Genomic DNA, 55,322 nt, shown 5'->3' on the forward strand with positions numbered 1-55,322 from the left:
TGGCGAAGGCGCTGGTGGAAACGACGGTGACGGGATTTTCAAGATCGGCCCGCCCTGCCCCTTCGACACCATGCGCGCCGCGAAGGGCATAGGGCCAGTCGTTGTGGCCATCCGCAACCGGGGCTGATTTCAGCAGGGCCTCGACCCTGGCTTCGGGAGAAGCCGAGGGGGCTGCGGGCTGGGCCTGGGCGCAGGCGGCGGCGAGAAGGGCGGTTCCGGCGAGGAGGATCTTGCGCATGGACAAGTGATGAGGCGGCGGCCGGTCGAGGTCAAGCCGGACGCAGCGGCTGAGACCTTGTGTGAAGCGGCCGGATTCGCGTGATGTGCGGAATCGCGACTGCAAGCTGCGCCAGACAAAGCGGAATTCGTGCCGGAAGGCCGCAACCCGGCGCATTCCCGCGACGCATGTGGAGCTGGTGGCGCAGGCTGTCCGGACTGGATCACCGACTGGTGACTTGCGCAGATCAGTCTGCGACGAAGCCTTGCCAGTTGCCCATGTAGCGGATGAACTTCGCCGAGAGACCTTCAGCGGCGAGCGTGGTGGAGCGGACAGGCAGCGGACGAGCGGTGAAGGCCGGATCCGCAATGGCGAGGCGGGGGAAATCATGGTGCAGGATCGCGCCGCGCCCGATCAGGACGAAATCCGCGCCGGAATCCAGACAGGCCTGCGCCGTGACGGCCGTGGTGATCTTGCCCGCAACGCCGAGTGCGGTTGCGTGACGAGGCAGATCGACGAAATGATCGATGAGTCGGGTTCCGGCATATCCTTCCCCCGCGGGTTCCTTGAAGACGTCCCACAGGGAGAGGTCGAGATAGTCCAGCTGCCCCGTTGCAAGGAGGCGACGGGCAAGCTCGCGCGCTTCCGCCAGCGGGATGCCGAAGCGTTCCGGACTGATCCGCATCCCGAGCTGGAAATCCGGCCCGGTGCTTGCGCGGATGCCATCGATCAGTTCGAACAGGATGCGGCAGCGGTTGTCGAAGCTGCCGCCATAGCTGTCGGTGCGGTGGTTGTTTTCGGCGTCGAGGAAGCTGCAGAGCATGTAGCCATGCGCGCCGTGCAGTTCGACACCATCGAACCCGGCCCGTTCAGCACGGACTGCTGCTGCGATGAAATCGTCCCGAAGACTTTGCACTTCCGACGTGGTGAGCGCTGTTGCCCCGGTTTCCGCGTCGTCGAACGGCGCCCTTCGCGGCTCTCCGCAGAGGGCGGGCTCTGTTCGGCGGCCGCCGTGATGAAGCTGCACTGCGGAAAGGGAGCCGTTGGCGCGGATGGCGGCGGCGAGCCGGGCAAGGCCCGGCAGATGCGCATCCGACCAGATGCCGAGCTGGCCTTCGAAGGCCTGTCCGCCCTTCTGCACATGCGCCGCGCACGTCATGGTGAGCGCGAAGCCGCCCTGGCTGCGCATGGTGAGCCAGTGGAACTCCTCGTCGGAGAGGGTGCCGTCTGCATGGCTCTGCTGGTTGGTGAGCGGGGCGAGCATGAAGCGGTTGGCGAGCGGCGCGCCACGACGCAGCGGAAGCGGATCCGACAGACGGGCCGTCATTGGGGGGCGATCAGCTTGATGCGGGTCTGACGGCCATCGATGTAGCGCACCGTCTTACCGTCGAAGAAAGCATCCTCCTCTGTGCGGAAGGGGATCTTCTGGCCGCCCCATTCCGGAACGGCATGGTGATTGCTGAGTTCGATCGACCAGGCGGTGTTCGGCCGCAACTTGTGGTCACCGCGCGGTGACGGAGACTGATCGTCCCAGAAGCCGATTGCAGCGCCCGCCGCATGGCCATGGGTTCCGATGGGGTGGGAATAGATGGTCGGCTCAAGCCCCTGCGCCAGCGCCTTGCGGCGGGCTTCGAGCAGGATTTCATTGCCGGTGAGGCCGGTGCGGAAGCTGGAGGTGACGGCATCCTGAACCTTGTTGGCGGCGGCAAGGCCGGCCTTCAGGCCCGCCGGGGCATCGGTTTCGCCGGGCTTCAGGATGTAGGCGATGTGCTGGGTATCCGTGTTGAGGCCGAGATAGGTGATGCCGAAATCGAGCCAGACGAGATCGCCCGGCTGGAAGACGGTATCACCCGACAGTTCCTTTGCTTCCCCCTGACGGAAGATGGCGATGCCGGGGTGGAACCAGGTTTCCAGACCCAGTTCCGCGATCCGTTCGCGCAGCCACCATTCGAGATCGGCCACGCTGGTGGCGCCCGGCCGGATGGCCTTGTTCGACAGGCCTTCGGCCATGATGGCGTGGGCCGTCCGGACGATCATGGGATAGAGCGCCATTTCGCTTGCGGTGCGGGTTTCGAGCCAGTTCACGGCCAGAGGGCCAGCCGGAACGAGGCGATCCGCATAGGCTGCCGGAAGGGCTGCGCGCAGTTCCTGATACTGGCCGGCGGTGAGGCCGTCGGCGAAGGCGGTTTCGGTGCCGACGTTGATGGCGATCCGTTTCGGATCACGTTCCGCCACAAGTTCTGCGAGACGCGCCCATTGATCGGGCTGCTTTTCCGGATTCCAGGCCGGTTCGAACAGGCCACCGAGGCCGTAGCGGCTGACGGTGAGGCGTTCGAGCGGCTTTCCGGGCCCCGGATCCGAAAGGATCAGGATAGTGCGCCGACGGGCGGTGAAGCTCTCTCCGTCGAGCATCGTCTTGAGGACGGGATCATCGACATATTCCCGGGCGACGAGAATCCACATGTCCACGCCGGCTTCGCGCATGATCGGAAGGGCGATCGTATCAAGCCGTTCGGCCAGCCAGCGATCCTCGATGCGGGCGCGTTCGCGCAGGGGCAGGACAGGCGGAACCGCCGGATCGGTCTGCTCCGTCTGGCTGAGGGGCCAGGGTTCGGGTTGCCGGGCGGGTTGAGGGCTGGACTGGGCGGCGAGCGGAGTGGCGGCGAGCAGGGCCGCGAGGATCAGGTTGCGCATTGATCGAACGTGGCGCGCAGGCTGCGGCCGGTCAAGCTTGCGTGCTTTGGGAGGGTGAGGCATCCGGGGCAAGAAGAAGGAGAGATTGATGCGCCACCTGCTGCTTGTGTCTGCCCTGCTGTGTGCCACCCCTGCGCTTGCCGATGCGGCAGGCGACCGCTGGATGCACCATGTGAAGGTGCTGGCGGACGACAATATGGAAGGACGGCTGACGGGAACGGCCGGCTATGACCGGGCGGCGGCCTATGTGGCCCAGGAATTCCGCAAGCTGGGGCTGAAGCCGGCCGGGACGGATGGCTATCTGCAGCCGGTGGCGCTGACGGAACAGTCGCTGGATCTTGGCGCCTCTCGGCTGGCGCTGGGCGGGCAGCCGCTGGTGCTGGGGGAACAGGTGCTGCCGGGGACGCGCGTGCAGCAGATGAAGGGGCCGTTCGACGCGGAGCTGGTGTTCATCGGATCCGGCCTGCACCTGCCGGAATCCGGCCATGACGATTTCGCCGGGATCGACCTGAAGGGGAAGATCGCCGTCGTTCTGGCGAGCGGGCCGAAGCGGCTGTCGGGTGCGCTGAAAAGCCATGCGCGCAGTGCGGAACTGTGGCCGGCGATGAGCCGCGCAGGCGCGATCGGGCTGATCAACATCGCCAATCCGAACCAGATGGACGTTCCCTGGGCGCGGCAGAAGCTGTTCGCATCCACCCCCGGCATGCGGCTGGCCGATCCGGCGCTGAACGATGCGAAGCAGCCCTTCTTCACGGCAACCTTTTCGCCGGCGGAGGCCGAACTGCTGTTCGCGAAATCCGGGCACAGCTTTGCCGACATGGTGAAGCTGGCGGATGCCGGCGAGGCGCTGCCGCGCTTTGCCCTGAACCAGCGGCTGTCGGGCGAGATCGTGGCGCGCGAGCGTGCGTTCACCTCGCCCAATGTGGTGGGGCTGTTGCCGGGCAGGAACCGGAAGCTGAAGGACGAATATGTGCTGCTTTCGGCCCACCTGGACCATGTGGGCGTGGACAAGCCGGTGAACGGCGACAGCATCTACAACGGGGCGATGGACAACGCATCCGGCATCGCATCGATGATCGAGAGTGCGCGCGATGTGGCGCGCAAGAAGCCGAAGCGGTCCGTGCTGCTGGTGGCGGTGACGGGGGAGGAGCGGGGCCTTCTGGGCAGCCGCTATTATGCGAACCGGCCCACTGTTCCGGCGGACGGGATCGTCGCCAACATCAACATGGACATGTATTTGCCGCTGTGGCCCTTCACCCATGTGACGGCCCTTGGCGCGGAGGAATCCGCCCTTGGGCTGGTTTCCGCCCGCGTGGCGCGGGACATGGGCCTGTCGCAGGTGCCCGACGAAGCGCCGGAGCGGAACCTGTTCGTGCGCAGCGACCAGTACAGCTTCGTGCGCACCGGGGTTCCGGCGCTGGCGCTGAAGTTCGCGGCCAGCACGCCGGAGCAGCAGGCCATCCAGAAGGACTGGCTGACGAACCGCTATCATGCGCCGTCCGACGATCTTTCCCAGCCGATCGAGCCGGCTTATGCGGTGGCGTTCAACAAATATCTGGTGAACCTGATCACCACGGTTGCGAACCTGCCGGAACGGCCGACCTGGAACGAAGAGAGCTTCTTCAAGCGCTTTGCGAAGACCGCCGATGCGGGGGCGCCTGTCTCTGGCAGGTGACTTCTGCAGGGATACGTGCCAGAGTGAAGGCATGACGGAGGACGGGCAGACGCGCGACCGGGCGCGGACCGAGGCAGCCATCCTGGCGGCGGCCGAGCGGCAGCTGGCCGAAGGCGGGTTTACCGCCTTTGGGGTGAATGCGATCGCGCGGGCGGCGGGCTGCGACAAGCAGCTGATCTATCGCTACTTCGGCGGGCTGGACGGGCTGGCCGAGGCGATCGGCCGCCGACTGGCCGGGCGCGGGCACGAGAGTTCCCCGCCGCCTGCGACAAGCTATCTTGAGTTCACCGAGCATGTGCTGCTGACTTATCTGGAGGCCCTGCGCCGTGATCCGCTGGCGCAGAAGATCGCGGCCTGGGAACTGGTGGAGCGGTCCCCGCTGGTCGACAGGCTGGCGGCGGCGCGGCTGGCGGGGCTGAACGAACAGCTTTCGGCGCAACCGACGCTGCAGCCGCCGCTGGGTGTGGACGGCCCCGCCATCAACGCGCTGCTGCTGGGCGCGATCCAGCAGCTGGTGCTGGCCGCAGGCGTGCGCGGCGAATTCGCGGGAATTCCGCTGAACGAGGACCGCAGCTGGATCCGGGTGCGGCTGGCGCTGCGTTCGCTGGTGCGGTCCGCCTATCGCGTGGGGCGGATCGGGGCTGAAGCGCCAAAAGGCTGAGGCGCGGGGCTGCGGCGGCCCCGCGCCTGGAGCGTTACTTCGCGTAGGCGATGACGAGATCGTGGAGGTAGGCGCGCCCGTTCAGGATGGACGAGACACGGATACGCTCGTTCAGGCCGTGAACCCCGCCGCCATCGGCTTCGTAGAGGATACCGGGCACGCCATAGACGGGGATTCCGACCGCGGAGAGGAAGGGGCCGTCCGTCGCCCCGACAACCATGGTGGGGAAGATCGGCACGCCGGGAAAATGGACCTTTGCCAGCGCCTTCGCCGGGTTGACGATGGCGGGCGTCATCGGCGGCTGGATTGCGATCTTGTTGCGGGTCGCCTTGGGAACGACCTTGACGGCCGGGTTGCCGATGGCCGCCTGCAGCGCCGAGAGCGTGGTTTCAACGGTTTCGCCGGGGATGATGCGGCAGTTCACATTGGCGACGGCGCGTTGCGGCAGCGCGTTCTGGGCATGGCCGGCGGCGACCTGGGTGGCGACGCAGGTGGTGCGCAGCATGGCGTTGAGCGTTGGATCCTTCGAGAGGATCGTGGAAGCGGCAGAGTCTTCGCCGTTCCTGGCGATCGCGGCCATCGCATCGCCGACCTCGCCAGGGCGGGTGGGCGCGACAGCGGCGAAGAAGGCGCGGGTCGTCTCGTTCAGGCGGACGGGGAACCGGTGCGCTTCCACGGCCTTGAGGGCGGCCGCCAGTTCGTAGATGGCGTTATCCGGCACCGGGCGGCTGCTGTGGCCGCCGGGGTTCGTCGCGGTGACCTCGTAATCCTGATAATGTTTCTCACCGACCTGCAGCGCCAGCATTTCGGGGGTGCCATCCGGGTTTGTCCGGCCGCCGCCGCCTTCGTTCAGGGCGAATTCGGCGTCGATCAGTTCCCGGCGGTTGTTCGCGAGCCACTCGGCGCCGTTGAAGGCGCCCGAGGTTTCTTCCCCGCAGGTCAGCGCCAGCTTCACTGTGCGCCGCAGCTTCGTGCCGGACTGCTTCAGGCGGATGAGGCTGTCCGCAAAGATCGCGGCCATCGCCTTGTCGTCTGCCACGCCGCGCGCGGTGAAGAAGCCGTCGCTTTCGACCAGGGTGAAGGGATCCTGCTGCCAGTCTTCCCGCTTCGCCTCCACCACGTCGATGTGGGCGAGGAGGAGCATGGGCTTCTTGCGCTTGTCTGTTCCGGGAAGGATGGCGACAAGGCCGCCGTCTTCCGGATGTTCGGGAACGGCGAACTGCACCAGCTGATCATCGGTGAAACCGGCCGCCTTCATGCGGGCGGCGACCTGGGCCGCGGCCTTCGTGCAGCTGCCGCTGTTCACGACGGTGTTGGTTTCGACCAGTTCCTTGTAGAGCGCGCGGAAGGCGGGTTCCGTGGCGTCTGCCGCGAGGGCGGGAAGGGCGGTGGTTGCAGCAAGGAGGACGGCTGCGGCGTGGCGGATCCTGATCATCGCCCGGCATCGTGCGCCGCCCCGACGCGGCAGGCAATAGGCCGGGCGAGCCATTCCGGAAGATTTTGCCTCCCCCCTCTGTTTTGGGGAAGGGGAGAGGCGCTTGAAACTGCTGATCGCGGGTGCGCGGACCTGTGCGCCGCCTGTCAGTGCGATCAGGACCGGGTGACGGTGAATTCGACGATCTGGGTCGGCGTCGCGCGGCAGAAGGCGTTGTACTGGCGCTGGCCGTTGGGCCAGGTGCCGGTGGCGCGGAAGCGGAAGCGCCAGCCGCCGTTTCCGGCCACGATCTCGTCCACGGAATCGAGGCGGACATGGGTGCCGCCGCTGACGCCCGTCTGCCGCGCGGCTTCGAACAGGCAGGGCTGCATGCTGCGCTGCTGATCCGGGGTGAGCATCTGGATGTTCGCCTCGATCGCGGCAGGCGGAAGCGCCGGGAAGGGCGGCTGGGGCAGTTGCGGTTCGGGCTGGGGCGCGGGCGCCGGGGCGGGCGCGGGAACCGGTTCCGGGGCTGGCGCGGGCCGGGCCTCTTGCTGGGGCTTGCTGTCGTTGCCGCTGTTGGCGATCGCAACGATGCCCGCCGTCGCGCCTGCGCCGGCAAGCAGCCATGGCAGGGCATTGGGGCCGCTATCCGCCCGGGGACGGACATTGCCATAGCCATAGGCAAAGGTCGCCCGGCAGCCATCTGAAACGGTTATCCCGTTTGAATCATAAGAGAAGCTTCGGTTGCGCTGGCAGGATCCGCCATGCACCTGCACGATTTCCACCCGGTTCTGGGTGCGGGCCCGGCAGGTGCGGGTGCGGTGGTTCTGGCTTTCGCAGCGCGTGGTGCCGGCGAAATATTGCGGCAGGTTGTGCGACTGATCCCAGCTGTGGCCGGGGCCGGATGGTGGAACAGGCGCGGGCAGCGGCTGCGCGGGCTGCGAGGGACGGGTGGGAACAGAGGGACGGGCAGGAAGGGTCTGCGCGATCTGGGCCTGGGCGGCCTGGGCGGCCAGCAGGATCACGGCCGGTGCAGAAGCCCGGACGAAGGCGCGCGCTGAGTGGAGATTGGTCAAGATGCGGTTTCCCTGTGCCTGTTGTTCAGGGCATCTTCGCAGACGGGGCATCAGCCGTCCATATCATGTGCGGCGAAGCGGGAAGGCCCAGGCTGTTGCGGCCCGTGGCGGGCGATCCGACGTGCTCCGGACGACCGCCCTGCGGTCTTCCGGAGAAGTCAGGACCGGTTCTGCTACTGGTTCATCGAGCCGAAGAAGTCTTCGTTGGTCTTTGAATCCTTCATCTTGTCGAGCAGGAACTCCATCGCGTCGACCGTGCCCATCTGCATGAGGATGCGGCGCAGCACCCACATCTTGGAGAGCGTCGCCTTGTCGACCAGCAGTTCTTCCTTGCGGGTGCCGGACTTGCCGACGTCCATCGCCGGGAAGATGCGCTTGTCGGCCACCTTGCGGTCGAGGACGATTTCCGAGTTGCCGGTGCCCTTGAACTCTTCGAAGATGAGTTCGTCCATTCGGCTGCCGGTGTCGATGAGGGCGGTGGCGATGATGGAGAGCGAACCGCCTTCCTCGATGTTGCGCGCGGCACCGAAGAAGCGCTTCGGGCGCTGCAGGGCGTTGGCGTCGACGCCGCCCGACAGCACCTTGCCGGAGGACGGCACGACCGAGTTGTAGGCGCGGGCGAGGCGGGTGATGGAATCGAGCAGGATCACCACGTCGCGCTTGTGCTCGACGAGGCGCTTGGCCTTTTCGATGACCATTTCAGCGACCTGCACGTGGCGGGCGGCCGGTTCGTCGAAGGTGGAGGAAATCACTTCGCCCTGCACCGAGCGCTGCATGTCCGTCACTTCTTCCGGACGTTCGTCGATGAGGAGGACGATCAGATAGACTTCCGGGTGGTTGGCGCTGATCGCCTTGGCGATGTTCTGCAGCAGCACCGTCTTGCCGACGCGTGGCGGCGCGACGATCAGGGCACGCTGGCCCTTGCCCTGGGGGCTGATGATGTCGATGACGCGGCTCGACTTGTCCTTGTTGGTCGGGTCGGCGCTGTCCAGGTTCAGCTTCTCGTCCGGGTAGAGCGGCGTCAGGTTGTCGAAGTTGACGCGGTGGCGGAGCGTTTCCGGATCATCGAAGTTGATCTTGTTCAGCTTCACCATCGAGAAGTAGCGCTCGCCGTCCTTGGGCGCGCGGATCTCGCCCTCGATCGTGTCGCCGGTGCGGATCCCGAAGCGGCGGACCATGGAGGGCTGGAGGTAGATGTCGTCCGGGCCGGCGAGGTAGTTCGCATCCGCCGAGCGCAGGAAGCCGAAGCCGTCTGCCAGCACCTCGATCGTGCCGGAGCCGATGATCTCCTCCCCCGCATCCGCCTTGGCCTTCAGGATACCGAACAGCAGATCCTGCTTGCGAAGGGTGGAAGCCTGCTCGACGCCAAGTTCCTCGGCCATGGCGACGAGATCGGCGGGGGTCTTCTTCTTGAGTTCGAGGAGATGCATGAGCGCTTTCCGCAATTGGATTTCGCAACCGCCGACGCAATGGGTTTTGGATCTGGCGGGAAAGGGGCGCACCAGGACGGGGCCACAGGCGGGCGGTAGGCCCGCGGCGGGGGGACGGTCAAGCGAATTCTGGCGCGGTCCGGGGGTGCTGTTGGATTCCCGGGACGGATATGTTAACAGTTCGTAACAAATAAGAATGAGGGAGAGGTCGCATGATCGAAGCCTTGCGGACATTGGGCTGGCTGTGGCTGATCGCCGGGATCGCAGCCATCGGTTCGCTTCAGCTGACCCACGCGGGCAGCCATTCCATCATTCCAGGCTGGCTTGCCCCGACCCTGTCGCTGCCATGGAGCGGGCTGGTGCCGATGCTTGCGCTTTCGACGAACGGGGCCACGCTGCTGATGCTGGCGGGGATGATCGTGAACAGCGCGATCCTGTTCGTGATCGCCAATGTGGCCAGCCGCTGAAGCCTAGAAGGGCTTCAGAACGGCAAGACCCACCATCAGGATGGTGAACAGGGCGGGAACCTCGTTCCAGATGCGGAGCGTGCGTTCGGCAACCGGACGCTCGCCATTGGCCATGCGGCGGCCGACGCCCGTGAGCCAGCCCTGATAGCCGGACAGGAGGAAGGCCAGCAGCAGCTTCGCATGAATCCAACCCGCCTGCTGGAAGCCGTAGCTGGTGGCGATCGCAAGGCCCAGGATCCAGACGAGCAGGATGCTGGGAAGCAGGATGATGCGGCGCAGGCGCGCCGTGCGCAGGCGCCAGTTCAGATCCTCTGGCGAGCCGACGGGCACACTGGCCTGATGCACCAGATAGCGGGGGTAGATGAACAGCCCCGCGATCCAGAAGAAGGTGACGATCACATGCAGCGCCTTGAGCGGCATGTAGGCGGAACCAAGCCAGCCGATGAGGTTTTCCATAAGCCGGAGTCTAGCCGGACGTCCCGCGGCTTCCTAGCCCCTGAGCCGTTGCAGCAGCCGTTCCACATGCGCGATCGGGGTGAAACGATCGATGCCGTGGCCGAGGTTCAGGATATGAGGCCGCCCGGCCATGACTTCGAGGCAGACGTCGAGGGCGTTGTCCAGCGCTGGTCCGCCGGCCTTCAGGGCGAGGGGATCGATATTACCCTGGAGCGGGAGCGTATCGGGCGTGTTGGCCAGGATGTAGCCGAGATCCGTTGATTCATCGATCGCGAGTGCGCTGACCCGGGTTTCACGGGCATAGGCCGGCGCCTTTTCGCCGGCGCCGCGCGGAAACCCGATGAGCGGCGTATTCGGATGCCGTTGCCGAAGCTCATCGACCAGCCAGGCGGTGGGCGCGATGACCCAGCGTTCGAATTCGGATGGCGCGAGGCTTCCCGACCAGCTGTCGAACAGCATGAGCGCGTCGGCGCCTGCTTCGACCTGGCCCGAGAGATAGGCGAAGGTTTCTCTCGCGATGGCGTCGATGAGGGCCTGGAAGCGCGCCGGATCGGCATAGGCCATCAGCCGGGCGTCGGCCTGGTCCTTCGAGCCCTGCCCGGCGACCATGTAGGTGGCGACGGTGTAGGGGGAACCGGCGAAACCGAACAGGGCCTTTTCCGGTGCGAGGCCGGCGCGGACCTTTCGGACGGTTTCCCAGATGGGGCGATAATGGTGTGGGGCGGGTTGCAGCGATTCGAGCGACGCCGTCGCCAGCGGCGGCGCCAGACGGGGCCCCTCACCTTCGGCGAAGCTGAGCGCCTGCCCCATGGCATGGGGGACGATGAGAATGTCGGAGAAGAGGATGGCGATGTCGAAGCCGAAGCGGCGGATCGGCTGCAGGGTGATTTCAGCCGCCGAGTCGCTGTCGTAGCAGAGGTTCAGGAAGCTGCCCTTTTCGGCCCGGAGCGCGCGATATTCCGGCAGGTAGCGGCCGGCCTGCCGCATCAGCCAGACGGGCGGCGGCGTGAGGGCCTGGCCTTCGAGGACAGCAAGGGCGCGGGGTTTCGGGGCACGGGGTGAGGGCTGAGTCATCGGGGTGCCTGTATCGGGATGGGGGAAGCCAGGCAAATGGGCGGGAACCAATCCATTTCATGACTCTTTCAAGACTCGGTAGCCATTGAAGTGGGGCGGTGAATCATGGGGATGGATTCTTGTCCACAGGTGGACCCACAGGGCTGGGGTTGGCCAAAGGCTTCTGACAGCAAAAGGATTCCCGGTTGTTCCCGGCATGTGGACAGGCGCAAGATGCTTGTCCACAAGCGGATAATCAGGCCTGAACGGGTGGGATGCGAGCGGGCCGCGCCGGGCTTGACGGGTGCCGGGGCGGGAATTCATCGATTCCTGCCCAGATTCCCCGGCTTTATCCGGTGATTTTTCCACAGGGCGGACAGACGGGGTTGCGTCGGCTCTGCGTGACGCTTTGATGAGGGGATTGTGACGAGACTGCATCTGCACCTGGTTTCGGACTCGACCGGCGAGACGCTGGAGAGCCTGGTGAAGGCCGGGCTCGCCCAGTTTTCCGGTGTGGATGCGGTGAAGCATTACTGGCCCATGGTCCGGTCCGAGGGGCATCTGGACCGGGTTCTGGACGAGGTGGCGCGCACGCCGGGGCTTGTTCTCTATACGCTGGTGGCACGCACCGTTCGCGCTCGGCTGGAAACGCGCTGCGCGGCGCTGGGGCTGCCGGTGATCGCGGTGATGGATCCGGTGATCGAGGGGCTGGAGCGGATGCTGGGCCGCCAGGCGGCCAGCCGCCCGGGTGGCCAGCACCGGATGGACGAAGCCTATTTCGGGCGGATCGAGGCCATTCACTGGACGATGGAGCATGACGATGGGCTGCTGCCGCACGAATGGGAGCAGGCCGATCTGGTGCTGGCGGGCGTGTCGCGCAGTTCGAAGACGCCGACATCCGTCTATCTCGCCAACCGGGGGTACAAGGTGGCGAACATCCCGCTGGTGCCGAACCGGCCGATCCCGCCCGAACTGTTCCGGCTGGAATCGCCGCTGATCGTGGGGCTGACGGTGGCGCCCGAGCGGTTGATGCAGGTGCGCCGCGCGCGGATCCTGGGGCAGGATACCGCCGGCATTTCCGCCCGCTATGCCGATCCCGATACGATCGCGGAGGAACTGAACGCCGCGCGCCGGCTGTTTGCGGATCGCGGCTGGCCGGTGATCGACGTGACCCGCCGGAGCATCGAGGAAACGGCCGCCGAACTGATGAACCTGCTGGGGATGCGCCGTGACAAGGGCTGAGACATGGGCTGAGACGTGGGCTGAACGGGTAGGCGAGGAGGCATTTGCCGATGATCATTCTGGCCAGTGAAAGCGCTTCCCGCCGGGGGATGCTGGAAGCGGCGGGTGTTTCGTTCGAAGCCGTGCCCGCGCGCATCGACGAGACCGGGGTGACGGAGGCGATGCGCGGACAGGCCGTGCGGGACGTGGCGGACCGGCTGGCCGAGCTGAAGGCGGTGAAGGTGAGCCTGCTTCATCGGGGGAAGATCGTACTGGGCAGTGATTCCATGCTGGAGCTGGAGCGGGGGGTGTGGCTGGAGAAGCCCGGGACGCCGGACGGGTTGCGGGCGCAGCTGCGGCTGCTGCGGGGCCGGGCCCATCGGCTGGTGAGCGCGGTGGTGGCGGCCCGGGACGGGCAGCCCCTGTGGCGGCATGTGGAGGCGGCGACGCTGACGGTCCGGGATTTCAGCGACGCCTGGCTGGAGGAGTATGTGGCCGCCTGCGGAAATGATGTGCTGTCCAGCGTGGGTGGTTATCATGTCGAGGGGCTGGGCGTGCAGCTGTTCACCCGGATCGAGGGGGACCAGTTCGTGGTGCGGGGCCTGCCGTTGCTGGCGGTGCTGGGATGGCTGCGGGAAGCGGGGGAGTTGCGGATTTGAGAACGGCAGGCGTGATCGGGTGGCCGATCGCACATTCGAAGAGCCCGGTGATCCACCGTTTCTGGCTGCGGGTGCTGGGGATCGACGGCGATTATTCCCGGTTCGCGGTTCGGCCCGATGAACTGGGCGCGGCGGTGCGGGCCCTTCCGGCGCTGGGGATCGCGGGGGTGAATGTGACGGTTCCGCACAAGGTGGCGGTACTGGACTGGCTGGACGATGTCTCGCCCGAGGCCGCCGCCATCGGGGCGGTGAACACGGTGGTGGTGCGCGACGGCCGCTTGTGGGGCACGAACACCGACATCGCCGGATTTGCCGGAGCGCTTGCGGGGCGCCATGTGGAACATGCCGTGGTGGTGGGGGCAGGCGGCGCCGCGCGGGCGGTGCTGCCGGCGCTGGAGCGTCTTGGCGTGCGCCGGATCACCGTGATGAACCGGTCTGTCGACAAGGCGCTGGCCCTGCTGGAGGAATTGGGAATCGAAGGCGATGCCGTTCCGCTGGCGACCATGGCGCCGGACGCGGATCTTCTGGTGAATGCGTCAAGCCTGGGGATGAAGGGGGAGCCGGCGCTTCGGCTGGATCTTTCGGCCCTGCCGGACGGGGCGACGGTGTATGACATCGTCTATGCGCCGCTGGAGACCGCGTTGCTGGCGGCCGCGCGGGCCCGCGGGTTGCGGACGATCGACGGCCTGGAGATGCTGGTGGGGCAGGCCGCGGCGGCGTTCGAGCTGTTCTACGGCGCGCAGCCGCCGCGCGGGCGGGATGCGGAGCTGCGGGCATTGCTGATCGGAGGTGCTGGATGAAGCGAAGGCCGGTGGTGATCGGGCTGACGGGTTCGATCGGGATGGGCAAATCCAAGGTGGCGTCCAAATTCCGCCACCTGGGCCTGCCGGTGTTCGATGCCGATGCGGCTGTGCGCGCGGTGCAGGGCCCGGGAGGCGCTGCGCTGCCGGCGATCGAGGCGGCGTTTCCGGGAACGACCGGGCCAATGGGGGTGGACCGGGCGAAGCTGGGGGCGGCCGTGTTCGGCGACAAGGCGGCGCTGAAACGGCTGGAGCGGATCGTACACCCCGCCGTGGGGCGGATGCAGCAGGCGTTCCGGCGAAAATATCGCAGCCGCCGGGCGATCGTGCTGGATATTCCGCTTCTGCTGGAAGGCGAGGGCTGGCGCGGGGTGGACATCATTGCCGTCGCTTCTGCGCCGTTTCATGTGCAGCGGGCGCGGGTGCTGGCGCGGCCGGGCATGACCGAGGCGAAATTCCTGAACGTGCTGAAGCATCAGATGCCGGATCCGGAAAAGCGGCGGCGGGCGGATATCGTGATCGAGACGGGGCGGGGCCGGTTGCAGACATTCCGCACCGTGCGCGGGATCGCGCGGATCGCGACGGGAAGCCGGATCCGCTGACGGCGAGGCCTGGCCTGTGCGGGGGGCTGAGGCTTGCGCCCCCGGCCAAAGCGGCGGATAAGGGACAAAATGCGCGAGATCGTGTTCGATACCGAGACGACGGGGCTTGATCCCCGGGACGGGCACAGGCTGGTGGAATTCGCCGGGATCGAGCTGGTGGAACGGGTGCCGACGGGGCGCCATCTGCATGTCTATGTGAATCCTGGTCGGTCGATGCCGGCCGAAGCGCAGGCCGTGCATGGCCTGACCGAGGATTTCCTGGCCGACAAGCCGCGCTTCGCGAGCGTGGCGGGCGAGTTGCAGGCCTTTCTGGAAGGCGCGACGCTGGTTGCCCACAATGCCGCCTTCGACATGCGCTTCCTGAATTTCGAGTTCGAGCTGTGCGGCCGGCCTGCGATCGGTTCGGCGCGGGTGGTGGATACGCTGGAGCTGGCCCGCAAGCGCTTTCCGGGCGCCAAGCACACGCTGGACGCGCTGTGCCAGCGCTTCGGGATCGACCGGTCGCACCGGGTGCTGCACGGCGCGCTGATCGATGCCGAACTGCTGGCCGACGTGTATGTGGAACTGACCGGCGGGCGGCAGATCGGCTTCGATCTTTCGGTGGCGGCCATGGCTGAAGAAGAGCTTGCCCGGGCCGAATGGCCCGAGCGGACATGGGAAATCCCCCTTGCGGATCAGCAGGCCCATGCCGACTTCCTGGGGAAGATGAAGGAACCGCTCTGGCTGAAACAGGCCTGAGCGGATGACAGCGAAAGGAGACTGACGATGGATATCCGGGTAGCAGGCCATCAGGTGGAGACGGGCCAGGCGTTCCGGGTTCATGTGGGCGAGCGCCTGCAGGCCATCGCAGACACCTATTTCAAGCGATCCATCGGCGCGACGGTGACCCTGAGCCCCGGCCCGCATGACAGCTTCCAGTGCGATATCGTGATGCATGTGATGCAGGGGCTGGTGCTGAAGGGATCCAACCGGGCGGCGGTTGCCAATGTCGCGTTCGACGGGGCGGCCGACAAGATCGAGAAGCAGCTGCGCCGCTACATGCGCCGGCTGAAGGACAAGTCTGGCGGCGTGACGCTGGACGCAATGCCGCTGGCGGAACTGCCGGACAATGCCGAATATCGCGTGTTCGAAGGCGTTGCCGAGGAAGTGGAGGCGCCGGACGCGCCGCTGACGATCGCCGAGACGCGGGTGGACATTCCGGAGGCGAGTGTGTCTGACGCGGTGATGATGCTGGACCTGCGGAACACGACGGCGTTGCTGTTCAAGAACAGCCGCACGGGGAATCTGAACATGGTCTATCGTCGGGAGGACGGAAACATCGGCTGGGTCGAGCCGCGCGCATGACCCCGGACGGGATCCGCCGTGTATGAGGCGGATCGGGAGTGAACGGACGAGTATAGATGGATTTTCAGGAATTGCTGGCCCCGTCGGCTGTGGCGCTTGATGTGCCTGCCGCGACGAAGAGGGCCGTGTTTTCGACGGCGGCCAGTTTGCTGTCTGACGAGATAGGCGTTTCGGAGGAAGCGATCGTCGCCGCGTTGAGCGAGCGCGAACGGCTGGGGACGACCGGCTTCGGGGACGGCAATGCCATTCCCCACGGGCGCGTTCCGGGGCTGCAGCGGATGGTGGCCGCCGTGGTGCGGACTGCGGAGCCGGTGGACTGGGCTGCGGTTGACGCCATGCCTGTCGATCTGATCGTCGCGCTGCTGGGACCGGCGGAAGCCGGGGCCGATCATCTGAAGGCGCTGGCGCTGGTGAGCCGCACCCTGCGCGACCGGACGCTGGTGGAGAAGATGCGCGGCGCGGTGGAGCCGGGCGCGCTGTGGACGTTGCTGGCCGGGCCCCGGCGGCGGGCGGCATGAGCGCGCCTGAGCATCTGCGAGGCCTGGAGCGGCTGTATGCGCAAGCGCCGGTGAACCGGATCTTCCGCTCAAGGCTGACGATCCCCGAGGCCGGCAAGGCGGAAATCCGGTTTGAGGTGACGCCGGACATGTTCCATGCGGCGGGCGCGGCGCATGGCACCATCTATTTCAAGATGCTGGACGACGCGGCCTTCTATGCCGCCAACTCGATGGTGCCCGACGCCTTTGTTCTGACGACCCAGTTCAACCTGTTCCTGACCCGGCCGGTGAAGGCGGAGCCGCTGGTGGCGGTGGGGCAATGGGCTTCGGGCCACCGGCGGGTGCTGATTGCCGAAAGCCGGTTGCTGGATGCCGACGGCGAGGAAGTGGCGCGGGGGCAGGGAACCTTCATGCGATCCCGGATCCTGCTGAAGGATCTGCCCGGTTATCTGCATGGACCTGCCTGAACACCGGCTGCCGGCCAGCACCGAAGTGCCGGTTCTGGTGCGGCAGGTGCAGGCGGCGGGCGGCTTCGCGACGGTGCTGCGCAAGGGCAGCCAGTGGGGATCCGCCCTGTTGCTGGTGCACCGGAATGGGCCATTCGTGGGGGCCTTTGAGAAGGTGCCGGCGGCATCGGGCGAAATCGCCTGGCGCCTGGCGGCGGAAGGGGAGGAGGCTGTCTCTGCCTTTGTGGCGCGGCAGGTGCGATTCGACCCGGATATCTGGGTTCTTGAACTGGATATCGCTGACCCGGCACGTTTCGTCCCGGGAATAGCCGGAGGCCGTTGACCCTTTCGCCTGGATGAACGAACGGCCCTTCCGTGCACTGTGACGGGCCTGTGACACCCCATAGAAGGGTCGGCCGGTCTGGGTTCCTCCAGGAAATGGAAGGAGCCCGGCAGGGCACCGGCCATTCCGGGCAGGATGGCTGGATCAGCAGGCGCGGTTCGCGCGGGTTCCGACACCGGATGGCCATGTTTCTTCATGGCTTACGCTCTCGGCCCGCAGCCCCAGGAACCGCGGGTATCGAGCCTTTGATGCGAAACAAGTTCCGGGTGGCCGGCATTACCGCGGCCGCTGTTTTCCTTCTGGCTGCGGGCGAAGCGCCCAACAGCGACATTTCCTTTCTGAACGACATTCCCCCCGCCCCCACCGAGACGCAGTACGCGCCGGCGCTGGAAATGGTGGAGGAACCCCATGAATTCGCGGAGCCCGACCTGGGCCTGGTGCTGCCGGAAGCCGGCACGCTGGCGCAGCTGGTGCGCGAAGTGCGCGACCAGCATTCGGCCGAGATGACGGACGAACTGACCTGCCTTGCAACGGCGGTCTATTTCGAATCCAAGGGCGAACCGCTGGACGGCCAGCTGGCCGTGGCGCAGGTAATCCTGAACCGCGTGGAAGACGGCCGTTTCGGCCGCGATCTTTGCGGCGTGGTGAAGGCGCCCAAGCAGTTCAGCTTCGTGCGCGGCGGGACGATGCCTGCGCCGACCAACATGACACAGTGGGAAACGGCGAAGGCCGTGGCGCTGATCGCTATTTCCGGCAGCTGGCCCGAAGTCGCGCCGGACGCGACCCACTTCCACGCCACGCGCGTGAACCCCGGCTGGAAGCTGCGCCGGGTGGCGACCGTGGGGCAGCACATCTTCTATCGCTGAGTTCCCGGGGGAGGGAATGGAGGCGGGGCCGGGACCGAGGGGGTTCCGGCCCTGTTTCCGTTTTGGGGGTTAGCGCACCCCGGCCCAGTACATGATGCCGCCGGTGGCGCGGGGCCAGCCGTAGCCGTTGACCCAGACGGCGTCGATGTCGGATGCGCGCTGGGCGATGCCTTCGGCGAGGATCTTCTTTCCTTCGTCCACCATGGGTTGCAGCAGGCGATCCAGGATTTCGGCCTGGGTGTGATCCCTTGGCGTGCCGCCTTTTTCCTTCACATAATCGCGGATCAGCTGTTCGACGACGGGGCTGGGGGTTCGGCTGCGGTCGGGGCTGTAATCATAGAAGCCGGCGGCGGTCTTCTGGCCGCGGCGGTCCATTTCGCAGAGGCGGTCCCGCAGGGTTTCGCCCTTCGACGTTTCCTTCGACCAGCCGATGTCGAGGCCGGCGAGGTCCGACATCTGGAAGGGGCCCATGGGGAAGCCGAAGTCGGTCAGCGCCCGGTCAACCTCCCACGGCATGGCGCCTTCGAGGAGCAGGGCGTTGGCGGCCTGCTGGCGCTTCGAGAGCATGCGGTTGCCGATGAAGCCGTCGCAGACGCCGGAAACGACGGGAACCTTGCCGATCTGGACGCCGATTTCCATGGCGGTCTTCAGCACGTCCGGCGCGGTTTTCGCGCCGCGCACCACTTCCAGCAGCTTCATGACGTTGGCGGGGGAGAAGAAGTGCATGCCGAGCACGTCAGCCGGGCGGCTGGTGGCGGATGCGATTTCGTCCACGTTCAGATAGCTGGTGTTGCTGGCGAGGATGGCGCCGGGTCTGGCGACCTTGTCGAGTTTGGCGAAGGTTTCCTTCTTGATCGCCATGTTCTCGAAGATCGCCTCGATCACGAGGTCGGCATCCGCGAGGTCTGCGAGGTCGAGGCTGCCGGTGAGAAGCGCCATGCGCTGATCGACCTGGTCTGCCGTCAGCTTGCCGCGCTGGGCGGAGCGTTCGTAGTTGGCGCGGATCACTTTCAGCCCGCGATCCAGCGCGGCCTGTTCGCGTTCGACGATGGTGACGGGGATGCCCACATTGGCGAAGTTCATCGAAATGCCGCCGCCCATGGTGCCCGCGCCGATGACGCCCACCTTGCGGACGGGGCGGGTGGGCACGTCCGGGCCGATGCCTTCCACCTCTGCCGCCTTGCGTTCGGCGGCCTCGATATGTGCCAGGGCCGCCGCGCTCTTATCTTCTCCGCTCATCTTTTCCTCCCCATATGCTTCGCCTACAGATCCATTCTCTAGGAGGCGGACCCATGGATGCAAGGCTGAGAGATTCGCTGAAGGGGCTGGACCTTCGCGCCGAGATCGAGCGTCTGCGAAAGGAACGCAACGCCGTGATCCTGGCGCATTATTACCAGACGCCGGAATTGCAGGATCTCGCCGACTTCGTGGGCGATTCGCTGGAGCTTTCGAGGAAGGCGGCGGAGACGAACGCGGACGTGATCGCCTTCTGCGGTGTGCGCTTCATGGCGGAAGTGGCCAAGATCCTGAGCCCGAACAAGACGGTGATCCTGCCGGACATGGACGCGGGCTGTTCGCTGGAGGATTCGTGCCCGCCGGACGAATTCGGGGCCTTTCGGGCAGCGCACCCGGATCACATCAGCCTCACCTACATCAACTGTTCTGCGGCGGTGAAGGCGCATTCGGACATCATCGTGACCTCTTCCAGCGCGGAGAAGATCATCAACGCGCTGCCGAAGGACCAGAAGATCCTGTTCGCGCCCGACAAGCATCTGGGGGCCTGGCTGGCCAAGAAGACCGGCCGCGACATGCTGCTGTGGGACGGCACCTGTATCGTGCACGAGGCGTTCAGCGAGACCGAACTGCTGAAACTGAAGGCGCAGTATCCGCAGGCGCCGGTGGCCGCGCATCCGGAATGCCCGGCGCACATCCTGGACCATGCCGACATGATCGGATCGACCAGCGCCATCCTGAAATTCGCGCTGGAAAGCCCCAGCGAGATCATCATCGTGGCGACCGAGCCGCATATCATCCACCAGATGGAAAAGCAGGCGCCGGGCAAGACCTTCATCGGCGCGCCCGGGGCGGACGGGAAGTGCAGCTGCAACATGTGCCCCTACATGGCGCTGAACACGGTGGAGAAGCTGTATCTGGCGCTGCGTGACCTGAAGCCGGAACTGACCGTGCCTGAGGATCTGCGGGTGCGCGCGCTGCTGCCGCTGAACCGGATGCTGGCGATTGCGAGCGGCGCGGCGACGGATCTGACGCCGGCGCAGACGATGCCGCCCGTGACGGGGGATTGAGCGGGCAAGGGAACAAAGTCGACCGAAAGGGCTTGCCGCATCATTGCCGCGCCCGCTAGCCATGCGGTCATGAAAACGCTCATTCTGGCCGCCATGGTTGCCGCCGCCGCCCCCGCAATTGCTGCCGAGGATCCGCACCTGTGGCTGGAGGATGTGACCGGCGAGAAGGCGCTGGCGTGGGTGAAGGCCCGCAATGCGAAATATCTGCCCGAGCTGGAGGCGGTGCCGGGCTTTGCCGAGTGGCGCGCGAAGGGGGAGGCGATCCTGCAGGATCCGCGGCGGATCGCCTATCCCGGGGGGACTTCGCCTTCCGGGGTGACGGCGACGCAGGTGTTCAACTTCTGGCGTGACAAGGACCATGTGCGCGGCATCTGGCGGGTGAGCCCGCGCGCCGCGTTCGATGCGGGGAAGCCGGAATGGGCCACGCTGATCGACATGGATGCGCTGGACGCGGCCGAGAAGAAGAATTTCCAGTGGCATGGCGCGACCTGCCTGCCGCCTGAATATCAGCGCTGCCTGATCGGGCTTTCCGTGGGCGGCAAGGATGCCGAAGAGCTGCGCGAGTTCGACCTGGTGGCGAAGCGCTTCGTGCCGGTTTCGGAAGGCGGGTTCGCCAGCCCCGAGGCAAAGCAGGGCGTGGCCTGGCTGGACAGGGACCATCTGCTGATCGGCACGGCGGCCGGGCCGGCGACGACATCGGGCTATGCGCGCGAGATGCGGCTGTGGACGCGCGGCACGCCCTTTTCGCAGGCTAAGCTGCTGCTGCGCATTCCCGAAACCGACATGGCGGTGAACCCGGCCGCCTTCGGCACGGGCGCGGGCCGGCGCGCGGTGCTTTTGCAGGCGCTGACCTTCTGGACGGGCCGGGTGCATCACCTGGGGGCCGATGGGACGCTGACGCGTTCGCCGCTGCCCGAGGATGCCGATTTCCGCTTCATCGCCGACACGGGCGACGGGCCGCGCGCCTATGCCCTGCTGCGCAGCGATTTCAACGGAATCGCCAAGGGCAGCCTGGTTTCCTATGCCGTGCCCGCGAGCGGGACGCCGGGACCTGTTGAGGCGGTGTTCACGCCCGGCGTGACACAGGCGATCGAGAATGTCGATGCGACGGGCCGGGCTGTCTATCTGAGCCTGCTGGACAATGTGGCGGCGAAGCTGGTGCGGCTGCAGCGCGGAGGCGGAACCTGGGCGAGCCGGGAGGTGCCGGTGCCGGCCAACAGTGCGCTGGGGCTGATCGCGACGGACGAGGCCGATACGCTTTATGCCAATGTGGTGGGCTTCACCGAGCCTTCGCGGCTGATGAAGAGCGTGGACGGCGGCGCGCCGGTGGTGCTGGCGTCTGCGCCGGCCTTTTTCGACGGATCGAAGATCGAGGTGAGCCAGCGGTTCGCGACCTCGAAGGACGGGACGAAGGTGCCCTATTTCGTGGTGCGGCCGAAGGGGGCGAAGGGCCCGCTGAGGACGCATTACTGGGCCTATGGCGGGTTCGAGATCTCGATGCTGCCGGCCTATCTGACGCCGGAGAACCAGATGTGGGTGGAGGCCGGCAACCAGTATGTGCTGGCGAACATCCGCGGCGGCGGCGAGTTCGGGCCGCGCTGGCACCAGGCGGCGCTGCTGGAGAAGCGGCAGACCAGTTATGACGATCTGCATGCAGTCGCCGAGACGCTGAAGAGGGAGGGTCTTGCTTCGAAGATCGCGGTGCATGGGCGATCGAACGGGGGGCTGATGTCGAGCGTGGCCTATACGCAGCGGCCGGACCTGTACGATGCGGCGCTGGTGGGTGTGCCGCTGGCCGACATGAAGCGGTATCATCTGCTGCTGGCGGGCGCTTCCTGGATGGCGGAATATGGGAACCCGGACACCAGCGACTGGGATTTCATCCAGAAGTACAGCCCGTACCAGAACATCCGGAAGGACAGGGATTATCCGCGGGTGTTCTTCTATACCTCCACCAAGGACGACCGGGTGCATCCGGGCCATGCGCGCAAGATGGCGGCCGAGATGGAGGCCCAGGGCCACCCCATCTATTACTACGAGAATATCGACGGCGGGCATGCGGGCGTGGCGAACCTGAAGGAGGCGGCCTATCGCTATGCGCTGATGCTGGCCTACATGACGAAGGAACTGAAGTGACCGGTTTCGACCTGCCCGGATTCGACCTTGCGGCGTTCGTCGAAGCGACGCTGGCCGAGGATCTGGGCGGGGTGGCGGATGCCGGGCGCGACCTGACGGCGAGCGCCTGCCTTGCGCCGGATGCGCGGCTTTCCGCCGTTCTGGACAGCCGGGATGCGGTGGTGGTGGCCGGATTGCCGATTGCGGCGGCCTTCTTCCGGCGACTGGACCCGGATTGCCGGGTGGAACTGCTGGTGGCGGATGGCGACGCGGTTGCGGCCGGGGCTGATCTGATGCGGGTGGAAGGTAATGCGCGGGCGCTGCTGGCGGCGGAGCGGTCTGCGTTGAACACGTTGCAGCATCTGTGCGGCATCGCGACGCTGACGCGGGCTTATGTGGACGCCATTTCCGGGACCGGCGCGACGCTGCTGGACACGCGCAAGACGCTCCCGGGGCTGCGCATGCTGGAAAAATATGCCGTGCGCATGGGCGGCGGGACCAACCACCGGATGGGCCTGTGGGATGCGCCCATGGTGAAGGACAATCATATCGCGGCGGCCGGTGGCGTGACCGAGGCCGTTTCGGCCTGCAAGGCGGCGGGGCTTCGCCACATCACGGTGGAGGTGGACCGGCTGGATCAGATCGAGCCGGCGCTGGCGGCGGGGGCCGACAGGCTGCTGCTGGACAATATGAAGCCGCCGATGCTGCGCGAGGCGGTGGCGCTGGTGGCGGGGCGGGTGCCGACCGAAGCATCGGGCGGGGTGAACCTGGAGACGATCCGGGGGATCGCCGAAACGGGTGTGACCTTCGTGAGCGTGGGGCGGATCACGCAAAGCGCGCCGGCGGCGGACGTGGGCATGGATTATCTGAGCTAGCCGGCCCTGTTCGCCGCCGGTGGCGGGACCGGGTTCGGGCGAACCGCTCTCTAGTGCGAGTGCAAGACATGGGCGCCGGCCACTAGGCTTGGCACATGGCGCTTCTGGACAGCTTTGCACCGGCCCGGATTCCGGCGGAGGCCGAGGCCCTGCGGGCCCCCGTGCGTGCGTTCCTGGCCGATGCGCTGAAGGACCGGCCCCCGGCCCTGCGGGCGCGCACCTGGACGGCCTGGGATGCGGATTTTTCCCGGGCGCTTTCGGCACAGGGCTGGGTGGGGCTGACGATGCCGGCCGCCTATGGCGGCGCGGGCCTGACGCCCTGGCACCGGTTCGTGCTGGTGGAGGAGCTTCTGGTGGCGGGGGCGCCCGTTGCCGCGCACTGGATCGGCGACCGGCAATCGGCGCCCCTGCTGCTGAAATTCGGATCCGAGGCGCAGCGGCGGCGCTTCATTCCCGCCATCTGCCGGTCGGAGCTGTTCTTCTGCATCGGCATGTCGGAGCCCAATTCCGGATCCGATCTTGCGAGCGTCCGCACGCGGGCGACGCCGGACGGCGCGGGCTGGCGGCTGAACGGGCGCAAGATCTGGACCACCCATGCCCATCGGGCGGACTGGATGATCGCGCTGGTCCGGACATCCGGCGGGCCGGAGGACCGGCAGACGGGATTGAGCCAGATGCTGGTGGATCTGCGCGCGCCGGGCGTTTGCGTGCGCCCGATCGAGTTGATGACGGGCGATTCCGAATTTTCCGAAGTGAGCTTCGAGGATGTGTGGCTGCCGGCCGAGGTGCTGGTGGGCGCGGAGGGCAATGGCTGGGCGCAGGTGAACGCGGAGCTGGCGTTCGAGCGGGCCGGGCCGGAACGCATCTATTCCTCGGCCATCCTGCTGGACCTTTGGGCGAAATCGCTGGGCCCGGATGCGGACGCCCGGGATCTGGAGCTGCTGGGCCGTCTGACGGCCCGGCTTGCGGCGCTGCGCGCGATGTCGGTTGCGCTGACGGCGCGGCTGGCGGACGGGCAGAGCCCGGTGGTGGAGGCCGCGCTGTTCAAGGATCAGGGCACCGGGTTCGAGCAGGAGATCCCGGCCCTGCTGGCGGACCGGATCGCGGCCGCGCCCGGGCAGATGGCGGATGACGAGCTGATCGGGACGCTGACCTTCCTGCTGCGCCTGGCGCCGGTGTTTTCGCTGCGCGGCGGCACGCGGGAGATCCTTCGCGGCATGATCGCGCGTGGGCTTGGTCTGCGCTGATGCTGCTGGACGCCTTCACCCGCCTGCTGGACGGCCATTGCACCCCGGCCTTGGTTCGCGCCTGCCGGGCGGATCCGGCGCTGGCGGCGGCGCTGGCGGCGGAGATCGAGGGGGCCGGCTTCCATGCCATCCTGCTGCCCGAGGAACAGGGCGGCGCGGGGCTGCCGCTGCCCGGGCTGGCCCCGTTCCTGATCGCCTGCGGCGAGCGGCTGGCGCCGGTGCCGTTCGGGGAAACCGCGCTGCAGCGCGCGGGCTATGGCGAGCTGCCGCTGCATGCCCGCGCCGCGCTGCGCGCCGCGGAGATGGCCGGGATGGCAACGCGGTTGCTGGCAATGACGATCGCGCATGTGACGGTGCGTGCGCAGTTCGGCCGGCCGCTGGCGGCGTTCCAGGCGATCCAGCAGCAGGTGGCGCTGATGGCGGAGGATGTGGCGGCCGCGACGCTGGCCGCCCATATCGGCCTTGGCGGCCCCGGCTTCACGCCGGCGCGAAGCGCGGCGGCGAAGCTGCGCGCCGGGGAGGCGGCTGTGCGAATCGCCGCCACCGCCCACCAGTTGCACGGCGCGATCGGCGCCACGGCGGCGCATGATCTGCAGCTGTGGACCGGTGCGCTGACCGAGGCCCGCCTGGCGGACGGCAGCGAAAGCCACTGGGCGGTCGTGCTGGGCCGGCACCGGCTGGACGACTGCCCGGCGGACGGGGCCAGCTATGTCCGCACATATCTTCAGCCAGGGGAAATGCCATGAGCCTGTTCGACACCCTTCCCGTGATGGGCAAGGGCCCCACCTGGGAGGATCTGAGCCCCGGCATGGTCGGCCGCACGCTGCGCCGCACCGTGACCGAGGCCGACCTTGTGAACTTCATTGGCGCGACCGGGATGGTGGAGGCGATCTTCATCGATGCCGACTATCCCGGAAAGGCGATTCCCGGCCGGCTGGTGCCCGCGGCGCTGACGCAGTGCCTGATCGAAGGCCTGCTGTTCCAGTCCGTGATCCAGGGTGTGGGGCTGGCGCTGCTGGAAGTGCATCTGAAGGCGCTGGCCCCGGTGCGTGTGGGCGACAGCATCTGGGCGACGCTGGAGATCACCGATATCCGCCCCACTTCGAAGAACAACCGCGCGGTCGTGACATCGGACGTGCGGGTGTACAATCAGGCGGAGGAGCCCGTGCTGAGCTACAGTGTGAAGCGGATGGTGGCGGGCCGGAGCTGAGGGACGTCCCCCCTCAGACCCTCATTTCGGGGGCGCGGGCACCGGGAATTTCGTGAACGCGGCCGAAACGGCTGAATCCAGGGCGGCGTTCACATTCTGCATGTCTTTCGTCGTCACGCTTTTCGTCACGGTTCCTTCCCACAGCATCTGCTTGCGGGCGGCATCCACCACGTCGATGGTCAGCGTGCCTTCGCTGTATTGCGTGACTTCGGTGCGTTCGCTGTACAACGGCCAGGGGCTGTAGAAGCCACGACGGTAGCCATAATAGCCATATCCGCCCATCACCGGTTCCGGCACGGTGGTGATGCGCATCTTCTCGTTCAGGTTGGCGCTGAAGTTCACCAGAAGCTGGGGGCTGGCCGGATCATAGCGGAAGCCGCGCGCTTCCATTTCCCGCCGCGTCGAGTCGCTGAGTTGCTGCGACACCACGGAGCGGTAGCCCGCCCTGTCGGTTCCGAGCGGGCTCATGAAGCCGAAGGTCTGATACTGGGTGAAGTTGGCGGACGGATCCGAAAGCGCGCGCACATCCGGCCCGCTGGAGCAGGCGGCCAGGGCCAGAAGCGATGCGGCGAGGATTGCAACCCGGCTTGCGCGTTTCATGTCTGTCACTCCCCTGAGAAGACTTTGCCGAATCTAGCAATTCGACCGGGGCACGGCCAGCCTGTTGCATGCGGCTTCGACACGTGGGCCAAGGGTGCGGGCTTCAGAAGGGGGCTTCAGGAGGTGAAGGCGCGGCCCAGATAGGCGGTGATCGCCTTCGCGTCGGCGGGAGGGATTTCCGCGCCATGGGTGTCGATCATGCGGGCGATGTTTCCGGCCCAGAAGGCTTCGTCCCGGCCCCTGGGCTGTTTGGTGATGAAATCCAGGCCATGGCAGCTGGTGCAATGCGCCTCTACCAGTTGCAGGCCCGCGCCCGGCGGGAGCTGAACGGGCGCGCCGGTTGCGGCCTGCCCGCCCGATGCCACCACCCCGGCCGCCAGCAGCACGGGTCCGAAACCTGCCATCCATTTCATGCGATCAGCCTTTCCCTGCGCCGCCTGCCGGCCGCCCATAGCCGCGCCGGCATCAGCCCGCCAGCGGCCTGCGCGGTTGCGGCTGGCGCTGCGATCCGGCTGCGGGCATAGAGGGGGCCGATGCGCAGCCTTGTCGCGATCCTTCTTGCCGCCTTTCTGGTCTCTCCGGCCTTTGCCCAGCCGTCTTTGCCGACGGACCGGCCCCGGATCGGGCTTGTTCTGGGGGGCGGCGGCGCGCGCGGTTTCGCCCATGTCGGCGTGCTGCAGGTGCTGGAAGAGAACCGCATTCCCGTCCATGTCGTCGCAGGGACCAGCATGGGGGCCGTCGTCGGCAGCCTTTATGCGTCCGGCAAGTCTGCGCAGGACCTGAAGGCGATCACCGACGAGATCCCCTGGCAGACCGTGTTCGACGATTCCATCCCGCGCGACCGGCTGAGCTTCCGCCGCAAGCGCGACGAGCGCGACGTGCTGATCGATTACCGCATCCGCTTCGATGACAGGGGGCTGGTTCTGCCCAAGGGGGTGTTGCGCGGGCAGGACCTGTTCCTGACGCTGGCGGAATATCTGGCGCCCGCGCGTGGTACGCAGGACTTCGACGATTTCGCCACCCCGTTCCGCGCCGTCGCCACCGATATCGAGACTGGCGAGACCGAGGTTATGGGCGACGGCGACATCGCCACCGCCGTCTTTGCCTCGATGGCCGTGCCGGGGGGTCTTCCGCCGGTGGAGCGCAACGGCAAGCTGCTGGTGGACGGGATGGTCTCGGACAATGTGCCGGTGAATGTCGCACGGGAAATGGGGGCGGACCGGCTGATCGTGGTGGATGTGGGAACGCCGTTGCAGACGCGTGACCAGATCAACAGCTTCGTTTCGGTGCTGAACCAGATGCAGCTGCTGCTGGGCCACAAATCCGTGCAGCAGCAGATCGAGAGCCTGTCGGCGGCGGATGTGCTGATCCGGCCGGACCAGCCCGACATCGGATCCACGGCGTTCGACCGCAGCGTGGAGGGGATCGCCGCCGGACGCGCCGCCGCGCTGGCGGTGATCGGGAAGCTGCAGGCCTATGCCCTTCCGGAAGCGGAATGGCAGGCCTATCTGGCGGCCCGCAAGGCGCGCAGCCCGCGCTATGCGCCGACGCTGGCGTTCGTGAAGATCGACAACCGTTCGGATCTGCCGGACCGGGCGATCAAGGATCTTGTTTCGGCCCAGCCCGGCAGGCCGCTGGACGCGCCGCAGATGACGGCCGACCTGCAGGATGTCTATGCGCTGGGCGGCTTCCGATCCGTCAGGTACAATGTGGGTCCGGCCGAGGGGAAGGCTGGCGATGGCGTCATCATCACCGCCGACGGCGATCCGACATCAGCCAACTGGCTGCAGCTGGGACTGGGGATTTCAACCGATTTCAACCGCACGTCGAGCGTCCGGCTGGGGCTTGCCTATACTGACCGCAACTTCCTGGGAACGGGCGCCGAATGGCGCACGGATGTGCGGGTGGGGACCAACCTGCTGGTCGAATCGGGGCTGTATGCGGAGTTCGGCAAATATAATCCGCAACCGGGCCATACCGGCCGCGCGTTCGTGGAGGTGACGCCCTACTGGTCGCGGGTGGACAGTTCGCTCTATCTCGATGACCAGGCTGTCTCTGCTGTCCGCGACTCGCGGATCGGGATTCGCGCGGACGGCGGGCTGCTGTTCGGCAACTGGGGCGAACTCCGCCTTGGCCTGGGGCTGGCGGGTGTCGATCTGGATACGACGATCGGCGTGGGCGGCTTCGTGGATGACAGGCTGACCGACACGGAATGGCATGCGGCCTTCACGGTGGACCGGCTCGACAACATCCGTTTCCCGACGGAGGGATTGTTCGTGCGCGCCCGCTTCGTCGACCATGTCCGCTGGCTGGGCGGGAATCTGGACTATGCCGTCGGCGCCCTCGATGTGCTGAAACCGATCAGCTGGAACCGGAACACGCTGCTGCTGTCGGGTTCGGCGGGGCTTACCTCGCAGGGGGACGGCCGTTCGCTGGGGGATTTCCGGCTTGGCGGGTTCCTGCAGCTTTCGGGCCTGGACGACAACCAGCTGATCGGCCGCCACAAGCTGCTGGGCCGGGGCATCTTCTACCACCGGCTTTCCGAACGGGCGCCGATCGTGGATTTCCCCATCTACCTTGGCGGCAGCATCGAAGTCGGCAACACCTGGGACGATCTGGGGGATGTGTCGTTCGGCAACCTGCGCACCGCCGGCAGCCTCTTCATGGGTGCGGATACCCCGCTTGGGCCGTTCATCCTGGCCGGTGGACTGAGCCGCGGCAACGGCGCGCTGTATCTGATCCTCGGCCGGGTGTTCTGACACCGGCGCGAATGGCACGCCTGTTCGCCCTGCTGTTGCTGCTGATGTCGGCCCCGGCACTGGCGCAGGCGCAAGTTGCCGCCGCCGCGAGCCTTCGCCATGCGCTGGACGAGGCGGCCGCTGCCTTTGCGCGGGCGACCGGCGAGCAGGTTCGCATCAGTTACGCCGCTTCGGGCAATCTGGTGCAGCAGATCGAGGCGGGCGCGCCCTATCAGCTGTTCCTGTCGGCCGACGAGGCGCATGTGTTCCGGCTGGCGGACAAGGGGCTGACACGTGATCAGGGAACGGCCTATGCCGTTGGCCGGCTTGTCGTGATCACCCCGGCGGGCAGCCCGCTGATTCCCGATTCCGGCTTGCGTTTCCTGCGCGACGGGTTGGCGGACGGGCGGGTGAAGCGCCTTGCCATCGCGAACCCCGGGACCGCCCCCTATGGCGCGCGGACCGTGGAGGCGCTGAAGGCCGCCGGCCTGTGGGAGGCGGCGAAGCCCCGGCTGGTGACGGGCGAGAACATCGCCCAGGCGTTCCAGTTCGTCGCCAGCGGCGGCGCGGATGCCGGCTTCGCGTCTCTGAGCCTGGTGAAGAGCCCCGGATTCAGCGGACGGTATGCCGTGGTGCCTGCCAGGCTTCACAAGCCGCTTGTCCAGCGCATGGTGCTTCTGAAGACGGCCACCGCCCCGGCGCGGCGGTTCCACGACTGGCTGTTGTCGCCGCCCGGGCAGAAGCTGCTGGCGCGGCATGGCTATCTTCCGCCCGCCTGATGGACTGGCAGGCCCTCGTCCTTTCTCTGCGGCTGGGCGCGGCAACCCTGTGCGTGCTGCTGCCGCCCGCGATCCTGCTTGCCCGCTGGCTGGCCACGACGACGAGCCGCTGGAAGCCGCTGGTGGAAACCCTGGTGATCCTGCCGCTTGTCCTGCCGCCCACGGTTCTGGGCTTTTACCTGCTTTCCGCGCTTGGCCCCCGATCCCCCGTTGGGCGTTTGTGGGAAACGCTGACGGGCGGCAGCCTGGTGTTCAGCTTCGAGGGCCTTGTGGCGGCATCGGTTCTGGTGAACATCCCGTTCGCCGTGCAGCCGGCGCAGCGCGGTTTCGAGGCAGTCGGCGCCGATCTGCGGGCGGCGGCGGCGACCTGTGGCCTTTCGCCGTTCGCCGCGTTCCGCCGCGTGGATCTGCCGCTTGCCGCGCCGGGGCTGCTGACCGGCGCGATCCTGGCCTTTGCGCACACGCTGGGCGAATTCGGCGTGGTGCTGATGGTGGGCGGGGCGATCCCCGGCGAGACGAAGACCCTTTCGCTGAGCATCTATGACCGGGTGCAGGCGCTGGACAACGCCGGTGCGTCCGCGATGGCCGCCCTGCTGCTGGTGATCGCGGTGGTGTCTGTTGGCCTTGCCTATCTGCTGACGCGACGGAAGCCCGATGTCGGGGCTTGAGGCCCGCCTTCGCATCGACCGGCCGCTGCGACTGGCGGTGGACCTGGCTGTTGCGCCGGGCGAGATCCTGGCGCTTGTCGGCCGGTCCGGTGCGGGCAAATCGACCGTGCTGAAGGCGCTGGCCGGGCTGATTCCCTGCGAAGGCGTGATCCGCATCGACGGGGAGGACTGGGCGGATCTGCCCGCCCACCGCCGCGCGATCGGGTTCCTGTTCCAATCCTACGCGCTGTTCCCGCATCGCACGGCCCTTGCCAACCTGATGATGGCGATGCCCGACCCCGACGAGGGCCGCGCCCGGGCGCTGCTGGCCGCCGTTCATCTGGAGGGCTTCGAGCTGCGCCGGCCGCACCAGCTTTCGGGCGGGCAGCAGCAACGTGTCGCGCTGGCCCGCGCGCTGGCGCGGGGGCCGAAGTTGCTGCTGCTGGACGAGCCCTTTTCGGCGACGGACCGCCCGACACGGCGCGCGCTGGCTGCCACCATCGGCGAATTGCGCGCGGATCTGGCGATGCCGACCATCCTTGTGAGCCATGACATCGAGGATATCGCGGCGCTTGCCGACCGGATCGCCGTGCTGGATGGTGGCCGCATCGTGCAGCAGGGACCTGTCGCGGAGGTTGTTGCGAACCCCTGCTCGGATCTGGTGCGCGACCTGGTGGCCTGATCCCCTTTGTGGCCTAGCTTTCCGACAGCTTCATCAGCACCAGCCCGCCGACGATCAGCGTCGCGGCTGCGATCCGCATGGGTGTCGCCTGCTCGCCCAGAACCAGGACCCCCACGAGGAATGCGCCGACGGCGCCGATGCCTGTCCAGACGCCATAGGCCGTGCCCAGCGGCAGGGCGCGCATGGCCAGCGAGAGCAGGCCGAAGCTGGCGAACATGGCGAGCAGGGTGATGACGGACGGCCACGGCCGGGAGAAGCCGTCGGACAGTTTCATCGTGTAGGCCCAGACCACTTCGAGCAGGCCGGCGACGAGCAGATAGACCCAGGGCATTGTGCTGACTTCCTGTTGATCCGCCGGGCTTGGCGGCCTTCCCGTGACCGGGCCTTCAGCCCTTCAGACGTTGCGCGTGCCAGGCCAGCTGGCCGGCCATGAAGGTGGAAATGAAATAATAGCTGTGGTCGTAACCCGGCCGGAGGTTCAGCTTGAGATCGATCCCGGCCGCTTCGCAGGCGGCGGACAGGAGCTGCGGCTTCAGCTGGGATTCGAGGAAGCTGTCCGATTCGCCGACATCCACCAGCAGTTCGGGCGCGCGCGCGCCGTCTTCGATGAGGGCGACGGCGTCGTGCGGGCGCCAGGCGGCGCGATCCGGCCCCAGATAGGCGGCGAGCGCCTTCTGCCCCCATGGCACCTGTGACGGGGCGACGATGGGGGCGAAGGCGGAGAGGCTGCGGTAGCGGCCGGGGTGGCGCAGGCCGATCGTGAGCGCGCCGTGGCCGCCCATGGAATGGCCCATGAGGCCCTGCCGCGCCGGGTCGACCGGGAAATGGCGGGCGACGAGATCGGGAAGCTCGGCCGTGACATAGGACCACATGCGGAAGCGCGGCGCCCAGGGCGCCTGCGTGGCATCCACATAGAAGCCGGCGCCCTGCCCCAGATCATAGGCGGGGTCGTCGGCCACATCCTCGCCCCTGGGTGAGGTATCCGGCGCGAGGAAGGCGAGGCCGAGCCGGGCGCAGGCCTGGCGGTATTCGCCCTTTTCCATCACGTTGGCGTGGGTGCAGGTGAGGCCGGACAGCCAGGTGACGAGGGGGAAGGGGCCATCGCCGGGCGGCAGGAAGATGGCGAACTGCATCGGCGTGCCCGTTGCGGTGCTGGCATGTTTCCAGACCTGCTGCCGACCGCCGTGGCACATCCACTGCGACATCATCTCCATCCGGCATCTCCTTGCGCACACCCGCCCTGCCCCGCCATAGAGCCGGGGGACGAGGCGGCACAAGGAGGGGAGGCCATATGCCCGCGATCAGTCACCGGAACGGCATGGATCCGGAGGTCTTCGAGGCGTTTGCGGAACAGCTGGACCGCTATGTGCGGGAGCGGCTGATCCCGGCCGAGCCGGCGCTGATCGAGGCGAACGCAATTCCCGCCGACATCCTGGCCGAGATGCGCGCCATGGGGCTGTTCGGGATCACCATCCCCGAAAGCCATGGCGGGGCGGGCATGAATGTCTCCCAGTTCGTGGAGACGATCCGGCGCCTTGCCTATGCGGCGCCGGCCTATCGCTCCACGATCTCCATCGGTGTGGGCATGGTGACGTCGGCGCTGAGGACCGGCGGGACGGCGGCGCAGCGGGATCGCTGGCTGCCGAAGCTGGCGGCCGGGATGATTGCCAGCTTCGGCCTGACGGAACCCGGTTCCGGATCGGATTCGGCCGCCCTGCAGACGCGCGCCGTGCGGACCGGCAACGGCTATGTTCTGAACGGCACCAAGCGCTACATCACCAATGCGCCCAATGCCGAACTGGCGCTGATCATGGCGCGCACCAGTGCGGAGAACCTGCCGAAGAATGCGCATGTGTCGGCCTTTCTGGTGCCGATCCCCACTGCCGGCGTGACGGTGGGGAAGCCGGACCGGAAGATGGGGCAGGCGGGCGCGACCATCGCCGACATCATCCTGGAAGATGTGCATGTACCGGACGACGCCCTGTTGGGGGCGGTGGAAGGCAAGGGCTTCGAGCATGCCATGCGCAGCCTGGACAATGGCCGCCTGTCTGTCGCCGCGGCGGCGACAGGCTATGCGCGGCGCGCGCTGGACACGGCGCTGCGCTATGCGACGGATCGCAAGGCCTTCGGGGAGCCGATCGCCAGCTTCCAGCTGATCCAGGCGATGCTGGCGGATTCGCAGGTGGAGATCTACGCGGCGGAATGCATGATCGCGGACGCCTGCCGGCTGGCGGACGAGGGTGTGCGCACGACCATCCAGGCGTCTGCCGCGAAGATCTTCGCGACGGAGATGTGCGGCCGGGTGGTGGACCGCTGCGTGCAGATCCATGGCGGCGCGGGCTATCTTGCCGAATATGAGGCCGAGCGCTTCTTCCGGGATGCGCGGCTTTACCGGATCTATGAGGGGACGACCCAGATCCTTCAGCTGCTGATCGCGCGGAACATGCTGAAGGCGCTTGCCGCCACGGCCTGATCAGCCCGGCCCCACGATCCCCACGGCGAGTTCCACCCAGACAAGCAGCCCGGCGCAGAGGACGGCGAGCGCGAGCGCCCGGCGGATGGACGGCCGCGTGCCGAAACGCATCGCCGCCTCGATCCCGGCGCAGGTGGCGAACAGGAGGACGCCGAAGGCCAGGAAGTCGCCCGGCCCCCAGCTGACTTCTGACGTGAGCCGCATTGCAAGCGCGGGCGCCAGCAGCAGCGCCCCTGCCAGGATCCACATCGGCCGTCGCCAACGTGGCGGCTGTGCGGGTGAGACATCGGCCATGATCTACCCTTCCGGATCTGGAAAGGCAGATCTAGCCGATTTGCCGGGCGGCCGCATCAGATATCGACGACGATCTTCCCGAAATGCTTTCCCGATTCCTGGTGGCGGAAGGCGTCGCCCAGCCGCGCCAGCGGGAAATGATCGGAGATGACCGGCCGGATGCGATTGGCTTCGATCGCCCGGATCATGTCCTGCTGCTGGCGGCGGGTGCCGACGGTGATGCCGATCACGCGCTGCTGCTTGCCCATGATCTGGACCGTCGGGATCGGGCCGGCATAGCCCGCCAGGACGCCGATCAGGCTGATGTGCCCGCCGATGCGGGCCGCCGTGATCGATTCTGGGAAGGTGCCCGCGCCGCCGATTTCCACCACATGGTCCACGCCCCCGCCTGTCAGCCTGGCGGCGGCTTCGCCCCAGTTGGGCGTTTCCTTGTAGTTGATGAGGTGATCGGCCCCCAGTTCCTTCAGCCGTTCCAGCTTTTCGCCGCTGGAGGAGGTGGCGATCACCGTGGCGCCGGCCGCCTTGGCGAACTGAAGCGCGAAGATGGAGACGCCGCCGGTGCCCTGCACCAGCACCGTGTCGCCCGCCTTCATCTGCCCTTCGACGACGAGCGCCCGCCAGGCGGTGAGGCCGGCGCAGGTGAGTGTCGCGGCTTCGGCATGCGAATAGCCCGCAGGCTGGCGCGTGAAGGAAGTTGCCGGGGCGATCACCTCTTCGCGGGCATAGCCGTCTGCGCCGTCGCCGGGGACGCCGGCGAAGCCGCCCGGGATCGGCGCGCCATCCAGCCAGTTCGGGAAGAAGGTGGAGACGACCGCATCGCCGACGGCGAAATCGGTGACGCCCGGCCCCACCGCCAGAACCTCGCCCGCGCCATCCGACATCGGGATGCGGCCATCAGGCGTCGGGATGCCGCCGACGACCACGATGTAATCATGGTAGTTCAGGCTGGACGCACGCAGGCGCACCCTGATCTCGCCGGGGCCGGGATCGCCCGGTGCGGCCATGTCCTCGTGCTTCAGATTGTCGAGTCCTGCCGGATGCCGCAGTCGAATTGCCTTCATGGGACGCCTCCTTCCATTCCGGCATCCCCATGCCACAGGGCGGTGCAGGCCGGTGTCCTCGCGATTCGCACAGTAGAGTGATCGGCGCCACGGCCTATCGCTTCCGTCCCGAAGGAGATCATCATGGCCGAAGCCTATATCATCGACGCAGTCCGCACCCCGCGCGGGGTGGGCAAGCCCGGCAAGGGCGCGCTTTCGCACCTGCACCCGCAGCACCTGGCCGCGACGGTGCTGAAGGCGATCGCCGAGCGCAACAAGCTCGACACCGCCACCGTGGACGACATCATCTGGTCCACCAGCACGCAGAAGGGCAAGCAGGGCGGCGACCTGGGCCGCATGGCGGCGCTGGATGCCGGGTATGACATCCGTTCGTCCGGCATGACGCTGGACCGCTTCTGCGGCGGTGGCATCACGTCGGTGAACCTGGCGGCGGGCATGATCATGTCGGGCCTGGAGGATTGCATCATCGCCGGCGGGACCGAGATGATGAGCCTGACCACGACGATGGCGCAGGAAGAGCGCGCGGCGGGCATGGCCCCGATGATGATGGGGTCGGGCAACGCCCACCTTCAGAAGATCCACCCGCAATCGCACCAGGGTGTGTGCGGCGACGCCATCGCCAGCATGGAAGGCATCAGCCGCGAAGCGGTGGACGCGCTGGGGCTGGAGAGCCAGAAGCGCGCGGCGCGGGCGATCGCGGAAGGCCGTTTTGCCAAATCCGTGGTGCCTGTGTTCAACGAGGATGGCTCCGTCGCGCTGGACCATGAGGAATTTCCCCGCCCGCAGACGACGGCGGAAGGCCTGGCCGCGCTGGAGCCCAGCTTCACCAAGCTGGCCGACATGCCGCTGGACGAGCGCGGCACCACCTTCCGTAGCCTGATCAACCAGAAGTATCCCGATCTGAAGATCGAGCATGTTCACCATGCGGGCAACTCCTCTGGCGTGGTGGATGGCGCGGCCGCCGTTCTCGTCACTTCCAAGGCCTATGCCGAGAAGCACGGGCTGAAGCCGCGTGCACGCATCGTGACCATGACGAACATGGGCGACTGCCCGACGCTGATGCTGAACGCGCCGGTGCCGGCCGCGAGGAAGGTTCTGGAAAAGGCCGGCCTGACGGTGGACGACATCGACCTGTGGGAGATCAACGAGGCCTTCGCCGTGGTGGCGGAGAAGTTCATCCGCGACCTGAAGCTCGACCGCGACAAGGTGAATGTCAACGGCGGCGCCATTGCGCTCGGGCATCCGATCGGGGCCACCGGATCCATCCTGATCGGCACCGTTCTGGATGAGCTGGAGCGCCGCGACCTGAAGCGCGGGCTGGTGACGATGTGCGCCGCCGGCGGCATGGCGCCCGCGATCATCATCGAACGCGTCTGATATCCGAATGGCCCCTTCCCCGTTCAGGGGGAGGGGCCAGGATACGGATTGCCCCCTAGACAGATGCGGCCGTCATGCTTTGATGGGCGGATGGAAATCGGCCCGACCTCCCACAGCTATATCTCGCAGCACCTGCGGCTTCACTATGATGACTGGGGCAACCCCGATGCGCCGCCGCTGCTGCTGCTGCACGGCGGCCGCGATCACAGCCGCAACTGGGACTGGACGGCCCGCGCGCTGCGGACGGACTGGCACATTATCGCCCCCGACTGGCGCGGCCATGGTGACAGCCAGTGGTCCGCCGACGGCGAGTACAAGACGCTGTCCTACGTCTATGACCTTGCCCAGCTGATCCACCAGCTGAAGGTGGAGCCTGTCACCATCGTCGCGCATTCCATGGGCGGCAACATCGCGCTGCGCTATGCCGGGCTTTACCCCGAGAAGGTGCGCAGGATCGTTTCGATCGAGGGACTGGGCCCGAGCCCGAAGATGCTGGCGGAGCGCGAGGCGATCGACTTCGCCGAACGGACCCGCGCCTGGATCGAGAAGAAGCGCGCCGCCGCCGGCCGCACGCCGCGCCGTTATCCCACGCTGGAGGCCGCGCTTCAGCGGATGATGGAGGAGAACGGGCATCTGACCGAAGAGCAGGCCCGACATCTGACCATCCATGGGGTGAACCAGAATGAGGACGGCACCTACGGCTGGAAGTTCGACCCCTATCTGAACATCTGGGGCGATGCCGACATGACGCAGGCGCAGGTGGAAGCGCTCTGGTCGCGCATCACCGCCCCCACGCTGCTGATGTATGGCGCCAACAGCTGGGCTTCGAACCCCGAGCGGGACGGCCGCATCCGCCACTTCCGCAACGCCCGCGTCGTTGAATATGCCAACGCGGGCCACTGGCTGCACCATGACCAGTTCGAGCGGTTCATCGCGGACCTGAACGCCTTTCTGCAGGGGGCGGGCCCGGCGGGCTGACGGCCGCGCTAGCGCTGGATCCTGAGTCCGACCCACAGGGTGCGCGGCGTGCCGAGATCGATCGAGCCGCCGGCATTGCGGGTGACGACCTCTTCATCGAACAGGTTTTCAGCCCGGCCGAAGAGGGCGAGGCCGCGCACGAGTTCGAACTGCCCGTAAAGATCGAGCGTGGTGGCGGGCGGCAGGCGGTCCGTTTCGAGATCGTCCTCATACTGCGCGCCCACATGGCGAAGCGTGGCGGCCAGACGGGTTTCCGGCGCCGGCTGCCAGGCGGCCGTTGCCGACAGCATCAGATCGGGCACCTGCGCGGGGCGCAGGCCATCCAGCGCGGTGCCGTCTGCGCGGACCCGGCTGTGGGTGTGGGCGAGGCTGCCCGACAGGCTGAAATCGCCGGCCGCGAGCGACGCTGTCGCTTCCAGTCCGCGCGCGGCGATGGCCCGGACATTGCGTCGCTGCCGCAGGTTCGGGGCAATGGTGACATTGGCGATGGCGTCGCGCACGCGGTTGTCGAAGGCGGTGAGGGCCAGTTGCAGGGTGGGCAGCGGCTGGAATTCGACCCCGGCTTCGATTCCCTGCAACCTCTCGGGGCTGAGCGCGGCGTTGGCCTCTGTCGTGACGGGGAACACCACGAAGGGCCGGTACAGTTCGTTGAGGGTGGGCAGGCGGAAGTTGGAATAGGCCGCCGCGCGGAGGCTGATGGCCCCGACCGGCCGCCACAGCAGGCCGGCGCGGCCGCTGGGCTGCCAGCCGCTGCGGTCTGCGAACTGGTTGGCGACAGTTACCGCGCCGGCCGCGTTGCGGCTTTCGTAGCGACCGTTGCGGATGGCCCAGTGATCGAGCCGCAAGCCGCCTGTCAGGACCAGATTGCCGAGCGTCCAGTCGTCCTCGACAAAAAGGCCGGTGGAAAGCTGGTCTCCGCCGGCAAGTCTGCGCGCGGTGACAGCGCCTGTGGCGGCGTTGAAGGCGGTTTCGGCCATGGTGCCCTGCGACCAGCGCAGGTCCGCGCCGAGACGCAGAAGATGCGCGGAATCGACCGGCGGGCGCAGTTCCAGCTTGCCGCCCGCACCCGTCGCCGGCGTGTTGCGCTGATCGAGGGTGGGCCGGAAGGTGGTGGCGCTGACGACGATGTTGGTGAAGTTGCGCGCCTGCACATAGGCGAGCGCATCCACCTGCCAGTCCCCGCGCGACACGAGGCGGAGGCTGGCATCCTGCCCTTCGCTCGATGAATCGGCCCCCTTGAAGCGCAGCGTCCGCGCGTCGCGGAAGATCAGCACGCGGGCCTGAAGCTCTGCGTCGCCAACAGGCACGACCGCGCGGCCGCCAAGGCTTAAGCTGTTGCTCGCGGCAGGCACGGAGGCCGCCACCCGCTGGTCGGCAGGCGTTGTCTGGAAGCCATCGGATCTGTCCCATCGGCCGGACAGGCTCGCGTGGCCGCCGCCCAGATCGGCGGTCAGCCCGGCCTGCAGGCCGATGGAGCCGTGGCTGCCGACTTCGGCCCGGGCCGCGAAATCGGGCAGGGCGGCCCGATCCGCGCTGAGCAGTTCGATCGTGCCGGCGACCGCGCCGGCGGCGAATGCGCCGGAGCCGCCGCCCCGCGTGACACGGGCCGCCCCCAGCCGTTCGGGCGCGAGGGCGGTGAAGGGGACGTAGCCGAAGAAGGGATCCGCCACGGGCACGCCGTCCAGCGTCACCAGTGTCCGGCTGGCGGCATTGCCACCGAGTGCGCGCAGGGTTGCCCCTTGCGCGGACGGGTTGGCGGATCGGCTGTCTGACCGGCGGAACTGCTGGAAGCCGGCCACATCCTGAAGGGCGATTTCCAGCCGGCCGACTTCGGCCAGCCGGGGCGCATCGATCAGCACGGAGCCATAGGCCGGCAGGCCCGGCCCGGCCGGCAGGCCGCGCCCGAGCACGAGGATTTCCGCCGGTTCGGCCGCCAGCGCAGCCGCCGGCGCGAAGAGGGACAGACAGGAAACAGCCAGGATGCGCATGCCGGCCTCCTGCGGGGATCGTGCCGCCCGCGCAAGCAGCGGAAACGTCAGGCCGCCGGCTTAGAAGAGGATGACGCTGCGGATGCTTTCGCCGCGGTGCATCAGATCGAACGCCTCGTTGATCCGCTCAAGCGGGAGGCGGTGGGTGATCATCGGATCGATGGCGATCTTGCCGTCCATGTACCAGTTCACGATCTTCGGCACGTCTGTCCGGCCCTTGGCGCCGCCGAACGCCGTTCCCTTCCAGATCCGGCCCGTGACGAGCTGGAAGGGCCGCGTGGCGATTTCGCGGCCGGCTTCGGCCACACCGATGATGATGCTTTCGCCCCAGCCCCTGTGGCAGCATTCGAGCGCGGTGCGCATCACTTCCGTGTTTCCGGTGCAGTCGAAGCTGTAGTCCGCGCCCCCATCGGTGAGTTCCAGCAGCTTCGCGATGATATCCTCGCGGCTGAGGCCCTTGCTGTTCAGGAAATGCGTCATGCCGAATTTGCGGCCCCACGCTTCGCGGTCAGGGTTGATGTCTACGCCGATGATGCGATCCGCCCCCACCAGCCTTGCGCCCTGGATCACGTTGAGGCCGATGCCGCCAAGGCCGAAGACCACCACATTCGCGCCCGGTTCAACCCGGGCGGTGTTCACGACCGCGCCCACGCCCGTGGTCACACCGCAGCCGATATAGCAGCTGGTGTCGAAGGGGGCGTCCTCGCGCACCTTCGCGACCGCGATTTCGGGAAGGACGGTGTAGTTGGAGAAGGTGGAGCAGCCCATGTAGTGGAAGATCGTCTGCCCCTTGTAGGAGAAGCGGCTGGTTCCATCCGGCATAAGGCCCTTGCCCTGCGTGGCGCGGATGGCGGTGCAGAGGTTGGTCTTCCCGGAAAGGCAGCTTTTGCACTGGCGGCATTCCGGGGTGTAGAGGGGAATGACATGGTCACCGGGCTTCACGGAGGTGACGCCTGCGCCCACCTCAACCACCACGCCCGCGCCTTCATGGCCCAGGATGGAGGGGAAGATGCCTTCGGAATCGAGCCCGTCCAGCGTGTAGGCATCGGTGTGGCAGACGCCGGTGGCCTTGATTTCCACCAGCACTTCGCCCGCCTTCGGGCCTTCGAGATCCACCTCCACGATTTCCAGCGGCTTTTTCGCCTCGAAGGCGACGGCGGCACGAGTCTTCATGGTCTAATCCCTTTCCCCGGCGGGACGGCCGGCCGGTCAATGAGCCGGGACTAGCCACAGAAGGATGGCCGGGGCAAGGCCGAAGGGCCGTGGCGGCAGAGGGTGAAGGAGACTTTCGGGAACTCCGGGCCCGTCGCCGTCGCGTCGCAGCCGCGGCGCTTGCTACCGATTGCGAGGTCGAACAGGGCTAAGGCCCGCACACGCTCGTCGCGCTCGAGGTGGAAGGGCACCTTCCAGACTTTCTTGGGCGTCTGCGGCCGCTTCGCACCTACGAACGTCCCTGCGTTCCAGGGCCTGCGGTTGTCGTGGCCCAAAGCGGAGATGGTGCGGCATCTTCAGATGCGGATGGGGAGGAATCGCCAGTCGTCGCCTGACCACTTTCCGCCAGGCGAGAAGGGGTAGCTGCCAAGCCATCGGCTTTGCGCGGTCTTTACGCTCGCTTTACGCGCTGACCCCGCATTTCCCGGCGAAATTCTACAGCCATCGGTGCTCTTGGGGTCAGACCAAAGCATGAGGCCGATGTCCCGATGTTTCCTGATCTTCTGCTCGGCGGAGCGGCGGCTGCCGCCTCTTTCGTCTTCCTGATCGCAGTCCTCTGGCGGCCGGAGCTGTTCTGATGGCTGCGACCGCTCCGCCCCTTCTGACCGGCGCGCTGGCCCGCGAGGCTGCCGGCGACGTGTTGCGCAAGCTGGATCCGCGCCAGCTTGTCCGCAACCCTGTCATGGCTGTCACGGCTCTGGCGGCCCTGCTGGCAACGCTGCTGTGGGTCCTGAACCTCGCGCGCGGCACCGGCAGCCCGGCGTTCGAGGGACAGATCGTCGGCTGGCTGTGGGCGACCGTGCTGTTCGCCAATTTCGCCGAGGCGGTCGCCGAGGGGCGGGGTAAGGCCCAGGCCGGATCGCTGCGCGCCGCCCGAGCCGAGCTGACTGCCAAGCGCTCCATCGGGGTCGCCGGCGCCTGGGAAATCGTGCCGGCTTCCGCCCTGAAGGTGGGCGAGGAGGTGATCGTCGAGCCCGGCGACCTGATCCCCGCCGACGGCGAGGTGATCTCGGGCGTGGGCTCGGTGAACGAGGCCGCGATCACCGGCGAATCTGCACCCGTCATCCGCGAGGCCGGTGGCGACCGCTCGGCCGTGACGGCGGGCACCCGCCTTCTCGCCGGCGACATGGTGGTGCGCGTGACGGCGGGCCCCGGCGAGAGCTTCCTCGACCGCATGATCTTGCTTGTCGAAGGCGCCGAGCGGCAGAAGACGCCGAACGAGATCGCGCTGACCGTGCTGCTCGCCGGCCTCACGCTCATCTTCCTGGTGGTCGTCGCCACGCTTCCGGCCTTTGCCGCCTATGCTGGCGCCACCATTCCCGTGCCGCTGCTGGTCGCGCTCTTCATCACCCTCATCCCCACCACCATCGCAGGGCTGCTGTCGGCGATCGGGATTGCGGGCATGGACCGGCTGGTGCGTTTCAACGTACTTGCGAAATCCGGCCGCGCGGTCGAAGCTGCGGGTGATGTCGACACGCTGCTGATCGACAAGACGGGCACCATCACCATCGGCGACCGGCAGGCGACCGACTTCCTGCCGGTTCCGGGCGTGTCGCGGGAACGCCTCATCGCGGCCGCGCGCCTCGCCAGCCTTGCCGACGAGACGCCTGAGGGCCGCTCCATCGTGGCGCTTGCCGGTGACGGCCCGGCGCTGGGCCAGGATGCGGAGATCATCGCCTTCTCGCCCTCCACCCGCGTGTCCGGCGTCATCTCCGGCGACCGGGAAATCGTGAAGGGCGCTGTCGACGCCGTGCTGAAGCGGATCGGCCTTGCGAGCGCCCCCGAGCTGAAGGCGGTTGCCGAGAACGGCGTCCCGCTGGGCGTCGTGCAGCTGAAGGACATCGTGAAGGCCGGCATCCGCGATCGCTTCGGCGAGCTGCGGCGGATGGGCATCCGCACCATCATGATCACCGGCGACAACCCGCTGACCGCCGCAGCCATCGCCGCCGAGGCCGGGGTGGACGATTTTCTTGCGGAAGCAACCCCCGAAGACAAGCTCGCCCTCATTCGCCGCGAACAGGCTGGCGGGCGACTGGTCGCCATGTGCGGCGACGGCACCAATGATGCGCCCGCGCTCGCCCAGGCCGATGTGGGGGTGGCCATGAACACCGGTACCCAGGCGGCGCGCGAGGCCGGGAACATGGTCGACCTCGACAACGACCCGACCAAGCTGATCGAGGTGGTCGGCATCGGCAAGCAGCTGCTGATGACCCGCGGGGCGCTGACCACCTTCTCGGTCGCCAACGACGTCGCGAAGTATTTCGCGATCCTGCCGGCGATCTTCGTGGTGCTCTACCCCGGCCTGGGGGCGCTGAACCTGATGGGGCTCGAAAGCCCGCAATCGGCCGTCCTCTCGGCCATCATCTTCAACGCCCTCATCATCCCGGCGCTCGTGCCGCTCGCACTGAAGGGTGTCGCCTATCGCCCGGCGTCGGCCGCCCAGCTCCTCAACCGCAACCTCCTCGTCTATGGGCTCGGCGGCCTCGTCGTGCCCTTTGCCGGGATCAAGCTCATCGACCTCGCGGTCTCCGCGCTCGGTCTGGCCTGAGGCAGACATGCTCGACACGATCCTCTTTCCCTCGCTCGTCATCGGCGGCACGGCGCTACTTTCCGTCCCGCTCGGCGCCTGGCTCGCCCGCGCCATGGACCCGGCGCCCGCCGACCTGGCCATGGCCCGCGCCACCGGCCTGTTCACCGCCATTGCCGGCGCCGGCGCGGGGCCCGGGCAGGACTGGAAGGCCTATTCGCTGGCGCTGCTGGCCTTCAACGCGCTGGCTTTCCTGTTCGTCTTCGCGATGCTGATGTTGCAGCAGCACCTGCCTTTGAACCCGGACGGCATGGGCCCGCTCAGCTGGGACCTCGCGTTCAACACCACGGCGAGCTTCGTCACCAACACCAACCTGCAGCATTATTCCGGCGAGCAGGCGATGAGCTATTTCTCGCAGCTGGCGGCGCTGATGTGGCTGCAGTTCGTGACGCCTGCGGTCGGGCTCAGCGCCCTCACCGCGATCGCACGCGGCCTCGCCGGCCGGCCCGATCTCGGCAACTTCTGGCTCGACCTGCAGCGCGCGACCTTCCTGGTCTTGCTGCCACTCGCCATCTTCTGGGCGATCGCGCTGGTGCTGCTGGGCGTTCCGATGGCGCTGCGGGGCGCCGCCACCGCGACCACGCTCGAGGGCGCAGAGCAGCTGATCGCGCGCGGCCCGGTGGCGGCCTTCGTCGCCATCAAGCAGCTCGGCACCAACGGCGGCGGCTTCTTCGGCCCCAACTCGACCCATCCGCTCGAGAACCCGAACCTATGGACCAACTTCCTGCAGACGGTCGCCCTGATCCTGGTGCCGATGGCCCGCGTCTGGATGTTCGGCCGCATCCTTGGCCGGCCCAGGCACGCCCGCCTGATCTTCATCGTGATGCTCGGCCTGCTCGTCACCAAGGTCTCGCTCGCGATGTGGGCGGAGGCTGCGCCGACAGCCGCCTTCGCCGGGCTGCCGATCACCGCCGAGGCCAATCTGGAAGGCAAGGAGATGCGCTTCGGTGGGGCGGCCAGCGTCACCTGGGCGGTGCTCACCACCTCCACCTCCAACGGGTCCGTCAACGCGATGATGGACAGCCTCAACCCGCTGACTGGCCTCGTGCCGATGGTCGACATGTGGCTGAATGCCACCTTCGGCGGCATCGGTGTCGGCCTCGTCAACATGTGGCTCTACATCCTTGTCGCCGTGTTCCTGGGCGGCATGCTGATCGGCCGCACGCCCACCTACATCGGCCACCGGATCGAGGCGCGCGAGGTGCGGCTCGCGATCCTTGCCCTTGCACTCCACGGCATTCTGATACTTGGCGGCACGGCCCTGTTTGCAGCAACCGACTGGGGCGCGGCCACCACCAGCAACCCCGGTCCGCACGGCTTCAGCCAGATTCTCTACGAGTTCACCAGCGCAAGCGCGAACAACGGATCGGGCTTCGAGGGGCTGGGCGACAACACGCTGCCCTGGAATGTTGCAACGGGCCTCGTGATGCTGCTCGGCCGCTATCTCCCGATCCTGATCCCGCTTGCCATCGTCGGGATGCTGATGGCGAAGCCCCGCGCCGCCGAGAGCGAGGGCACGCTCTCGCCAAACGGCGCCACCTTCGGCGGGCTGCTGACGGCCACCCTGCTGATCTTCGGCGCCCTCACCTTCCTGCCTGCCGCTGTGCTTGGCCCCCTCGCCGAGCACCTGGGGCAAGGCTGACCTGTCAGGACAATACGGATGCTGATTGCTCCTTCCCTCCGCACCGCCGCCACGACCCTGCTGGTCTGCTCCGGCCTCTACACGGCGCTCATCCTGGGCGTCGGTCAGGCCCTCGTGCCGGACTCCGCAAACGGCCATCTCGTCGAGCGCGACGGGAAGGTCGTCGGCTCGCGGCAGGTCGCGCAGAAGTTCGAGGCGCCACATTATCTGTGGCCCCGCCCTTCGGCTGCCGACTACAATGGCGTCGCGGCCAGCGGCTCCAACAAGAGCCCCACCAATCCGGAGCTCACCGAACGGGCGAAGGGCGAGATCGAACGCCATGGCGCAACTGCCGAACGCCCATTGCCGGCCGAGCTTGCAACGACATCTGGCGCCGGCCTTGACCCGCACATCTCGCTTGCCGCTGCGCTTTACCAGGCGCCCCGCGTCGCCGAGGCCCGCGGCGTGTCCGCGGCGCAGGTGAAGCGCGTCATCGCGGCGCAGGCCACCATGCTGCCGCTGGCTTCGGGCACGCGCCTTGTCAACGTGCTCGAAACCAACCTCGCGCTTGACCGGGCCTTTCCGCTAAAGACGGCAGGTGGCTGAGAAGGACCGTCCCTCCCCCGATGCGCTGCTGAAGCAGGCCGCCCGCGAAAACCGCGGGCGGCTCAAGGTGCTTCTGGGCGCTGCCCCAGGTGTGGGGAAGACCTATGAGATGCTGCGCGAGGGCGCCGACCGGTTGAAGGCAGGCGACGATGTCGTCGTCGGCGTGGTCGAGACCCATGGCCGCACAGACACCGCCGCGCTGACCGCCCCGTTCGAGATCGTGCCCCGCCGCCGCATCGGCCATGGGGGCCATGTGCTTGAGGAAATGGACCTCGATGCAGTGCTGGCGCGGCGTCCGATGATCGCGCTGGTTGACGAACTGGCGCACAGCAACGCGCCCGGCAGCCGCCACCCGAAGCGTTGGCAGGACATCGAGGAGCTACGCGACGCGGGCATCGACGTCGTGACCACCGTCAACATCCAGCACATCGAGAGCCTGAACGATGTGGTGGCAAGCTTCACCCACGTGCGGGTGAAGGAAACCGTACCCGATCATGTGCTGGAAGATGCCGAGATCGAGGTGGTCGATCTGCCGGCCGACGAGCTGATTGCCCGGCTGAAGGCCGGCAAGGTCTACAAGCCGGGCGAGGCCGAGCGGGCGCTCGGAAATTTCTTCGGCAAGACGAACCTCCAGGCCCTGCGAGAGCTGGCGCTGCGGCGTGCCGCGCAAGTGGTCGACCGGCAGATGCTCGACCAGGTGGAGGCGGCGGGCACACCTGGCACCTGGGCAGCCGGGGAACGGCTGCTCGTCGCAGTCTCCGATGCGCCCGGCTCCGACGCGGTCGTGCGCGCCGGCAAGCGCCTCGCCGACGCGATGAAGGCGCCCTGGACGGCTGTGGTGATCGAAACTCCTCGGCTCGAAACCATCGACTCCTCAGCAAGGGACAGGATTGCCCAGGCCCTGCGGCTCGCCGTTTCGCTCGGCGGCAGCATTGCGGCGGTTCCGGCCGCATCGGTTGCCGAGGGCCTTATTGCGCACGCGGTCGAGACCCGCGTCACCCAGCTTGTCGTCGGCAAGTCCCGCCGCAGCTGGTGGTTCGAGCTCCGCCACGGCTCGGTCGTCGACCGGCTGGTCCGCGATCTTGAGGGTGTGTCGGTGCATGTCGTCCCCCTCGGCAGCAGTGACACCCTCTCCAAGACCGGCGCAAGGCTCGGTCCCGTCGGCTGGCGCTGGGCGCTCGCGCCTGCGCTTGTTGCCCTCACCGTGCTCCTCGGGCTCGGCCTTCAGCCCCTGGTCGGCTACGGCGCGATCGACCTCCTGTTCCTCGTCCCCGTCGTGCTGTCGGCGAGCCTGCTGGGACTGGGAGGCGGTCTGTTGGAGACCCTGTGTTCCGCGCTTGCGTACAATTTCTTCTTCCTGCCCCCGATCCACACATTCACGATCACCGATCCCCGCAACGTCGTCACCCTGTTCGTGCTCGCGGCCGTCGCTGTGGTCGTCAGCGAACTTGCCGGCCGCCTCCGTGCTCGCGCCTCGATCGGTAGCCGCCAGGCGCGCGAGAATGCGGCCATCGCCGCCTTCGGCCAGCGCCTTGCCACCCTCTCGACCGAGACGGACACCGCTCGCGCCATCGTCGACGAGATGTCGGGCCTTCTGGGGGTGAGCGCGCTTGTGCTGGTGCGGGACGGCGCGGACCTGAAGGTCGCCGCCTCCGCCCCGCTTGGTGCGCGCCTCGATTCGATCGACCAGGCCTCGGCCGAATGGACGCTGGACCGCTGCACGCCGGCTGGCGCCTTCACCGACACGCTTGCCGCGAGCGAATGGCAGTTCCACCCTCTCAAGACATCCCTCGGCGTCCTCGCAGCGCTTGGCGTGAGCAACCCGGACGGCGGCCACCCGGTGCCGTCCGATCGCAGCCTCCTGTTCACCACCCTCCTCGGCCAGGCCTCCCTGGCGTGGGGACGCATCCGGCTGGAGGCCGATGCACGGACTGTCGGCGAACTCCGCTCCCGCGACGAGCTGCGCTCAACTCTTCTTGCCTCCATCGGCCACGATCTCAGAACCCCGCTGACGGCGGTGGTGGGCGCGGTCGAGGCGCTGCGGCAGGATGGCGTCAAGTCCCGGCAGCTGGACCTGCTGCACCGCGAGACACGTCGCCTTGCCCGCTTCTTCGCGGATCTCGTCGACATGACCCGAGTGGAGGCGAACGCGCTCGCGCCACGGATCGAGCCGGTGGACCTGACGGACGCTGCGGCAGCTGCGCTCGCCGACATGGAGCCGGATCTCGCCGGCCACGCGGTCTCGCAGGAGGTGCCGGCCACCTTCCCCTCGTGCGGACCGATGCGCGCCTGCTCAACCACATGCTCATCAACCTGCTTTCGAATGCGGCGGCCTACACGCCGCCCGGCACCTCGATCCGGCTGACCGGCACGATGGAGGGCGCCGACCTCGTGCTCGCGGTCGAGGACGAGGGGCCCGGGCTTCCGGCAGGGCTTGCGGAACGCCTGTTCGACCGATTCCAGCGCGGCGATGTGTCAGACCGGACGGGCGGCACCGGGCTCGGCCTCGCCATCGTCAAGGGCTTTGCCGATGCGCTTGGCATTGTTCCCGGCGCGGGCAACAGGTCGGGCGGCGGCGCCCGCTTCACCTTGCGGTTCCCGTCTGAGCTGCTGGTCGAACCGTCCGGGCTGTCAACGCCCGGGGAAAGCCTCGCATGAGCGCGCGGATCCTCTGCATCGATGATGAGCCCGCGATCCGGCGCCTGTTGCGCACGGTGCTGGAGCGCGGCGGGCACATAGCCCTCGAGGCCGCCGACGCACGTACTGCGCTCGAGGAGGCACGCCGCGGCCGGCCCGATCTGGTGCTCCTCGATCTCGGCCTTCCCGATCGCGACGGTCTCGAGCTGGTGCCGCAGCTGGTCACGGATGCTGCGGTCATCGTCCTCACGGCCCGCGACGCGACCGACGACAAGGTGGCCGCGCTCGACCTGGGCGCGGTCGACTATGTGGTGAAGCCATTCGACAGCGAGGAGCTGCTGGCCCGCGTCCGCGTCGCGCTTCGCAACAGGGCACGTGCGACGGCGGGGCGCGAGATCGTCCAGGCCGGCTCCGTGCAGATCGACCTCGCGTCCCGGGAAGTCCGGCGCGACGGCCTCTCCCTGCACCTCCCGCCCCGCGAATTTGCAGTCCTCCTCGAGCTCGCCCGCCACCCTGGTCGCGTGCTTACCCACCGCCACCTGCTGACAGCGGTCTGGGGCGAACCGCACGCCGACGATGTCGCCTATCTGCGCGTGGCAGTCCGCTCTCTCCGCGCCAAGCTGGAATCAGACCCCGCCAAACCGTCGATGATCCTGAACGAACCAGGGGTCGGCTACCGGCTTATCGCCGTGGACTGACGTGCAGGGTCGTCCAGAGCGTCTGCTTGTGGGCTCCCAACGAGCGTCGCCGAATGTCCGACTTAGGGGCGTTGAGCGGACGATCTTCCTGGCAACCACGGCCAATCCCAGGTTCGAATCCCGATTCATCCGCCAGATCATGTTCTCGCTTGGCAGGCTGGGGCCGGTTGCTGACTTCCAGCCTTAAGGTGCTGGACCACGAAAGCGGACGCTGGTCGATCGACGACCTGGACTGAAGCTGGGCCGACAACGGTCAGACCGCCTCAGCTGCAAATTTTCAGGAAGCGGCCAAGTGCCGACAAAAGGTCGAGTATTACACCCGGCCAACAGCGACCGGCATGCCCTCCTTGAAGGTGTCCGTCACTTTAATCCCGGCGAGACGATCAGGCTCGATCGTCAGCGGATTATCGGAGAGTATGGTGAGATCGGCGAGCTTGCCGGGGCGCAGCGACCCCTTGCGATCGTCCTCGAAATGCTGCCATGCGGCCCACAGCGTCATCGCCTTCAGCGCGATATCGACAGGTACGCGCTGATCGGGCCCCAGAATGTCACCCGATCGCGTGCGGCGCGTGACCGTTGCCGACAGCACACGCATCGCATTGGGGTTCGCGACCGGCGCATCGTGATGCGACGTAAAGCGCATCCCGCGCCGGAGCGCCCAGCCACAGGGCGAGATATTCTCGGCACGTTGCGGCCCCAGCACCGAATCGCGGTGCCAGTCGCCCCAATAATAGGTGTGCATCGGAAAGAAGGACGGGACGATGCCCAGCGCCTTGAGCGCATCAACTTGATCCTCACGCGTTACCTGTCCGTGGACCAGCACCGGACGGCGATCGGCGGCACCATGTTTCCGGGTCGCCTCGCGCACCGCAGCAATGAGCAGATCAACCGCGGCATCACCGTTGGCGTGAACCTCGATCTGCCACCCACGCGCAAATGCCAGGTCGATCGAGTCCAGCGCTTGCTTCTCGGTAATGGCAGGATAACCGGTATAGGCTGCCGACTGGCCTTCGGGCGGGATATAATATGGCTGCGACATCCATGCCGTCTTGGCCTGCGGCGAACCATCGATGGTGAGCTTGGCCCCGCCAATCCGGAAGCGGCCAACATAGTCGCGGCGATAGGCAGGCAGCGCCATCGCCTCGGTCGAGGTCAAGATGTCGGGGAACGACAGAACATCGATCGGCAGCAAACCCTCGCTGGCGACGCTTTCGATAAGCCGGCAAGTTTCGGTCGACGAACGGCCGTCCTGGCAGGTCGTGTAACCGAAGCTCGCGTAAAAGGCCGCGCCTTCGCGGAGCATTTCCCGGTTCGCCGCGGCATCCATGCGCGTGAAGAGCGCACCCATGACAGCGAACAGCGCGGTTTCTTCGAGAACGCCATTGGGCTCGCGCGATCCCGTTTCGCGGCGATAGACGCCGCCGCTGGGATCGGGCGTTGCAGCCGTGACTCGCGCGGCCACTAGTCCCGGCGTGTTGACCACGCCGATATGTCCCGACTGGTGGAGGAACAGGATCGGCACCTCGTCCGAGATCGCATCGAGTTCGGTCCGCGTTGGATGGCGTCGTTCCTTGAGTTGTGAATCATCATAGCCGAAACCGATCACCAGCTTGCTCTTGCGCACGAGCGCCGCGTGCTGGCCCATCCAGTCGCGAGTGATCCGCTGCAATGACGCTATGGCATCGCCTTCACCGTCCGGAGCGGGTAAAAGATTGGCATAGCGCGCCTGCAACCCGACCATCGATACATGGCCGTGCGGGTCGAAGAAGCCCGGCAGTAACGCGCGTCCGTCAAGGTGAAAGCGACGAGCACCGCGCCCGGCAGCCGCGACCGCTTCGTCCAGAGTGCCCGCCGCCACGATCAGGCCGTTGCGCACCGCAAGCGCCTCGACGCTGGGCGCCGCGTCCTCCATTGTCAGGATCGGGCCGCCATGAAAGATCGTCGCCGGCCCGGTTTCCTGCGCCATCGATCGCCCGCCCATTGCAATCATACTGGCGGCGATGCCCCCCTGCGCCAACAGGGTGCGGCGATCGAAGGCGCGGTCGAACAAGGACATGACACTTTCCCCTGCTAATAACTCACAATCAGATTGGCGAAACCGCCAGTCCACAGCGGCGCGTCGACCGACGGCACGATTGAGTCGATCCCTGCACCCGGCTTGGACAGCGAAATCCCGCTGGTGAAATAGATGTTCCGCGTCACCACGCGCCGATACTCGAGATAGATGTCGTCAGAGAGGTGACGGCGCGTGACGCCTGCGATTGGATTGGCGATACCGTCCTCGAACTCGAGACGCGTCGCCTGGCCGAACTGGATCGGGCTGCGCAGTTCGTTGGCCCTGATCCGCGCGAGCCGCAACGTCACCGTATCGCGTTGCCCGGGGGTGACGCTCATCACGATCTGGTGGGCATTCACGTTCGAATTGATGAACACCATCGACGATTTCGACCCGGTCGACCAAGCGCTGGGGTTGCCTTCATAATAGAGCGGGTCAAAGCGTTCGAGTTCGGGCGTGTCGGGATCGTCGCCAGAGAAGCTCTGATAGACATATGAAATCGTCGGCCGCCAAGGATGTGATGTGAAGCTGTAGCCGATCTGCACGCGGCCCGCCCACGCCTTGAGGTCGATACGGCTGTTGCGCTCAATCGCGAGGTCGAGGCCGATCCACAGGTTTGCGAGCGGGCCGGCGGTCGGCGCCATACGTCCGTATGCGGTCACAAAGCGCAGACCGTCGCGCCCGCCATCAATGAACCGGGGCCGGCCGGTGCCGCCCGCGGCCGCCTGCGGATAGGGTGCGGACGAGCTCAGCACCTTGCCTGCCGTCACGCCGACGAAGCTGCCCGCGTCGGCGTCGTAGCGCACATCGACGCCGGCCATGTGCGTGCCGGTGTCATTATCGGGAGCCTCATTGGGATCCAGGTAGAAAGCGGTGCCGGACAGCCGCCCGGTCGTTGCGGACACGAGACCTGCGATGCGCCAGGCATGCCGCGGACCGAGTTTCAGCGCCCCGCGCGAAAAGCCGCTCGCTCCGCCGTTGGCAAGCAGCATGCCCGTCCCGGCTTTCCACTCGCGCGCGCCGAAGGACAGATCAACCCCGGGCGCATTTTTCTCGCCACGCCGCAAACCCAGATACATTTCTTCCACAGTCACGTCGCCGGCATTGCTTGCATCGAACGCGTCGGTTCCCTCCGTCGCCGAGGCGACGATGGAAACACCGCCGTATAAATAGGTCCGATCATCCAGCGAATGCCTGAAGGAAACACCGGGCCTAAAGTAAAACTCTGCCCAATCGGCGTCAGAATTAAACTGAGCATTTTCGGCGACGCTCTCGGCGAATTCCCAGAAGAGATTCCGTTCTGCGACGAGGTTGATGCCCGCCTCGACATGGGCACGCAACTCCCAGTCATCCGAACCGGCGATCAGAAGCGGATCGTTCGTCTGCCCACGCACGGACTGGCAGCTATCGAGCCTGCGCATAATGCAACAATCACGTAGGTTGCCGGGCGCATTATCCGCATCCCCTCAATCGACAATCATTACATTGCGGCCAAGAAAGTTAACGAAGTCCTGCCTTATCGCAGACCGGCAACAAATTTTTTGCCGGTCGTAGCCCGGGCCGAGATGAGGGCCCCTTCGACGCCGCCTGCCAAAATGGCGCTGCGGCCCTTTCACAGAATAGCCTATTTGTCCTTCGCCCAACAGCCGCTTTCGGGCATCGCGTGACTACAGCCGGAACGGCCGACTTAGGGGCGCTGAACGGACGATCTTTCCGGCAACCACTGCCAATCCCAAGGCGTAATCTGTAGCAAGAAAGGTGACAGAGCAGCCAGTGTCGCAATAATCACCATTTTATTGCTTTAATGCAATGGCTTGGCAATAGTTGGCGGAGAGGGAGGGATTCGAACCCTCGATGAGCTTACACCCATAACGGTTTTCGAGACCGCCGCATTCGACCACTCTGCCACCTCTCCGCGGTGCCATGCCCCGCCAGTGGTCTTGGCGTGGGACGCGAGGGGCGGGCCATAGCCGCGCTGTCGGCCAATGACAAGTCTGTCGCGATGCGGCCCCTTCCGCTTGGGTGACGGGTGCCTATATCCTGCACATGGAAGGCTGGAACATGAGCAGAAACCAGAGCAACCCGACAGAGGGCGGCGCGTTTCGTTCCCCGGCAGGGATTGAGGACGCGCGGCCGGGCGAGATCCGTACGGCACGGTTCGGCATCGGCGATGTGGTGAAGCACCGCATCTTCCCGTTCCGCGGCGTGGTCTTCGATGTGGATCCGGAATTCGCCAATACGGAGGAATGGTGGCTTGCCATTCCCGAGGGGGTGCGGCCGGCGAAGGATCAGCCCTTCTACCACCTTCTCGCGGAGAATGAGGATTCGTCCTACGTTGCTTATGTCAGCCAGCAGAACCTGCTGCCCGACAGCGGGGGCGAGGTGCGGCACCCGGCAATTCCGCAGATCTTCGGCGCCTTCCGAGACGGGCGGTACATCCTGCTGCCTTCGGCGCGGAACTGAGAGGCGGCGCGGAACCCGAACGGGGCCGCGCCGGACATGACCGGCGCGGCCCTTTCGTGATGAACCGAACCTAGAAGCGGTAGGAGATCCGCCCGTAGAGATAGCGGCCATTGAAGCCGAAGGGCGAATAGCTGCTGAAGGGGAAGTAGTAGTTGTTCGCGGAGTAGTTGCGGGTTGCGCCCGTCACCGGATCCGTGCCCTGCCCGGTGGGGAAGGCGGTGGGGTATTTATCGAACAGGTTGTTCGCGCCGATGGCGACTTCGATCCCGCTGAGGGAGCCGGACGGCCGCGCGCGGATTTCGGCATCCGCCACGAACGCGGGGCGGATTTCATGATCGGTGAAGGCATCGGCGCCGGCCGCCAGCACCTTGCCGTAGCGGTTGCCGCGCAGCGTGACGCCCAGCCATTCCCAATCATAATCCATGCCGATGCTGATCTTGTCGGCCGGGGTGCCCTGGGTGATCCGCAGCGATTCCTGCCGCCCGAACAGAACGATGCCCGGCACCTGGTTCAGGGCGCCCGGCGCACCCTTCAGTTCGGTGATGTCTGTCTTGTTCCAGTTGTAGCCCAGGGTGAACTGCAGCGCGCCATAATTGCCGAAATCATGGCGGTAGGTGGCGATCGCGTCGAAGCCGCGTGTCTTCGTGTCGATGCCGTTGATGAAGAAGCGGGCGGCCGAGATCGTGTTGAACCCGGCGGTGTTCAGGATCTGGGCGATGCCGAAGCCGGGGTTGGATCCGGAGGGTTGCCCGGCCGCATTACGGCTGGCCACCAGATTTTCCGTCAGTACGATGCGGTCATCGATCCGGATCTCGTAATAATCGAAAGTGAAGTTCAGCCCGCTGAACGGCGAGGCTGTGAGGCCTGCGGACCAGTTCACCGCCGTTTCCGGCTTCAGCGGCGTCGCGCCGAGCGCCTGCGCCACCGGGTTGTTCACCGGCAGCGTGACGGTATCCAGCAGCACGCCGTTCACATTGTTGGTGGCGGCCGCCGCGAAGAACTGCTGCGCCACGCCCGGGGCGCGGAAGCCGGTTGAGACGGAACCGCGGACCGCAACCCAGTCCGTCACTTCGAAGCGTGTGGCCGCCTTCCAGTTCCAGTCGCTGCCGAAATCCGAATAATCCTCGAACCGGCCGGCCAGCTGCAGGTTCCACACCGGCAGCAGGTCCATGTCCAGTTCGGCATAGGCGGAGACATTCTCGCGGGCGTTGGTGCCCGTGACGGAGACGCCGCCGATGGATGGCTGGAAGCCGGGGAACACCTGGCTGCCCGGCGCCGCGCCCACGTTGGCAGAGGCCGTCGCGCACCATTGCGGGTTGTTCTGACACAGGGTGGCGCCGCCCGAGCGGTAGCTGTCCGGCTCGCCCGCGCGGACGCGGAATGTTTCCCGCCGGTATTCGAGGCCGAACGAGAGCGTCGTGCGTTCGAGAAGGTCGAAGTCGCGGCTGATATCGAGGTTGTTCACCCATTGGGAGTAGGTGAGGCCGCCGGCGTCGAAGCTTTGCTTGCTGGACGGACCGATGGACGCGTTCAGCGTGTTCTTGATGGTGTAGTCGAGCTTGTTCTGGCCATATTGCATGGACAGATCCCAGTTCCAGCCGCCGAAATCGCCCTTGAGGCCGCCGGTGATGGCCAGATCGTCGGATACCGACGTGATCAGCGGAAGGAAGCCATCCGGATAGATGGAGATCACGTTCCGGTTGTCGCGGCTGGTGCGGTAGAAGCCGGCCGATTCCCCGTGCCGCTTGCCCCAGGTGCCGAAGGCGTAGAGGTCCACATTGTCGTCGAGCGGGATGCCCGCGTTTACCGCGATCTGCCCGTCTTCGGTCTTGGGATCGCCGATGCGGTGGCTGCGCCTGTCGAACGCCTGTTCCGCCGGCACGTTCCAGTTGTTGGCCGTGACGTTATACTGCTGCCGCCGGTCGTAGCCGGTGCGGTTCGTTCTGTCTCGGGTCCGATATTCCCCGGTGATGTTCACGAAGCCTTCCGCGCCGAGAGGCAGGCCAAGATTGCCCGTGACCGTGACGGTCTCTCCGTCGGTCACGTGCAGCTTGCGGCCGCTGTCCTCGAGCGTGAGCACGCCATCCGGCGTGAGCTGCGGGAGGCCGTTGGCGCCAAGCACCAGACCGCCCATGCGGTTGACGCCGCCGA

53 protein-coding genes and 1 tRNA gene (2 of these 54 cut by a window edge) are annotated in these 55,322 nt (G+C 66.9%); 33 read left to right on the plus strand and 21 right to left on the minus strand.

Annotated features, from left to right (window positions below; genetic code table 11):
* From ACW9TV_RS03305 to ACW9TV_RS03315, 3 genes are all read right to left on the minus strand, one after another.
* Nucleotides 1-238 carry the beginning of a dipeptidase gene (locus ACW9TV_RS03305; RefSeq protein ID WP_494304433.1) on the minus strand. Its footprint begins 1,007 nt before the window's first position, so 238 of the gene's 1,245 nt are visible here — the first part of the coding sequence; the start codon lies at nt 236-238; the stop codon falls past the left edge of the window.
* A gap of 226 nt (nt 239-464) precedes the next feature.
* Entirely contained in the window at nt 465-1,544 is a 1,080-nt protein-coding gene (locus ACW9TV_RS03310) for an NADH:flavin oxidoreductase (RefSeq protein WP_494304434.1), read from the minus strand.
* Nucleotides 1,541-2,911 carry a M24 family metallopeptidase gene (locus ACW9TV_RS03315; protein WP_494304435.1) on the minus strand — a complete coding sequence of 457 codons (1,371 nt, stop codon included), beginning with the start codon at nt 2,909-2,911 and terminating at the stop codon, nt 1,541-1,543. Before ACW9TV_RS03315 ends, ACW9TV_RS03310 begins: the two co-directional genes overlap by 4 nt.
* An 88-nt stretch (nt 2,912-2,999) precedes the next feature.
* On the opposite strand from ACW9TV_RS03315, the gene ACW9TV_RS03320 reads away from it, so the two are divergent.
* Both ACW9TV_RS03320 and ACW9TV_RS03325 read left to right on the plus strand, forming a co-directional pair.
* A complete protein-coding gene (locus tag ACW9TV_RS03320) occupies nt 3,000-4,586 on the plus strand; it encodes a M28 family metallopeptidase (protein ID WP_494304436.1) in 1,587 nt (528 codons plus the stop codon).
* A gap of 31 nt (nt 4,587-4,617) precedes the next feature.
* Nucleotides 4,618-5,247, plus strand: a complete 630-nt coding sequence (locus ACW9TV_RS03325) for a TetR/AcrR family transcriptional regulator (RefSeq protein ID WP_494304437.1) — start codon at nt 4,618-4,620, stop codon at nt 5,245-5,247.
* 34 nt (nt 5,248-5,281) lie between these two features.
* Here ACW9TV_RS03325 and ACW9TV_RS03330 read toward each other — a convergent pair whose 3' ends face one another.
* From ACW9TV_RS03330 to rho, 3 genes are all read right to left on the minus strand, one after another.
* Nucleotides 5,282-6,682, minus strand: a complete 1,401-nt coding sequence (locus tag ACW9TV_RS03330; protein ID WP_494304438.1) for a M20/M25/M40 family metallo-hydrolase — start codon at nt 6,680-6,682, stop codon at nt 5,282-5,284.
* Between the two features lie 155 nt (nt 6,683-6,837).
* Nucleotides 6,838-7,740 (minus strand): DUF3011 domain-containing protein, encoded by a 903-nt coding sequence (locus tag ACW9TV_RS03335; protein WP_494304439.1) that lies wholly within the window; start codon nt 7,738-7,740, stop codon nt 6,838-6,840.
* 173 nt (nt 7,741-7,913) lie between these two features.
* Nucleotides 7,914-9,170 (minus strand): transcription termination factor Rho, encoded by a 1,257-nt coding sequence (gene rho / locus ACW9TV_RS03340; protein ID WP_494304440.1) that lies wholly within the window; start codon nt 9,168-9,170, stop codon nt 7,914-7,916.
* A gap of 212 nt (nt 9,171-9,382) precedes the next feature.
* On the opposite strand from rho, the gene ACW9TV_RS03345 reads away from it, so the two are divergent.
* Nucleotides 9,383-9,637, plus strand: a complete 255-nt coding sequence (locus tag ACW9TV_RS03345; RefSeq protein ID WP_494304441.1) for a hypothetical protein — start codon at nt 9,383-9,385, stop codon at nt 9,635-9,637.
* Nucleotides 9,638-9,640: 3 nt separating this feature from the next.
* Here the strand turns inward: ACW9TV_RS03345 and ACW9TV_RS03350 are convergent, their stop codons facing one another.
* Nucleotides 9,641-10,093: a CopD family protein gene (locus ACW9TV_RS03350; RefSeq protein ID WP_494304442.1), complete on the minus strand. Its 453-nt coding sequence runs from the start codon at nt 10,091-10,093 to the stop codon at nt 9,641-9,643.
* A gap of 33 nt (nt 10,094-10,126) precedes the next feature.
* Nucleotides 10,127-11,167, minus strand: coding sequence for a uroporphyrinogen decarboxylase (gene hemE, locus ACW9TV_RS03355; RefSeq protein ID WP_494304443.1), 1,041 nt, complete (start codon nt 11,165-11,167; stop codon nt 10,127-10,129).
* 402 nt (nt 11,168-11,569) lie between these two features.
* Here hemE and ACW9TV_RS03360 point away from each other — a divergent pair, with 402 nt between their 5' ends.
* From ACW9TV_RS03360 to ACW9TV_RS03405, 10 genes are all read left to right on the plus strand, one after another.
* Complete coding sequence (locus tag ACW9TV_RS03360) at nt 11,570-12,388, plus strand: pyruvate, water dikinase regulatory protein (RefSeq protein WP_494304444.1); 819 nt, start codon at nt 11,570-11,572, stop codon at nt 12,386-12,388.
* A gap of 50 nt (nt 12,389-12,438) precedes the next feature.
* Nucleotides 12,439-13,026 (plus strand): Maf family protein, encoded by a 588-nt coding sequence (locus ACW9TV_RS03365; RefSeq protein WP_494304445.1) that lies wholly within the window; start codon nt 12,439-12,441, stop codon nt 13,024-13,026.
* Nucleotides 12,993-13,826 carry a shikimate dehydrogenase gene (aroE, locus tag ACW9TV_RS03370; RefSeq protein ID WP_494304446.1) on the plus strand — a complete coding sequence of 278 codons (834 nt, stop codon included), beginning with the start codon at nt 12,993-12,995 and terminating at the stop codon, nt 13,824-13,826. Before ACW9TV_RS03365 ends, aroE begins: the two co-directional genes overlap by 34 nt.
* The gene (gene coaE, locus ACW9TV_RS03375; RefSeq protein WP_494304447.1) at nt 13,823-14,428 is read left to right on the plus strand and encodes a dephospho-CoA kinase; all 606 of its coding nucleotides are present in this window, start codon (nt 13,823-13,825) and stop codon (nt 14,426-14,428) included. Before aroE ends, coaE begins: the two co-directional genes overlap by 4 nt.
* Nucleotides 14,429-14,497: 69 nt before the next feature.
* Nucleotides 14,498-15,166 (plus strand): DNA polymerase III subunit epsilon, encoded by a 669-nt coding sequence (dnaQ, locus tag ACW9TV_RS03380; RefSeq protein ID WP_494304448.1) that lies wholly within the window; start codon nt 14,498-14,500, stop codon nt 15,164-15,166.
* A 27-nt stretch (nt 15,167-15,193) separates the two neighbouring features.
* On the plus strand, nt 15,194-15,772 hold the full coding sequence (gene hpf / locus ACW9TV_RS03385; RefSeq protein ID WP_494304449.1) for a ribosome hibernation-promoting factor, HPF/YfiA family: 579 nt from the start codon (nt 15,194-15,196) through the stop codon (nt 15,770-15,772).
* A 56-nt stretch (nt 15,773-15,828) separates the two neighbouring features.
* Complete coding sequence (locus ACW9TV_RS03390; RefSeq protein WP_494304450.1) at nt 15,829-16,290, plus strand: PTS sugar transporter subunit IIA; 462 nt, start codon at nt 15,829-15,831, stop codon at nt 16,288-16,290.
* On the plus strand, nt 16,287-16,736 hold the full coding sequence (locus ACW9TV_RS03395) for a PaaI family thioesterase (protein WP_494304451.1): 450 nt from the start codon (nt 16,287-16,289) through the stop codon (nt 16,734-16,736). Before ACW9TV_RS03390 ends, ACW9TV_RS03395 begins: the two co-directional genes overlap by 4 nt.
* Nucleotides 16,723-17,058 carry a DUF1491 family protein gene (locus ACW9TV_RS03400; RefSeq protein ID WP_494304452.1) on the plus strand — a complete coding sequence of 112 codons (336 nt, stop codon included), beginning with the start codon at nt 16,723-16,725 and terminating at the stop codon, nt 17,056-17,058. The genes ACW9TV_RS03395 and ACW9TV_RS03400 overlap by 14 nt, the downstream gene beginning before the upstream one ends.
* Before the next feature lie 248 nt (nt 17,059-17,306).
* Entirely contained in the window at nt 17,307-17,924 is a 618-nt protein-coding gene (locus ACW9TV_RS03405) for a cell wall hydrolase (protein WP_494304453.1), read from the plus strand.
* Nucleotides 17,925-17,993: 69 nt separating this feature from the next.
* Here ACW9TV_RS03405 and ACW9TV_RS03410 read toward each other — a convergent pair whose 3' ends face one another.
* Nucleotides 17,994-19,163 carry a 3-hydroxyacyl-CoA dehydrogenase gene (locus ACW9TV_RS03410; protein ID WP_494304454.1) on the minus strand — a complete coding sequence of 390 codons (1,170 nt, stop codon included), beginning with the start codon at nt 19,161-19,163 and terminating at the stop codon, nt 17,994-17,996.
* 53 nt (nt 19,164-19,216) lie between these two features.
* Here ACW9TV_RS03410 and nadA point away from each other — a divergent pair, with 53 nt between their 5' ends.
* The 6 genes from nadA (at nt 19,217) to ACW9TV_RS03440 (ending at nt 25,674) form a co-directional block, all read left to right on the plus strand.
* Nucleotides 19,217-20,227: a quinolinate synthase NadA gene (gene nadA / locus ACW9TV_RS03415; protein ID WP_494304455.1), complete on the plus strand. Its 1,011-nt coding sequence runs from the start codon at nt 19,217-19,219 to the stop codon at nt 20,225-20,227.
* Nucleotides 20,228-20,296: 69 nt separating this feature from the next.
* The gene (locus tag ACW9TV_RS03420; RefSeq protein WP_494304456.1) at nt 20,297-22,363 is read left to right on the plus strand and encodes a prolyl oligopeptidase family serine peptidase; all 2,067 of its coding nucleotides are present in this window, start codon (nt 20,297-20,299) and stop codon (nt 22,361-22,363) included.
* Nucleotides 22,360-23,217 carry a carboxylating nicotinate-nucleotide diphosphorylase gene (gene nadC / locus ACW9TV_RS03425; RefSeq protein WP_494304457.1) on the plus strand — a complete coding sequence of 286 codons (858 nt, stop codon included), beginning with the start codon at nt 22,360-22,362 and terminating at the stop codon, nt 23,215-23,217. The genes ACW9TV_RS03420 and nadC overlap by 4 nt, the downstream gene beginning before the upstream one ends.
* A gap of 95 nt (nt 23,218-23,312) precedes the next feature.
* On the plus strand, nt 23,313-24,464 hold the full coding sequence (locus ACW9TV_RS03430; protein ID WP_494304458.1) for an acyl-CoA dehydrogenase family protein: 1,152 nt from the start codon (nt 23,313-23,315) through the stop codon (nt 24,462-24,464).
* Nucleotides 24,464-25,210 carry an acyl-CoA dehydrogenase family protein gene (locus ACW9TV_RS03435; RefSeq protein ID WP_494304459.1) on the plus strand — a complete coding sequence of 249 codons (747 nt, stop codon included), beginning with the start codon at nt 24,464-24,466 and terminating at the stop codon, nt 25,208-25,210. The genes ACW9TV_RS03430 and ACW9TV_RS03435 overlap by 1 nt, the downstream gene beginning before the upstream one ends.
* Nucleotides 25,207-25,674: a MaoC family dehydratase gene (locus ACW9TV_RS03440; protein ID WP_494304460.1), complete on the plus strand. Its 468-nt coding sequence runs from the start codon at nt 25,207-25,209 to the stop codon at nt 25,672-25,674. Before ACW9TV_RS03435 ends, ACW9TV_RS03440 begins: the two co-directional genes overlap by 4 nt.
* Nucleotides 25,675-25,695: 21 nt before the next feature.
* On the opposite strand, the gene ACW9TV_RS03445 is transcribed toward ACW9TV_RS03440, so the two are convergent.
* Complete coding sequence (locus ACW9TV_RS03445; RefSeq protein ID WP_494304461.1) at nt 25,696-26,274, minus strand: DUF4136 domain-containing protein; 579 nt, start codon at nt 26,272-26,274, stop codon at nt 25,696-25,698.
* Nucleotides 26,275-26,390: 116 nt separating this feature from the next.
* Nucleotides 26,391-26,687, minus strand: coding sequence for a cytochrome C (locus tag ACW9TV_RS03450; protein WP_494304462.1), 297 nt, complete (start codon nt 26,685-26,687; stop codon nt 26,391-26,393).
* Between the two features lie 120 nt (nt 26,688-26,807).
* Here ACW9TV_RS03450 and ACW9TV_RS03455 point away from each other — a divergent pair, with 120 nt between their 5' ends.
* From ACW9TV_RS03455 to ACW9TV_RS03470, 4 genes are read left to right on the plus strand one after another with little or no spacing between them, the layout of a single operon-like run.
* On the plus strand, nt 26,808-29,033 hold the full coding sequence (locus ACW9TV_RS03455; RefSeq protein ID WP_494304463.1) for a patatin-like phospholipase family protein: 2,226 nt from the start codon (nt 26,808-26,810) through the stop codon (nt 29,031-29,033).
* 11 nt (nt 29,034-29,044) lie between these two features.
* Entirely contained in the window at nt 29,045-29,791 is a 747-nt protein-coding gene (gene modA / locus ACW9TV_RS03460) for a molybdate ABC transporter substrate-binding protein (protein ID WP_494304464.1), read from the plus strand.
* On the plus strand, nt 29,791-30,459 hold the full coding sequence (gene modB / locus ACW9TV_RS03465; RefSeq protein WP_494304465.1) for a molybdate ABC transporter permease subunit: 669 nt from the start codon (nt 29,791-29,793) through the stop codon (nt 30,457-30,459). The genes modA and modB overlap by 1 nt, the downstream gene beginning before the upstream one ends.
* Nucleotides 30,446-31,120 (plus strand): ABC transporter ATP-binding protein, encoded by a 675-nt coding sequence (locus ACW9TV_RS03470; protein ID WP_494304466.1) that lies wholly within the window; start codon nt 30,446-30,448, stop codon nt 31,118-31,120. Before modB ends, ACW9TV_RS03470 begins: the two co-directional genes overlap by 14 nt.
* A 13-nt stretch (nt 31,121-31,133) precedes the next feature.
* Here the strand turns inward: ACW9TV_RS03470 and ACW9TV_RS03475 are convergent, their stop codons facing one another.
* Complete coding sequence (locus tag ACW9TV_RS03475) at nt 31,134-31,451, minus strand: DMT family transporter (protein WP_494304467.1); 318 nt, start codon at nt 31,449-31,451, stop codon at nt 31,134-31,136.
* A 55-nt stretch (nt 31,452-31,506) separates the two neighbouring features.
* Complete coding sequence (gene fghA / locus ACW9TV_RS03480; protein ID WP_494304468.1) at nt 31,507-32,334, minus strand: S-formylglutathione hydrolase; 828 nt, start codon at nt 32,332-32,334, stop codon at nt 31,507-31,509.
* Nucleotides 32,335-32,411: 77 nt separating this feature from the next.
* Between fghA and ACW9TV_RS03485 the strand changes: the two genes are divergently transcribed.
* Nucleotides 32,412-33,593 carry an acyl-CoA dehydrogenase family protein gene (locus ACW9TV_RS03485; protein ID WP_494304469.1) on the plus strand — a complete coding sequence of 394 codons (1,182 nt, stop codon included), beginning with the start codon at nt 32,412-32,414 and terminating at the stop codon, nt 33,591-33,593.
* Here the strand turns inward: ACW9TV_RS03485 and ACW9TV_RS03490 are convergent, their stop codons facing one another.
* Together ACW9TV_RS03490 and ACW9TV_RS03495 are read right to left on the minus strand one after the other, a co-directional pair.
* On the minus strand, nt 33,594-33,842 hold the full coding sequence (locus ACW9TV_RS03490; RefSeq protein WP_494304470.1) for a hypothetical protein: 249 nt from the start codon (nt 33,840-33,842) through the stop codon (nt 33,594-33,596).
* A 101-nt stretch (nt 33,843-33,943) separates the two neighbouring features.
* Nucleotides 33,944-34,948, minus strand: coding sequence for a zinc-dependent alcohol dehydrogenase family protein (locus ACW9TV_RS03495; RefSeq protein ID WP_494304471.1), 1,005 nt, complete (start codon nt 34,946-34,948; stop codon nt 33,944-33,946).
* 123 nt (nt 34,949-35,071) lie between these two features.
* Between ACW9TV_RS03495 and ACW9TV_RS03500 the strand changes: the two genes are divergently transcribed.
* Together ACW9TV_RS03500 and ACW9TV_RS03505 are read left to right on the plus strand one after the other, a co-directional pair.
* A complete protein-coding gene (locus ACW9TV_RS03500; protein ID WP_494304472.1) occupies nt 35,072-36,325 on the plus strand; it encodes an acetyl-CoA C-acetyltransferase in 1,254 nt (417 codons plus the stop codon).
* Nucleotides 36,326-36,415: 90 nt separating this feature from the next.
* Complete coding sequence (locus tag ACW9TV_RS03505; RefSeq protein ID WP_494304473.1) at nt 36,416-37,303, plus strand: alpha/beta fold hydrolase; 888 nt, start codon at nt 36,416-36,418, stop codon at nt 37,301-37,303.
* A gap of 8 nt (nt 37,304-37,311) precedes the next feature.
* Here ACW9TV_RS03505 and ACW9TV_RS03510 read toward each other — a convergent pair whose 3' ends face one another.
* Nucleotides 37,312-39,291 carry a TonB-dependent receptor gene (locus ACW9TV_RS03510; RefSeq protein ID WP_494304474.1) on the minus strand — a complete coding sequence of 660 codons (1,980 nt, stop codon included), beginning with the start codon at nt 39,289-39,291 and terminating at the stop codon, nt 37,312-37,314.
* 60 nt (nt 39,292-39,351) lie between these two features.
* Complete coding sequence (locus tag ACW9TV_RS03515; protein WP_494304475.1) at nt 39,352-40,464, minus strand: S-(hydroxymethyl)glutathione dehydrogenase/class III alcohol dehydrogenase; 1,113 nt, start codon at nt 40,462-40,464, stop codon at nt 39,352-39,354.
* Nucleotides 40,465-41,080: 616 nt separating this feature from the next.
* Between ACW9TV_RS03515 and kdpB the strand changes: the two genes are divergently transcribed.
* From kdpB to ACW9TV_RS03545, 6 genes are read left to right on the plus strand one after another with little or no spacing between them, the layout of a single operon-like run.
* The gene (gene kdpB, locus ACW9TV_RS03520) at nt 41,081-43,051 is read left to right on the plus strand and encodes a potassium-transporting ATPase subunit KdpB (protein ID WP_494304476.1); all 1,971 of its coding nucleotides are present in this window, start codon (nt 41,081-41,083) and stop codon (nt 43,049-43,051) included.
* Between the two features lie 7 nt (nt 43,052-43,058).
* The gene (kdpA, locus tag ACW9TV_RS03525; protein ID WP_494304477.1) at nt 43,059-44,732 is read left to right on the plus strand and encodes a potassium-transporting ATPase subunit KdpA; all 1,674 of its coding nucleotides are present in this window, start codon (nt 43,059-43,061) and stop codon (nt 44,730-44,732) included.
* 18 nt (nt 44,733-44,750) lie between these two features.
* Nucleotides 44,751-45,317, plus strand: a complete 567-nt coding sequence (locus tag ACW9TV_RS03530) for a potassium-transporting ATPase subunit C (protein ID WP_494304478.1) — start codon at nt 44,751-44,753, stop codon at nt 45,315-45,317.
* A complete protein-coding gene (locus ACW9TV_RS03535; RefSeq protein ID WP_494304479.1) occupies nt 45,310-47,682 on the plus strand; it encodes a DUF4118 domain-containing protein in 2,373 nt (790 codons plus the stop codon). Before ACW9TV_RS03530 ends, ACW9TV_RS03535 begins: the two co-directional genes overlap by 8 nt.
* Nucleotides 47,619-47,975 carry a sensor histidine kinase gene (locus ACW9TV_RS03540; protein ID WP_494304480.1) on the plus strand — a complete coding sequence of 119 codons (357 nt, stop codon included), beginning with the start codon at nt 47,619-47,621 and terminating at the stop codon, nt 47,973-47,975. Before ACW9TV_RS03535 ends, ACW9TV_RS03540 begins: the two co-directional genes overlap by 64 nt.
* Complete coding sequence (locus ACW9TV_RS03545; RefSeq protein WP_494304481.1) at nt 47,972-48,652, plus strand: response regulator; 681 nt, start codon at nt 47,972-47,974, stop codon at nt 48,650-48,652. Before ACW9TV_RS03540 ends, ACW9TV_RS03545 begins: the two co-directional genes overlap by 4 nt.
* A gap of 313 nt (nt 48,653-48,965) precedes the next feature.
* Here ACW9TV_RS03545 and ACW9TV_RS03550 read toward each other — a convergent pair whose 3' ends face one another.
* The 3 genes from ACW9TV_RS03550 to ACW9TV_RS03560 all read right to left on the minus strand — a co-directional run bounded on the left by ACW9TV_RS03550 (nt 48,966) and on the right by ACW9TV_RS03560 (nt 52,623).
* Entirely contained in the window at nt 48,966-50,708 is a 1,743-nt protein-coding gene (locus ACW9TV_RS03550; RefSeq protein ID WP_494304482.1) for an amidohydrolase, read from the minus strand.
* Nucleotides 50,709-50,722: 14 nt separating this feature from the next.
* A complete protein-coding gene (locus ACW9TV_RS03555; RefSeq protein WP_494304483.1) occupies nt 50,723-52,102 on the minus strand; it encodes an alginate export family protein in 1,380 nt (459 codons plus the stop codon).
* 431 nt (nt 52,103-52,533) lie between these two features.
* Nucleotides 52,534-52,623: transfer RNA gene (locus ACW9TV_RS03560), tRNA-Ser, on the minus strand.
* A 131-nt stretch (nt 52,624-52,754) separates the two neighbouring features.
* Between ACW9TV_RS03560 and hspQ the strand changes: the two genes are divergently transcribed.
* Nucleotides 52,755-53,171 carry a heat shock protein HspQ gene (hspQ, locus tag ACW9TV_RS03565; RefSeq protein WP_494304484.1) on the plus strand — a complete coding sequence of 139 codons (417 nt, stop codon included), beginning with the start codon at nt 52,755-52,757 and terminating at the stop codon, nt 53,169-53,171.
* A gap of 70 nt (nt 53,172-53,241) precedes the next feature.
* On the opposite strand, the gene ACW9TV_RS03570 is transcribed toward hspQ, so the two are convergent.
* Nucleotides 53,242-55,322: the 3' portion of a TonB-dependent receptor plug domain-containing protein gene (locus ACW9TV_RS03570; RefSeq protein WP_494304485.1), read on the minus strand. 568 nt of this gene lie beyond the right edge of the window; the window shows 2,081 of its 2,649 coding nt (coding positions 569-2,649); its start codon lies off the right edge, out of view; it ends in the stop codon at nt 53,242-53,244.

The organism is Sandaracinobacter sp. T42, assembly GCF_059115405.1.

Excerpts from the sequence above, each read along its gene's own strand:
- ACW9TV_RS03505 (WP_494304473.1), top strand. The coding sequence starts at position 36,416 with ATGGAAATCGGCCCGACCTCCCACAGCTATATCTCGCAGCACCTGCGG.
- ACW9TV_RS03350 (WP_494304442.1), bottom strand. The coding sequence starts at position 10,093 with ATGGAAAACCTCATCGGCTGGCTTGGTTCCGCCTACATGCCGCTCAAG.
- kdpA (WP_494304477.1), top strand. The coding sequence starts at position 43,059 with ATGCTCGACACGATCCTCTTTCCCTCGCTCGTCATCGGCGGCACGGCG.
- modB (WP_494304465.1), top strand. The coding sequence starts at position 29,791 with ATGGACTGGCAGGCCCTCGTCCTTTCTCTGCGGCTGGGCGCGGCAACC.
- ACW9TV_RS03390 (WP_494304450.1), top strand. The coding sequence starts at position 15,829 with ATGGATTTTCAGGAATTGCTGGCCCCGTCGGCTGTGGCGCTTGATGTG.
- ACW9TV_RS03500 (WP_494304472.1), top strand. The coding sequence starts at position 35,072 with ATGGCCGAAGCCTATATCATCGACGCAGTCCGCACCCCGCGCGGGGTG.
- ACW9TV_RS03455 (WP_494304463.1), top strand. The coding sequence starts at position 26,808 with ATGCGCAGCCTTGTCGCGATCCTTCTTGCCGCCTTTCTGGTCTCTCCG.
- fghA (WP_494304468.1), bottom strand. The coding sequence starts at position 32,334 with ATGGAGATGATGTCGCAGTGGATGTGCCACGGCGGTCGGCAGCAGGTC.
- ACW9TV_RS03345 (WP_494304441.1), top strand. The coding sequence starts at position 9,383 with ATGATCGAAGCCTTGCGGACATTGGGCTGGCTGTGGCTGATCGCCGGG.
- ACW9TV_RS03435 (WP_494304459.1), top strand. The coding sequence starts at position 24,464 with ATGCTGCTGGACGCCTTCACCCGCCTGCTGGACGGCCATTGCACCCCG.
- dnaQ (WP_494304448.1), top strand. The coding sequence starts at position 14,498 with ATGCGCGAGATCGTGTTCGATACCGAGACGACGGGGCTTGATCCCCGG.
- ACW9TV_RS03530 (WP_494304478.1), top strand. The coding sequence starts at position 44,751 with ATGCTGATTGCTCCTTCCCTCCGCACCGCCGCCACGACCCTGCTGGTC.
- ACW9TV_RS03420 (WP_494304456.1), top strand. The coding sequence starts at position 20,297 with ATGAAAACGCTCATTCTGGCCGCCATGGTTGCCGCCGCCGCCCCCGCA.
- ACW9TV_RS03485 (WP_494304469.1), top strand. The coding sequence starts at position 32,412 with ATGCCCGCGATCAGTCACCGGAACGGCATGGATCCGGAGGTCTTCGAG.
- ACW9TV_RS03445 (WP_494304461.1), bottom strand. The coding sequence starts at position 26,274 with ATGAAACGCGCAAGCCGGGTTGCAATCCTCGCCGCATCGCTTCTGGCC.
- ACW9TV_RS03510 (WP_494304474.1), bottom strand. The coding sequence starts at position 39,291 with ATGCGCATCCTGGCTGTTTCCTGTCTGTCCCTCTTCGCGCCGGCGGCT.
- kdpB (WP_494304476.1), top strand. The coding sequence starts at position 41,081 with ATGGCTGCGACCGCTCCGCCCCTTCTGACCGGCGCGCTGGCCCGCGAG.
- hemE (WP_494304443.1), bottom strand. The coding sequence starts at position 11,167 with ATGACTCAGCCCTCACCCCGTGCCCCGAAACCCCGCGCCCTTGCTGTC.
- hpf (WP_494304449.1), top strand. The coding sequence starts at position 15,194 with ATGGATATCCGGGTAGCAGGCCATCAGGTGGAGACGGGCCAGGCGTTC.
- ACW9TV_RS03400 (WP_494304452.1), top strand. The coding sequence starts at position 16,723 with ATGGACCTGCCTGAACACCGGCTGCCGGCCAGCACCGAAGTGCCGGTT.
- hspQ (WP_494304484.1), top strand. The coding sequence starts at position 52,755 with ATGGAAGGCTGGAACATGAGCAGAAACCAGAGCAACCCGACAGAGGGC.
- ACW9TV_RS03440 (WP_494304460.1), top strand. The coding sequence starts at position 25,207 with ATGAGCCTGTTCGACACCCTTCCCGTGATGGGCAAGGGCCCCACCTGG.
- ACW9TV_RS03395 (WP_494304451.1), top strand. The coding sequence starts at position 16,287 with ATGAGCGCGCCTGAGCATCTGCGAGGCCTGGAGCGGCTGTATGCGCAA.
- modA (WP_494304464.1), top strand. The coding sequence starts at position 29,045 with ATGGCACGCCTGTTCGCCCTGCTGTTGCTGCTGATGTCGGCCCCGGCA.
- ACW9TV_RS03430 (WP_494304458.1), top strand. The coding sequence starts at position 23,313 with ATGGCGCTTCTGGACAGCTTTGCACCGGCCCGGATTCCGGCGGAGGCC.
- ACW9TV_RS03365 (WP_494304445.1), top strand. The coding sequence starts at position 12,439 with ATGATCATTCTGGCCAGTGAAAGCGCTTCCCGCCGGGGGATGCTGGAA.
- ACW9TV_RS03470 (WP_494304466.1), top strand. The coding sequence starts at position 30,446 with ATGTCGGGGCTTGAGGCCCGCCTTCGCATCGACCGGCCGCTGCGACTG.
- ACW9TV_RS03545 (WP_494304481.1), top strand. The coding sequence starts at position 47,972 with ATGAGCGCGCGGATCCTCTGCATCGATGATGAGCCCGCGATCCGGCGC.
- ACW9TV_RS03410 (WP_494304454.1), bottom strand. The coding sequence starts at position 19,163 with ATGAGCGGAGAAGATAAGAGCGCGGCGGCCCTGGCACATATCGAGGCC.
- ACW9TV_RS03540 (WP_494304480.1), top strand. The coding sequence starts at position 47,619 with ATGCTCATCAACCTGCTTTCGAATGCGGCGGCCTACACGCCGCCCGGC.
- ACW9TV_RS03320 (WP_494304436.1), top strand. The coding sequence starts at position 3,000 with ATGCGCCACCTGCTGCTTGTGTCTGCCCTGCTGTGTGCCACCCCTGCG.
- ACW9TV_RS03490 (WP_494304470.1), bottom strand. The coding sequence starts at position 33,842 with ATGTGGATCCTGGCAGGGGCGCTGCTGCTGGCGCCCGCGCTTGCAATG.
- ACW9TV_RS03315 (WP_494304435.1), bottom strand. The coding sequence starts at position 2,911 with ATGCGCAACCTGATCCTCGCGGCCCTGCTCGCCGCCACTCCGCTCGCC.
- rho (WP_494304440.1), bottom strand. The coding sequence starts at position 9,170 with ATGCATCTCCTCGAACTCAAGAAGAAGACCCCCGCCGATCTCGTCGCC.
- ACW9TV_RS03475 (WP_494304467.1), bottom strand. The coding sequence starts at position 31,451 with ATGCCCTGGGTCTATCTGCTCGTCGCCGGCCTGCTCGAAGTGGTCTGG.
- aroE (WP_494304446.1), top strand. The coding sequence starts at position 12,993 with ATGGCTGCGGGAAGCGGGGGAGTTGCGGATTTGAGAACGGCAGGCGTG.
- ACW9TV_RS03310 (WP_494304434.1), bottom strand. The coding sequence starts at position 1,544 with ATGACGGCCCGTCTGTCGGATCCGCTTCCGCTGCGTCGTGGCGCGCCG.
- nadA (WP_494304455.1), top strand. The coding sequence starts at position 19,217 with ATGGATGCAAGGCTGAGAGATTCGCTGAAGGGGCTGGACCTTCGCGCC.
- ACW9TV_RS03330 (WP_494304438.1), bottom strand. The coding sequence starts at position 6,682 with ATGATCAGGATCCGCCACGCCGCAGCCGTCCTCCTTGCTGCAACCACC.
- coaE (WP_494304447.1), top strand. The coding sequence starts at position 13,823 with ATGAAGCGAAGGCCGGTGGTGATCGGGCTGACGGGTTCGATCGGGATG.
- ACW9TV_RS03405 (WP_494304453.1), top strand. The coding sequence starts at position 17,307 with ATGCGAAACAAGTTCCGGGTGGCCGGCATTACCGCGGCCGCTGTTTTC.
- ACW9TV_RS03325 (WP_494304437.1), top strand. The coding sequence starts at position 4,618 with ATGACGGAGGACGGGCAGACGCGCGACCGGGCGCGGACCGAGGCAGCC.
- ACW9TV_RS03550 (WP_494304482.1), bottom strand. The coding sequence starts at position 50,708 with ATGTCCTTGTTCGACCGCGCCTTCGATCGCCGCACCCTGTTGGCGCAG.
- ACW9TV_RS03495 (WP_494304471.1), bottom strand. The coding sequence starts at position 34,948 with ATGAAGGCAATTCGACTGCGGCATCCGGCAGGACTCGACAATCTGAAG.
- ACW9TV_RS03515 (WP_494304475.1), bottom strand. The coding sequence starts at position 40,464 with ATGAAGACTCGTGCCGCCGTCGCCTTCGAGGCGAAAAAGCCGCTGGAA.
- ACW9TV_RS03450 (WP_494304462.1), bottom strand. The coding sequence starts at position 26,687 with ATGAAATGGATGGCAGGTTTCGGACCCGTGCTGCTGGCGGCCGGGGTG.